At 67.3% G+C, this 46748-nt stretch carries 43 protein-coding genes, 2 tRNA genes and 1 pseudogene; 32 read left to right on the top strand and 14 right to left on the bottom strand.

What is annotated here, in order from left to right; genetic code table 11:
* Nucleotides 1-491: 491 nt before the first annotated feature.
* The gene (locus ABEJ63_RS02520) at nucleotides 492-1061 is read right to left on the bottom strand and encodes a HalX domain-containing protein (protein ID WP_375794771.1); all 570 of its coding nucleotides are present in this window, start codon (nucleotides 1059-1061) and stop codon (nucleotides 492-494) included.
* A gap of 126 nt (nucleotides 1062-1187) precedes the next feature.
* Nucleotides 1188-1260 (bottom strand) — tRNA-Asp (locus tag ABEJ63_RS02515).
* 242 nt (nucleotides 1261-1502) lie between these two features.
* On the opposite strand from ABEJ63_RS02515, the gene ABEJ63_RS02510 reads away from it, so the two are divergent.
* The 13 genes and pseudogenes from ABEJ63_RS02510 to ABEJ63_RS02450 all read left to right on the top strand — a co-directional run bounded on the left by ABEJ63_RS02510 (nucleotide 1503) and on the right by ABEJ63_RS02450 (nucleotide 16403).
* A complete protein-coding gene (locus tag ABEJ63_RS02510; protein WP_375794770.1) occupies nucleotides 1503-1730 on the top strand; it encodes a DNA-directed RNA polymerase subunit H in 228 nt (75 codons plus the stop codon).
* A complete protein-coding gene (locus ABEJ63_RS02505) occupies nucleotides 1731-3293 on the top strand; it encodes a DNA-directed RNA polymerase subunit B'' (protein WP_375794769.1) in 1563 nt (520 codons plus the stop codon). It begins immediately after the preceding gene.
* 1 nt (nucleotide 3294) lies between these two features.
* Nucleotides 3295-5121, top strand: coding sequence for a DNA-directed RNA polymerase subunit B (rpoB, locus tag ABEJ63_RS02500; protein ID WP_375794768.1), 1827 nt, complete (start codon nucleotides 3295-3297; stop codon nucleotides 5119-5121).
* A 1-nt stretch (nucleotide 5122) separates the two neighbouring features.
* The gene (locus ABEJ63_RS02495) at nucleotides 5123-8074 is read left to right on the top strand and encodes a DNA-directed RNA polymerase subunit A' (RefSeq protein WP_375794767.1); all 2952 of its coding nucleotides are present in this window, start codon (nucleotides 5123-5125) and stop codon (nucleotides 8072-8074) included.
* Nucleotides 8067-10745, top strand: a complete 2679-nt coding sequence (locus tag ABEJ63_RS02490; protein ID WP_375794766.1) for a DNA-directed RNA polymerase subunit A'' — start codon at nucleotides 8067-8069, stop codon at nucleotides 10743-10745. Before ABEJ63_RS02495 ends, ABEJ63_RS02490 begins: the two co-directional genes overlap by 8 nt.
* A 40-nt stretch (nucleotides 10746-10785) precedes the next feature.
* Nucleotides 10786-11211, top strand: a pseudogene (locus ABEJ63_RS02485) (NusA-like transcription termination signal-binding factor); the annotation flags it as partial.
* A 453-nt stretch (nucleotides 11212-11664) separates the two neighbouring features.
* Nucleotides 11665-12093 carry a 30S ribosomal protein S12 gene (locus ABEJ63_RS02480; RefSeq protein ID WP_375794765.1) on the top strand — a complete coding sequence of 143 codons (429 nt, stop codon included), beginning with the start codon at nucleotides 11665-11667 and terminating at the stop codon, nucleotides 12091-12093.
* A complete protein-coding gene (locus ABEJ63_RS02475) occupies nucleotides 12090-12710 on the top strand; it encodes a 30S ribosomal protein S7 (protein WP_375794764.1) in 621 nt (206 codons plus the stop codon). Before ABEJ63_RS02480 ends, ABEJ63_RS02475 begins: the two co-directional genes overlap by 4 nt.
* Before the next feature lie 128 nt (nucleotides 12711-12838).
* Complete coding sequence (locus ABEJ63_RS02470) at nucleotides 12839-13111, top strand: hypothetical protein (RefSeq protein ID WP_375794763.1); 273 nt, start codon at nucleotides 12839-12841, stop codon at nucleotides 13109-13111.
* A 129-nt stretch (nucleotides 13112-13240) separates the two neighbouring features.
* Nucleotides 13241-13972, top strand: a complete 732-nt coding sequence (locus tag ABEJ63_RS02465) for an SDR family NAD(P)-dependent oxidoreductase (RefSeq protein ID WP_375794762.1) — start codon at nucleotides 13241-13243, stop codon at nucleotides 13970-13972.
* 85 nt (nucleotides 13973-14057) lie between these two features.
* Nucleotides 14058-15293 carry an MBL fold metallo-hydrolase gene (locus tag ABEJ63_RS02460; protein WP_375794761.1) on the top strand — a complete coding sequence of 412 codons (1236 nt, stop codon included), beginning with the start codon at nucleotides 14058-14060 and terminating at the stop codon, nucleotides 15291-15293.
* An 88-nt stretch (nucleotides 15294-15381) separates the two neighbouring features.
* Nucleotides 15382-15951 (top strand): 5' nucleotidase, NT5C type, encoded by a 570-nt coding sequence (locus tag ABEJ63_RS02455; RefSeq protein ID WP_375794760.1) that lies wholly within the window; start codon nucleotides 15382-15384, stop codon nucleotides 15949-15951.
* 41 nt (nucleotides 15952-15992) lie between these two features.
* Entirely contained in the window at nucleotides 15993-16403 is a 411-nt protein-coding gene (locus ABEJ63_RS02450; protein WP_375794759.1) for a hypothetical protein, read from the top strand.
* A gap of 73 nt (nucleotides 16404-16476) precedes the next feature.
* Here ABEJ63_RS02450 and ABEJ63_RS02445 read toward each other — a convergent pair whose 3' ends face one another.
* The 3 genes from ABEJ63_RS02445 to ABEJ63_RS02435 form a co-directional block, all read right to left on the bottom strand.
* Nucleotides 16477-16758, bottom strand: coding sequence for a DUF6360 family protein (locus ABEJ63_RS02445; RefSeq protein ID WP_375794758.1), 282 nt, complete (start codon nucleotides 16756-16758; stop codon nucleotides 16477-16479).
* 51 nt (nucleotides 16759-16809) lie between these two features.
* A complete protein-coding gene (locus ABEJ63_RS02440) occupies nucleotides 16810-18582 on the bottom strand; it encodes a nitrite/sulfite reductase (protein ID WP_375794757.1) in 1773 nt (590 codons plus the stop codon).
* Nucleotides 18583-18686: 104 nt separating this feature from the next.
* Nucleotides 18687-19022: a hypothetical protein gene (locus tag ABEJ63_RS02435; RefSeq protein WP_375794756.1), complete on the bottom strand. Its 336-nt coding sequence runs from the start codon at nucleotides 19020-19022 to the stop codon at nucleotides 18687-18689.
* Nucleotides 19023-19288: 266 nt separating this feature from the next.
* Between ABEJ63_RS02435 and ABEJ63_RS02430 the strand changes: the two genes are divergently transcribed.
* The 3 genes from ABEJ63_RS02430 (at nucleotide 19289) to ABEJ63_RS02420 (ending at nucleotide 20320) form a co-directional block, all read left to right on the top strand.
* Nucleotides 19289-19450, top strand: coding sequence for a hypothetical protein (locus tag ABEJ63_RS02430; RefSeq protein ID WP_375794755.1), 162 nt, complete (start codon nucleotides 19289-19291; stop codon nucleotides 19448-19450).
* A gap of 71 nt (nucleotides 19451-19521) precedes the next feature.
* On the top strand, nucleotides 19522-20199 hold the full coding sequence (locus ABEJ63_RS02425; protein ID WP_375794754.1) for a hypothetical protein: 678 nt from the start codon (nucleotides 19522-19524) through the stop codon (nucleotides 20197-20199).
* A gap of 47 nt (nucleotides 20200-20246) precedes the next feature.
* Nucleotides 20247-20320, top strand: a tRNA-Lys gene (locus tag ABEJ63_RS02420).
* 89 nt (nucleotides 20321-20409) lie between these two features.
* Here the strand turns inward: ABEJ63_RS02420 and ABEJ63_RS02415 are convergent.
* From ABEJ63_RS02415 to ABEJ63_RS02405, 3 genes are all read right to left on the bottom strand, one after another.
* Nucleotides 20410-21453, bottom strand: a complete 1044-nt coding sequence (locus ABEJ63_RS02415; protein ID WP_375794753.1) for an NAD(P)/FAD-dependent oxidoreductase — start codon at nucleotides 21451-21453, stop codon at nucleotides 20410-20412.
* A gap of 105 nt (nucleotides 21454-21558) precedes the next feature.
* Nucleotides 21559-22788 (bottom strand): RNA-guided endonuclease InsQ/TnpB family protein, encoded by a 1230-nt coding sequence (locus ABEJ63_RS02410; RefSeq protein ID WP_375794752.1) that lies wholly within the window; start codon nucleotides 22786-22788, stop codon nucleotides 21559-21561.
* Between the two features lie 391 nt (nucleotides 22789-23179).
* Nucleotides 23180-24262, bottom strand: a complete 1083-nt coding sequence (locus ABEJ63_RS02405) for a squalene/phytoene synthase family protein (protein WP_375794751.1) — start codon at nucleotides 24260-24262, stop codon at nucleotides 23180-23182.
* A gap of 85 nt (nucleotides 24263-24347) precedes the next feature.
* Here ABEJ63_RS02405 and ABEJ63_RS02400 point away from each other — a divergent pair, with 85 nt between their 5' ends.
* From ABEJ63_RS02400 to ABEJ63_RS02390, 3 genes are all read left to right on the top strand, one after another.
* Nucleotides 24348-25010 carry an HAD family hydrolase gene (locus ABEJ63_RS02400; RefSeq protein WP_375794750.1) on the top strand — a complete coding sequence of 221 codons (663 nt, stop codon included), beginning with the start codon at nucleotides 24348-24350 and terminating at the stop codon, nucleotides 25008-25010.
* Nucleotides 25011-25097: 87 nt separating this feature from the next.
* Nucleotides 25098-26018: a phosphotransferase family protein gene (locus tag ABEJ63_RS02395; RefSeq protein ID WP_375794749.1), complete on the top strand. Its 921-nt coding sequence runs from the start codon at nucleotides 25098-25100 to the stop codon at nucleotides 26016-26018.
* A 157-nt stretch (nucleotides 26019-26175) separates the two neighbouring features.
* Nucleotides 26176-27690: a hypothetical protein gene (locus tag ABEJ63_RS02390; RefSeq protein WP_375794748.1), complete on the top strand. Its 1515-nt coding sequence runs from the start codon at nucleotides 26176-26178 to the stop codon at nucleotides 27688-27690.
* Nucleotides 27691-27901: 211 nt separating this feature from the next.
* Here the strand turns inward: ABEJ63_RS02390 and ABEJ63_RS02385 are convergent, their stop codons facing one another.
* Nucleotides 27902-28774 carry an SDR family NAD(P)-dependent oxidoreductase gene (locus ABEJ63_RS02385; protein WP_375794747.1) on the bottom strand — a complete coding sequence of 291 codons (873 nt, stop codon included), beginning with the start codon at nucleotides 28772-28774 and terminating at the stop codon, nucleotides 27902-27904.
* Between the two features lie 178 nt (nucleotides 28775-28952).
* Between ABEJ63_RS02385 and ABEJ63_RS02380 the strand changes: the two genes are divergently transcribed.
* The 7 genes from ABEJ63_RS02380 to ABEJ63_RS02350 all read left to right on the top strand — a co-directional run bounded on the left by ABEJ63_RS02380 (nucleotide 28953) and on the right by ABEJ63_RS02350 (nucleotide 35387).
* Entirely contained in the window at nucleotides 28953-30086 is a 1134-nt protein-coding gene (locus tag ABEJ63_RS02380; RefSeq protein WP_375794746.1) for an ABC transporter substrate-binding protein, read from the top strand.
* A 99-nt stretch (nucleotides 30087-30185) separates the two neighbouring features.
* Entirely contained in the window at nucleotides 30186-30389 is a 204-nt protein-coding gene (locus ABEJ63_RS02375; RefSeq protein WP_375794745.1) for a hypothetical protein, read from the top strand.
* Nucleotides 30390-30954: 565 nt separating this feature from the next.
* The gene (locus ABEJ63_RS02370; RefSeq protein ID WP_375794744.1) at nucleotides 30955-31152 is read left to right on the top strand and encodes a hypothetical protein; all 198 of its coding nucleotides are present in this window, start codon (nucleotides 30955-30957) and stop codon (nucleotides 31150-31152) included.
* 40 nt (nucleotides 31153-31192) lie between these two features.
* Nucleotides 31193-32341: a FecCD family ABC transporter permease gene (locus tag ABEJ63_RS02365; RefSeq protein ID WP_375794743.1), complete on the top strand. Its 1149-nt coding sequence runs from the start codon at nucleotides 31193-31195 to the stop codon at nucleotides 32339-32341.
* Entirely contained in the window at nucleotides 32341-33174 is an 834-nt protein-coding gene (locus ABEJ63_RS02360; protein ID WP_375794742.1) for an ABC transporter ATP-binding protein, read from the top strand. Before ABEJ63_RS02365 ends, ABEJ63_RS02360 begins: the two co-directional genes overlap by 1 nt.
* 47 nt (nucleotides 33175-33221) lie before the next feature.
* Nucleotides 33222-33446, top strand: coding sequence for a hypothetical protein (locus tag ABEJ63_RS02355; RefSeq protein ID WP_375794741.1), 225 nt, complete (start codon nucleotides 33222-33224; stop codon nucleotides 33444-33446).
* Between the two features lie 39 nt (nucleotides 33447-33485).
* Complete coding sequence (locus ABEJ63_RS02350; RefSeq protein WP_375794740.1) at nucleotides 33486-35387, top strand: ABC transporter ATP-binding protein; 1902 nt, start codon at nucleotides 33486-33488, stop codon at nucleotides 35385-35387.
* A 26-nt stretch (nucleotides 35388-35413) separates the two neighbouring features.
* On the opposite strand, the gene ABEJ63_RS02345 is transcribed toward ABEJ63_RS02350, so the two are convergent.
* Entirely contained in the window at nucleotides 35414-35881 is a 468-nt protein-coding gene (locus ABEJ63_RS02345; protein ID WP_375794739.1) for a TIGR00725 family protein, read from the bottom strand.
* 97 nt (nucleotides 35882-35978) lie between these two features.
* Here ABEJ63_RS02345 and ABEJ63_RS02340 point away from each other — a divergent pair, with 97 nt between their 5' ends.
* On the top strand, nucleotides 35979-38546 hold the full coding sequence (locus ABEJ63_RS02340; protein WP_375794738.1) for a DEAD/DEAH box helicase: 2568 nt from the start codon (nucleotides 35979-35981) through the stop codon (nucleotides 38544-38546).
* Here ABEJ63_RS02340 and ABEJ63_RS02335 read toward each other — a convergent pair.
* Nucleotides 38537-39259 carry an Sjogren's syndrome/scleroderma autoantigen 1 family protein gene (locus ABEJ63_RS02335; RefSeq protein WP_375794737.1) on the bottom strand — a complete coding sequence of 241 codons (723 nt, stop codon included), beginning with the start codon at nucleotides 39257-39259 and terminating at the stop codon, nucleotides 38537-38539. The genes ABEJ63_RS02340 and ABEJ63_RS02335 overlap by 10 nt on opposite strands.
* A gap of 77 nt (nucleotides 39260-39336) precedes the next feature.
* Between ABEJ63_RS02335 and ABEJ63_RS02330 the strand changes: the two genes are divergently transcribed.
* Nucleotides 39337-41064 carry an excinuclease ABC subunit C gene (locus tag ABEJ63_RS02330; RefSeq protein ID WP_375794736.1) on the top strand — a complete coding sequence of 576 codons (1728 nt, stop codon included), beginning with the start codon at nucleotides 39337-39339 and terminating at the stop codon, nucleotides 41062-41064.
* On the opposite strand, the gene uvrB is transcribed toward ABEJ63_RS02330, so the two are convergent.
* Complete coding sequence (uvrB, locus tag ABEJ63_RS02325; RefSeq protein WP_375794735.1) at nucleotides 41065-43113, bottom strand: excinuclease ABC subunit UvrB; 2049 nt, start codon at nucleotides 43111-43113, stop codon at nucleotides 41065-41067.
* Between the two features lie 110 nt (nucleotides 43114-43223).
* Between uvrB and ABEJ63_RS02320 the strand changes: the two genes are divergently transcribed.
* Nucleotides 43224-44297 (top strand): S1C family serine protease, encoded by a 1074-nt coding sequence (locus ABEJ63_RS02320; protein ID WP_375794734.1) that lies wholly within the window; start codon nucleotides 43224-43226, stop codon nucleotides 44295-44297.
* Nucleotide 44298: 1 nt separating this feature from the next.
* Here the strand turns inward: ABEJ63_RS02320 and ABEJ63_RS02315 are convergent, their stop codons facing one another.
* Nucleotides 44299-44433: a hypothetical protein gene (locus ABEJ63_RS02315; protein WP_375794733.1), complete on the bottom strand. Its 135-nt coding sequence runs from the start codon at nucleotides 44431-44433 to the stop codon at nucleotides 44299-44301.
* Between the two features lie 108 nt (nucleotides 44434-44541).
* Between ABEJ63_RS02315 and ABEJ63_RS02310 the strand changes: the two genes are divergently transcribed.
* The 3 genes from ABEJ63_RS02310 to ABEJ63_RS02300 all read left to right on the top strand — a co-directional run bounded on the left by ABEJ63_RS02310 (nucleotide 44542) and on the right by ABEJ63_RS02300 (nucleotide 46229).
* The gene (locus ABEJ63_RS02310; protein WP_375794732.1) at nucleotides 44542-45465 is read left to right on the top strand and encodes an ABC transporter substrate-binding protein; all 924 of its coding nucleotides are present in this window, start codon (nucleotides 44542-44544) and stop codon (nucleotides 45463-45465) included.
* Nucleotides 45462-45863, top strand: a complete 402-nt coding sequence (locus ABEJ63_RS02305) for a desampylase (RefSeq protein ID WP_375794773.1) — start codon at nucleotides 45462-45464, stop codon at nucleotides 45861-45863. Before ABEJ63_RS02310 ends, ABEJ63_RS02305 begins: the two co-directional genes overlap by 4 nt.
* A gap of 84 nt (nucleotides 45864-45947) precedes the next feature.
* Entirely contained in the window at nucleotides 45948-46229 is a 282-nt protein-coding gene (locus ABEJ63_RS02300) for a hypothetical protein (RefSeq protein ID WP_375794731.1), read from the top strand.
* Here ABEJ63_RS02300 and ABEJ63_RS02295 read toward each other — a convergent pair.
* On the bottom strand, nucleotides 46226-46748 hold a 523-nt coding region (locus ABEJ63_RS02295; RefSeq protein WP_375794730.1), incomplete at its 5' end, for a ThiF family adenylyltransferase. The genes ABEJ63_RS02300 and ABEJ63_RS02295 overlap by 4 nt on opposite strands.

Here is a 46748-nt window from a genome sequence, read left to right as displayed (position 1 = left end):
CGGCCTGAAATCCCGTGGTGGGATTCCTCCGCGTTCACGCGGAGGAGGAGGTCAAGCGGTGGACTTCCTCCGGAGAGCTGGTAGCCACTCACGGACGCGCAGAATCCGTTGTGAGAGCCAGTACTCCGATGGGTATGCGCCTCCAACTCGTCGCGAGCCGGAGGGTGAACGCGCGAGATACTCACACCATGCGTTTCCCCGCCTCCCACAGAGAGCCATGCGGTGCTGACCACCATATGTCCGGCAGCTCGGCGCAGACCGATTAGTTCGTGCCCCTCCGAGTGACCGGCCCGCCAGGCGCCAACGCGGGCGTCGGGACACGCGGTGTGTTCGTTGACGACGCCGTCGGCGACTCGCGCCCGGCTAGCATCGGGGAGACGCACGTCTCCGATACCACGATGACGCAGGTGTGCGTGGGCACAGGCGGCCGAGCACGCGATCTCAGACGGCAGGACACCACTGCGGCTGGCCGATGGAGTGGACGGTCGCGGCTAATTGTCGTCGAGCTTCCGAAGCTCTGCCTCGAAATCCTCCGCGGAGAAGTTGGCCGTCGTCGCGTCAATGTCGTCGCTCAGCCGCTCCAGCTCGTTGACGAGGTCGGCGTACGCCTCGCTGTCGGCGAGTTCCCGCTCGCTCTTCTGTGTCTCGAGGGCCGCTCGCTTGGAGACGAGCGCGTAGTACTCGCGCAGTTGTGCGTCGTAGGTGGCCCGGTCGAGCAGTCGCTCGACAGCCTCGTGGAGTCCCTCACGGCGTACTGGCTTCACGAGGTAGTCGTCGAAGCCCATCTCGATGATGTCGAAGTCCGGCTCGACGGCTGTCACCATGGCGACGCGGGTGTCGTACCCATCCTCGCGGACGCGGTCGAGCACCTCGTCGCCCGACAGATCCGGCATCAACCGGTCGATGAGCGCCACGTCGATGTCCTCGCTCATCGCCTCGATTCCCGCCTCGCCGCCGTAGGCGGTCACAACCTCGTACGTGTCGCCCAGCCACGCCGCGTACAGGTCCGCCAGGTCGGGCTCGTCGTCGATGATGAGCACGGTCGCACTGCCGTCGCTCATCCGACATCACCCGGTGGCGAACGATGGCGCATAGCCTAGAATCACACCCCCGCGGTATGAGGTTTTGGGACCGCCGTGCCGGAAATCACGACGGCACGGCCGCTCGCCATCGTGTCTGCAGAAGGACGCCCGAGGCGGGATTTGAACCCGCGTCACGACCGTGACAGGGTCGTATGATGGGCCACTACACCACCCGGGCCGACGCATTACTGGGTAGCCGGGTGGTATTCATAAGACTTTCCAAGCGCGCCGGCCGCGGTGTGTGACCCCGTCCCGTGGGCACAAGAGTCTTGTACCGACCAACCCAACTAATCTGATGTTGGCGCGGGGGGTCGTGAGCGGTAGCCGTCCGACGTTCCGAAAGCGTTTTGCATCACAGGACGGTACACATCTGTAGTATCTCGTAGGAAGTTCTTCCGAGCCGAACCCCTGACCCACAACATGGTAGACGTAAGCCAACACGACCTCGTTCCAGAACACACCGTCGTTCCAGACGAGGAACTCGACGATGTGCTCGAGGAGTATGACATCGACCGCACAGACCTGCCGAAAATCAAACGCACCGACCCCGCGCTGCCCGACGACGCTGAGATGGGCGACGTCGTCGAGATCGTCCGCGACTCACGAACGACCGACCGAGCCGTGGTTTATCGACTGGTGATCGAATAAATGGACCAACAGAAACGTCGCGCCGTCTCGCGAGAGTACTTCTCGCGGGACCGGCTCGCCGAACACCACTTCCGCTCGTTCAACGCGTTCCTCGACCGTGGGATGCAGCGGGTCGTCGACGAGAAAGAGACTATCGACACGGATATCGGCGACAAGGAGGGCCAAGAGCCCGTCCGTGTGGACCTCGGGAATGTTCGCGTCGAGACGCCCCGCGTCCGCGAGGCGGATGGCTCCGAAGAGCTGCTCTACCCGCAGGAAGCACGCCTGCGAAATATCACCTACTCCGCGCCGGTGTTCATGGAGATGGATATCGTGCGCGGCGGCGACGAGGAACCCGAACAGGTCGTCGACTCCGCCGAGACGAAGATCGGTCGGATGCCGGTGATGGTCGGCTCCGACAAGTGCAATATCGCCGACTTCACCGACGAGGAACTCGTCGAGATCGGCGAAGACCCCGCCGACCCTGGTGGCTACTTCATCGTCAACGGCTCCGAGCGGGTGCTGATGACCAGCGAAGACCTCGCGCCCAACAAGATCCTCGCCGAGTACGACACGAAGTACGGCGACGAAATCCAGGTCGCGAAGACGTTCTCCCAACGCCGTGGCTACCGAGCACTTGTGCTCTGTGAGCGCAACCGCGAGGGACTACTCGAGGTGTCGTTCCCCTCCGTGTCCGGCTCTATCAACTTCGTGACGCTCGTGCGCGCGCTCGGACTCGAATCCGACGAAGAGATTGTCCACCGCGTGAGCGACGACCCCGAGGTGGTGAAGTTCATGCTCGAGAACCTGGAGGCCGCGGAGGTCCAGACGACCAACGAGGCCATCGAGACGCTCGGCAAACGGGTTGCCAGCGGCCAGGGAAAAAACTACCAGCTGAAACGGGCCAACTACGTCATCGACCGCTATCTCCTCCCGCATCTCCACGAGGAGGGCGTCGAAGATGCCGAAACCCGCATGAACAAAGCCGTCTACCTCTGTCGGATGGCCGAGGCGTGTTTCGAACTCGCCTTGGGGCGCCGGGAAGCCGACGACAAGGACCACTACGCCAACAAACGGCTGAAGGTCTCCGGCGACCTGATGAAGGACCTGTTCCGCACCGCGCTCAACAAGCTGGCCCGTGACGTGAAATACCAGCTCGAACGAGCGAACATGCGCAACCGCCAGCTGTCCGTCTCCACGGTCGTCCGGTCAGACGTGCTGACCGAGCGGCTCGAACACCCCATCGCAACGGGCAACTGGGTCGGCGGCCGGTCGGGCGTCTCCCAACTGGTCGACCGGACGGACTATATGGGCGTGCTGAGCCACCTGCGGCGGCTCCGGTCGCCGCTGTCGCGGTCACAGCCTCACTTCGAAGCGCGTGACCTCCACGCGACCCAGTGGGGCCGCATCTGCCCCTCCGAGACGCCGGAGGGCCCCAACTGTGGGCTGGTGAAAAACTTCGCGCAGGCGATGGAGCTGTCACAGAATGTCGACGACGAGCGGGAACTGAAACGAGAACTCGCCTCTATGGGCGTCAACGGCATCCCCGGCATCGAGACCGTGGAGGCCCCCGCAGACGACTAACATGTCCAGTCAACGAGAATCCAAGGTATACGTCAACGGGTCGCTCATCGGGACCCATCCGCAGCCGCACGAACTCGCAAACAATGTCCGCGAGGCGCGCCGGCGCGGCGAAGTGTCGGAGATGGTCAACGTCTCCGTGAAAGACGAGACCGACGAGGTCATCATCAACGCCGACGCCGGCCGGGCACGCCGACCGCTTTTCGTCGTCGAGAACGGCGAGCCGCTCGTCTCCGACGAGGAACTCGCGGCCGTCGAGGACGGCGAACTCACGTTCGACGACCTGGTCGACCGCGGCTACGTCGAGTACATCGACGCCGAGGAGGAGGAAGATATTCTTGTGGCCGTCGACGGCGACGAACTCACCCCTGACCACACCCACCTTGAGGTCGACCCGCAACTCATCTTCGGCATCGGCGCCGGGATGATCCCCTACCCCGAGCACAACGCCTCGCCCCGTATCACGATGGGATCGGGGATGATCAAGCAGTCGCTGGGGCTGCCGAGCGCGAACTACCGGATTCGGCCGGACACCCGCCAGCACCTGCTCCACTACCCGCAGCTGTCGCTGGTCAAGACCCAGACGACCGAGCAGATTGGCTACGACGACCGCCCCGCCGCACAGAACTTCGTCGTCGCCGTCATGTCCTACGAGGGGTTCAACATCGAGGACGCGCTCGTGCTCAACGGCGGCTCCGTCGACCGGGCGCTGGCGCGGTCGCACTTCTTCCGCACCTACGAGGGCGAAGAACGCCGCTACCCCGGCGGCCAGGAGGACCGCTTCGAAGTCCCCGCCGACGACGTGCGGGGCGCCCGCGGTGAAGATGCCTACACCCACCTCGACGAGGACGGGTTGGTCAACCCGGAGACGCAGGTGGGCGAGAACGATGTCCTGCTGGGGAAGACCTCTCCGCCACGGTTCCTCGAAGAGCCGGACGACATGGGCGGGCTCTCCCCGCAGAAGCGCCGGGAGACGAGTGTGACGATGCGCTCGGGCGAGTCGGGCGTCGTCGACACAGTGACGCTGATGGAAGGCGAGGACGGCTCGAAGCTCTCGAAGGTGAGCGTGCGCGACGAGCGCATCCCCGAACTCGGCGACAAGTTCGCCTCCCGCCACGGCCAGAAGGGCGTCGTCGGCCACATCGCGCCCCAGGAGGACATGCCCTTCACCGAGGAGGGCGTCGTGCCGGACCTCATCCTCAACCCCCACGCCCTGCCCTCCCGGATGACCGTCGGGCACATCCTGGAGATGATCGGCGGCAAGGTCGGTGCGCTCGAAGGCCGGCGCGTCGATGGCACCGCCTTCACCGGCGAGGACGAGGAGGAACTCCGAGACTCCCTGGAGGAACACGGCTTCAAGTCCTCGGGCAAGGAGGTCATGTACTCGGGCATCACGGGCGAGAAGATCGAGGCCGAGATCTTCGTCGGGACCATCTTCTACCACAAGCTCTACCACATGGTCTCGAACAAGATCCACGCCCGCTCCAAGGGGCCGGTACAGGTCCTCACCCGCCAGCCCACCGAGGGGCGCGCCCGCGAGGGCGGCCTCCGCGTGGGGGAGATGGAACGCGACGTGCTCATCGGGCACGGCGCGGCGATGGCGCTCAAGGAGCGCCTGCTCGACGAGTCCGACCGCGAGTTCATCAACGTCTGCGGGGAGTGCGGGATGACGGCTGTCGAGAACGTCGAGCAACGGCGCGTCTACTGCCCCAACTGCGACGAGGAAACCGAGATCCACGAGGTCGAGATGAGCTACGCGTTCAAGCTCCTGCTCGACGAGATGAAGGCGCTCGGCATCGCGCCGCGCATCGAACTGGAGGACGCAGTCTAACATGTCAGCGCAAGGAACACCCCAGGAGATCGGTCAGATCAGCTTCGGGCTGATGGACCCCGAGGAGTACCGCGAGATGTCGGCCACGAAGGTCATCACCGCCGACACCTACGACGACGACGGCTTCCCCATCGACATGGGGCTGATGGACCCCCGGCTGGGCGTCATCGACCCCGGGCTGGAGTGTAAGACCTGCGGGAAACACTCCGGCTCGTGTAACGGCCACTTCGGCCATATCGAGCTGGCAGCGCCGGTCATCCACGTCGGCTTCGCGAAGCTTATCCGCCGCCTCCTCCGGGGGACCTGCCGCGAGTGCTCGCGGCTCTGTCTCACCGAGGACGAGAAAGCGGAGTTCCGCGACCGACTCGATACCACTCGAAGCCTGGGCGAAGATCTCGGCGACGTGACGAAAGCCGCCATCCGGCAGGCGCGGAAGGCGTCGAACTGTCCGCACTGTGGCGCCAAGCAGTACGACATCCAACACGAGAAGCCGACCACCTACTACGAGGTGCAGGAGGTGCTCGCGGCCGAGTACTCCGAGACCATCGCCGCCGCGATGGAGGGCCGGCCGGTCGACGGCGAAGAGGATGTCGAGCGCGAGCCGATGGCGCCGACGGAGCTCGCCGAAGAGACCGGCATCGACGTCTCCCGTATCAACGAGATCCTCTCCGGCGAGTTCCGCCCGACCAAAGAGGACCGACAGGCGCTCGAGACGGCGCTCGATGTCGACCTCACCGAGGAGGACATGAACAAGCTGATGCCCTCGGACATCCGCGACTGGTTCGAGGACATCCCGGACGAGGACATCGAGGTGCTCGGCATCGACTCCACGAAGTCCCGCCCGGAGTGGATTATCCTGACCGTGCTGCCGGTGCCCCCGGTGACGGCCCGGCCGTCGATTACGCTGGACAACGGCCAGCGGTCAGAGGACGACCTCACCCACAAGCTGGTGGATATCATCCGCATCAACCAGCGGTTCATGGAGAACCGCGAGGCGGGTGCGCCCCAGCTCATCATCGAGGACCTCTGGGAGCTGCTCCAGTACCACGTCACGACGTTCATGGACAACGAGATCAGCGGGACGCCACCGGCACGACACCGTTCTGGTCGGCCGCTGAAGACGCTCTCCCAGCGACTGAAGGGGAAAGAGGGCCGCTTCCGCGGCTCGCTGTCCGGCAAGCGCGTCAACTTCTCCGCGCGGACGGTCATCAGCCCGGACCCCACCCTCTCGCTGAACGAGGTTGGTGTCCCCGACCGTGTGGCGACGGAGATGACCCAGACGATGAACGTCAACGCGCGCAACCTCGAGGACGCGCGCCGTTACGTCGCCAACGGACCAGAACACCACCCCGGCGCCAACTACGTGCGTCGTCCCGACGGTCGCCGGCTGAAGGTGACCGAGAAGAACTGTGAGGAGCTGGCCGAGAAGGTCGACCCCGGTTGGGAGGTGTCGCGCCATCTCATCGATGGCGATATCGTCATCTTCAATCGCCAGCCGTCGCTCCACCGGATGTCCATCATGGCCCACGAGGTGGTCGTGATGCCGTACAAGACGTTCCGGCTGAACACCGTCGTCTGCCCGCCGTACAACGCTGACTTCGACGGCGACGAGATGAACATGCACGCCCTCCAGAACGAGGAGGCTCGTGCGGAGGCGCGTGTCCTGATGCGCGTCCAGGAGCAGATCCTCTCGCCGCGATTCGGCGAGAATATCATCGGCGCCATCCAGGACCACATCTCCGGGATGTACCTGCTTACCCACGAAAACCCCCGGTTCAACGAGACGCAGGCGCTGGACCTGCTGCGTGCCACCTCGATCGACGAGCTGCCGCCCGCGGACGGCACCGACGAGGAGGGCCGCGATTACTGGACCGGTCGCACCGTCTTCTCGGAGCTGCTGCCCGACGACCTGGACCTGGAGTTCGAAGGAACCGTCGGCGAGCCGGTCGTCATCGAGCAGGGCCAGCTCGTGGAGGGGACCATCGCCGAAGACGAGGTCGGCGAGTTCGGCGGCGAGATTGTCGACACCATCACCAAGGTGTACGGCAACACGCGCTCGCGTGAATTCATCAACGAGGTGGCCACGCTGGCGATGCGCTCTATCATGCACTTCGGCTTCTCCGTCGGTATCGACGATGAGTCGGTCGACGACGATGCCGAAACGCAGATTCAGGAGGCCATCGACAACGCCTACGAGCGGGTCGAGAAGCTCATCGACACCTACGAGGCGGGCGAACTCGAGTCACTGCCCGGTCGAACCGTCGACGAGACGCTCGAGATGAAAATCATGCAGACGCTCGGCCGGGCTCGCGACTCCGCGGGCGACATCGCCGACGACCATCTCGACGAGGAGAATCCGGCGGTCGTGATGGCCCGCTCGGGAGCTCGTGGGTCGATGCTGAACCTCACGCAGATGTCCGCCTGCGTCGGCCAGCAGGCCGTCCGCGGCGAACGCATCAACCGCGGCTACGAGGACCGCACGCTGAGCCACTACCGGCCGAACGATCTTTCGGCGGATGCCCACGGCTTCGTCGAATCGTCCTACCGGCAGGGGCTCAACCCACAGGAGTTCTTCTTCCACGCGATGGGCGGCCGCGAGGGACTCGTCGACACGGCCGTCCGGACGTCGAAGTCCGGCTACCTCCAGCGGCGGCTGATCAACGCCCTCTCGGAGCTGGAGACGCAGTACGACGGTACCGTCCGGGACACCTCCGACACTATCGTCCAGTTCGAGTTCGGCGAGGACGGCACCTCGACGACGCAGGTGGCCCACGACGCCGACTCGCCGCTCGATGTCGACCAGATTGCCGACCGCGTGATGAACGCCGAGTTCGCCGACGAGACGGACCGAGAGTCGTTCCTGCGCGGCGAAACGCTCGACACGAACCTCTCGGAACACCAAGACACGTGGCGCACCGAAGGGGCAGCACCGGAGGTGGAGTCGGATGACTGACGCGAGCGCCGACGTTGAGGCGGTCGTCGAGGCGACCGACCTCCCGAAGCGACTCCGTGAAGAGGTGTACCGCGTCGTCGACGAGCGGAACGCCTCTCCCGAGGAAGCCGCGGATATCGCCACCGCTGTCGAGTCACGCTACCGCGACACCCGGGTCAATCCGCTGGACCCTGTCGGCACCGTCTCCGCGCAGTCCATCGGGGAACCTGGCACGCAGATGTCGCTGCCGGCGGACGAGCAGGTCATCGTCCGTCGAGACGGCGAGACCGAGGTGACAGAGATCGGCCCGCTCGTCGACTCGCTGCTGACGGGTCGAGAGTGCCGCCAGTTCGACGGCCACGAGGTCGCTCTCGCGCCCGACGGGCTCGAAGTGCCCAGCCTTGGCGCAGACGAACAGCTCCGCTGGCAGGCAGTCGAGGAGCTCAGCCGCCACGAGACGCCCGACGAGCTGCTCCGGTTCACCCTCGAATCGGGCCGGACGATTCGCGCGACAAAGGCCCACTCGTTCGTCACGCGACGCGACAACGAGGTCGTCCCTGTCGCAGGAGATGACCTCGCTGTCGGCGACTGGCTCCCGGTCGTCGGGTCGCTCGGTATCGACGAGCCAACTGAGACGGTCGACCTCCGCGAGTACCTCCCGGCGAGCGACTACTGGTACACGTCGACACTGACGGACGGAGGGGCCGCGTCCTATCCGGCCGGAGCCGAACAGGTCGAAAACAAGCGTGCTGCGCTGGATGCGGGCACGCTCGACGCACAGGCGGTGTACCCGCGGCAGGGCACTGTCGGGCTCCCCGAACGGTTCCCACTTGACGCCGAAACCGGATTCTTCATCGGCGCCTGGCTCGCCGAAGGCCACGCGACCGACCACTACGTGTCGGTGTCGAATACCGACCCCGAGTTCCAAGACCGGATTCGTGCCTTCGCAGAACGGTTCGACCTCTCCGTCAACGAGTACGCCACCGACGGAGCATACGGTGACAGCTACGACATTCGTCTCAACGGGACCGTTCTCGCGGACCTGCTCGAGGCGGCGTGTGTCGATGCGGGTCAGAAGGTGGTGCCCGAGTTCGCCTTCGGCGCCGACGAGTCGTTCGTCACAGGGCTGCTCCAGGGCTACTTCAGCGGTGACGGCAGTGTCGGGACGAACGCAGTGCGGTCGAGTTCGACCAGCGACGACCTGACGGCCGGCATCGCCCTGCTGCTCGCTCGGGTCGACGTGTACGCCACGCTCGCCCGCCAAGACGACTCGCGAACGCTTCGCATCCCGACGAAGTTCGTGTCACGGTTTGCCGAACGTGTCGGGCTGGTCGGCGAGCGCGGCGAGGAACTCACGGCGCTCGCTGCCGATCTCGATCCGGAGGGACCGGACGCGACCGACCAGATTCCGAACTTCGGGGACGCTCTGTCCGACGTTGCATCGGACGCGGACATCCCTGCGCGACAGGTACAGAGCGCGTCTGACCGGCAGCGAATCGGGCGAGCTCGGCTCGCCCGGCTCGTGGAAACGGCTGACGATTCGGGTGTGAACTCGGACGCACTTGACCATCTCCGACGAGCAGTCGAGGGTGACGTCGTCTGGGACCGCATCGAGTCGATCGAGACGGTCACGAGCGACCACGAGTACGTCTACGATGTCTCGGTTGCGGGCCTGGAGACGTTCACAACGGCCGAGGGCGTCGTGACGCACAACACGATGAACACGTTCCACTACGCTGGTGTCGCCGAGATTGACGTGACCCAGGGGCTGCCCCGGCTCATCGAGCTGGTCGACGCACGCAAGACGCCGGACACCCCGATGATGACCGTCTACCTCGACGAGGAGCACGCGAGCGACCGCGAGCGGGCCCACGAGGTCGTCTGGAACATCGAGGCAACGCGCATCCTCGCGCTCGGAGACGTGTCGACGAACGTCGCGGACATGCTCGTGCGCATCGATCTCAACGAGGAGACGCTCCGCGAGCGGTGGCCCACCTACGACGATGTCGACGAGATTGCAGCCGAGATTGCAGGCCAAATCGAGTCGAATCTGGGCGTCGCAACGACCCGCCCGGAACAGACGGTCGTCGAGTTCGGCCCCGACCAGCCCTCCTACCGCGAGCTCCTCCAGCTGGTCGAGGAGCTCCGCGATATCGTGTTCAAAGGAATCGAGGACATCACGCGGGTCGTCATCCGCAAGGAGGAACTCGAGGACGGCAGCGAAGAGTTCGTTCTCTACACGGAGGGCTCGTCGTTCGGCGACGTCCTAGAGATTCCCGGGGTCGACCCCTCGCGGACCACCTGCAACAACATCCACGAGATCAACCGCGAACTCGGCATCGAGGCCGCCCGCGAGGCGCTCATCAACGAGACAGAAAACACCCTCGAAGAACAGGGGCTGGACAACGTCAACGTCCGTCACCTGATGCTGGTTGCAGACATCATGACCAACCGCGGCGAGATCGAGTCGATCGGCCGACACGGCATCTCCGGCAGCAAGGAGTCCGTGCTGGCCCGCGCCGCCTTCGAGGTGACGGTGAACCACCTGCTCGACGCGGCCATCCACGGCGAGGTCGACGCCCTCGACGGGGTGACGGAGAACGTCATCGTGGGCAAACCCATCCGGCTGGGTACCGGCGATGTCGACCTGCGGATGGGTTCCCGGCAGACGAGCCCCAGCGCCGACGATTGACGCGCAGTACCGTTTTACCGCCGCGTTCCCTACAGCCGGTGTGATACGGCTCTCCGACGAGGCCCGCCAGCTCATCGGCTTCTTCGAGACGGAGTCCGGGGCACGGGTACGCGACTGCGTCCGCGAGGACGATCGGGTCGTCTTCGTCGTCGCGCCCGGTGATATGGCCGATGCTATCGGCCCACAGGGCCGCACCGTCTCCCGGGTAGAAGAGCGGGTCGGCTCACGGGTCGAACTCGTCGAAGATGCCGACGACGCGGCGACGTTTGTGGCGAACGCGCTGCGGCCCGCCGCAGTGTACGATGTCTCCATTATCGAGGACGACGAGGATGACGAGCCCGACCGGGTCGCGTACGCCGAGGTGAACGCCGCCGATTTCGGGGCGGCTATCGGCACGAACGGCCGCAATATCCGGATGGCAGAGCGACTGGCTGCCCGTCACTTCGACGTGGATGCTATCGAACTGGTCCCCGAGCCGGACTCCGTCCGTAACGTGGTGGCCGAGGAGACGGGGGTGGAGCCGGTCGACGCGCTGTTCGACCCCGAGGACGGCCGAGTGGTGGTGCTCGCGCCGGCCGGCGCCCGCGGCGATGTCGAGACGGCAGCGGATGCGCTCCGGGGCAAACTTGGGTGGCCTGTCGCCGTCGTCGCGTACGCGAGTGAGTCGGCCGAGCTGGTAGCGAACGCGCTCGTGCCCGCGGATGTGACGAACGTCACCGTCAGCGACAGCGGCGTCGCCTATGTCGAGGTACCCGACGACCAGCGGGGCCTGGCCATCGGCTCGGGCGGTGCGCGTATCCGGCTCGCGCGGCGCCTGGCCGCCGAGTACTACGGGCTCGACGACGTGACGCTTGCCTGAGCCGGCTCACACCGGCGAAAAGGGATGCTTAAGTGGCTCCGTCGGGAACTATGCAGCACTATGGCGAACGGCAAGTACGCCGCGCGCAAGCTCAAGAAGGACCGCCAGAAGCACCGGTGGTCCGACTCTGATTATGCGCGGCGCGCTCGCGGGCTCGGCGAGAAGTCGGACCCGCTTGAGGGCGCCCCGCAGGGCCGCGGCATCGTACTGGAGAAGGTCGGTATCGAGGCAAAACAGCCCAACTCGGCGATCCGAAAGTGCGTCCGAGTCCAGCTCATCAAGAACGGCAAGCAGGTCACCGCGTTCTGTCCCGGCGATGGCGCCATCTCGTTCATCGACGAGCACGACGAGGTGACCATCGCGGGCATCGGCGGCGCGAAGGGCCGCGCGATGGGTGACCTCTCGGGGGTCAACTACAAGGTCGAGAAGGTCAACGGCGTCTCACTGATCGAACTCGTCCGCGGGAACGCGGAGAAACCCGTCCGATGAGCGCCGACGAAGACGCCCCGGAACCGGAGGCGCCGGCCGGGGGCGACGACACTGGTGACGTCTCTGCGCTACTGTTCGGCAAGTGGAGCGTCGACGGAATCGAGTACGACGACCCCTCGACCCAGCGATACATCACCGTTACACCCATCGCACACACGCAGGGGCGACATGCAGACAAGCAGTTCAAAAAGAGCCAGATCTCCATCGTCGAGCGACTCATCAACCGGCTGATGCAGACGGATGAGAACACCGGCAAGAAAGAGCAGGCGACCCGTATCGTGCGGGATGCCTTCGATATCGTCCACGAACGGACCGATGAGAACCCGGTGCAGGTGCTCGTCCACGCCGTCGAGAACGCCGGCCCGCGCGAGGAGACGGTCCGGCTCAAGTACGGCGGTATCTCTGTCCCCAAGGCCGTCGATGTCGCCCCTCAGCGGCGCGTCGACCAGGCGCTGAAGTTCCTCGCAGAGGGCGTCCAGGGCGCATCGTTCAAGACTGCCACGCCTGCCGCCGAGGCGCTCGCCGACCAACTGCTCGGCGCGGCCAACTACGACGTCCAGACGTACGCGGTCAACCAGAAGGAAGAGAAAGAGCGCGTCGCGGCTGCCGCCCGCTGATTCTCGCCGCGTCACACGTTCGCGTGTCGAGTCGAGTCGAGTCGGGTCGGCGCCACGTCGCGAGCCGACGACCACCCGTTTTGGGACCGGCACGGATACTGAAGTGCTCGCGGGCACGAGAGTCAGATATGGACGAGGCCGACCTGGTCGAGCGACTCGACCGCTTCGGCGGGAGTGAGGCAGAGCGGCGCGCGGTCGCGCGCTGCGCTCGCGATCTCGCCGACAGCGACGCCTTCCGCCGCGACGAGGGCTACGACCTCACCGTCGAGACGGTGCTGAACCATCTCGCGGACGCCCCCGACGGCGGCCCGGCCGACCGCTGGAACTGGTGGCTCGGCTCGCTGGAGGCCGCCCACGGCGACTACGCCCGGTTTCAGGTGCGCCGCTGGGAAGAGGCCTAAACTCGCCCACTACTGACTGGGTGCGGTGGGCGTTCGTGCTGTTACTCTCGTCTTGGGGAGGCCTGCGACTTTCGACCCAGGAGGCGGGCAACGCTACCATACTTGACGACGGCGGCCGAACACGACGATGTGAACCCTGATCTCTCTGGGCGCGTCGCGCTTGTGACCGGGAGTGCACACCGAGTCGGGCGCGAGGTGCTGCTCGGGCTGGCAGAGCAGGGCGCAGATGTCGCTGTCCACTACCACACCAGCGACGCTGCCGCCACAGCAACCGCAGAGGAGGCCCGCGAACACGGCGTCGCGGCGACGACCGTCGCGGCGGATGTCACCGACCCCGACGCAGTTGACGCGGCCTTCGACGCCGTCGAGGCCGAGCTCGGCACGGTTGACGTGCTTGTCAACTGTGTCGGGGACTTCGATGACCGACACTGGGAAGCCCTCTCGTTTGCCGACTGGCAGCGCGTCCTCGGGACGAACCTCTACGGAACGGTCAACTGCTCGCGACGCGCCCTCGAGCCGATGCGCGACCAGCAGTGGGGCCGCATCATCAACTTCGGCTTTGCCGACTGTGACCGCATCCACGCGCCGCCGTCGAACTTCCCGTATTTTGTCGCCAAGACGGGCGTGTTGATGTTCACGCGGATGCTTGCGTACGATACGAGCGACGACGGCATCACCGTTAACGCCGTCTCGCCGTTCGCCGTCGAGAACACGGTCTCGGACGTGCATGGCTACCCACGGGGTCGACCTGCGAGCTTCGAGGATGTTCTGGCCCCGATCCTGTTTTTCGCGAGCGACGCCGCGAGCTATCTCTCCGGCGAGAACGTCGCCATCGACGGTGGTCGGCTTCCCGAGGCCTGAGCTCCTCTCACGGTGAACGCTGTGGGCAGTTACCGTGGCGAACTATAACCGACGAGGCTTACCCGACCCCGACCGTACCTCGGCCATGCACGCCGAGTTCCTCGGCGGGGCCCGCGAGGTCGGCCGAAGTGCCCTGCTGATCGATGACGAACTCCTCATCGATTACGGTGCGAAGCCAACCGACCCCCCGGCGTGGCCGCTGGACTGTGCCCCGTCGGCGGTCGTCATCTCGCATGGCCATCTCGACCACGTCGGCGGCGTCCCTGCGCTGTTGTCGGGGCCGACGCCACCGCCGGTTCACTGGACGCCGCCGACCCACGACTTCGCCCGCCTGCTAGCCCGTGACACGCTGAAACTCCACGGCCACACCCCACAGTGTCCCTTTGCGGACAACGAGGTACGGCGACTCGGCGAGGTGTCCGTCGAGCACGGCTACCGGGAGCCGTTCACCGTCTGTGAGGGCCGCTACGAGGTGACCCTCTACGACGCCGGCCACATCCCCGGAAGCGCGCACGTGCTCGTGGACGACGGCGACACCCGCCTGCTGTACACGGGCGACTTCCACACCGACGACCAGCGCATCGTCGCAGGCTCGACTGCCCGCCCCCAGGCGGATGTCGTCGTCTGCGAGTCGACGTACTCGGATGTTCACCACGACCCTCGCGAACAGGTGGAACGACGGTTCGTCGAGGCACTGCGCGAGACCACTGTCCGGGGCGGGACGGCCGTCGTCCCTGCGTTCGCCATCGGGCGCACACAGGAGGTGCTACTCGTCTGCCGCGCTCACGACATCGATGTCTACGTCGACGGGATGGGTGTCGAGGTGCTCGACACGCTCGTCGAGTATCCGGCGTTCGTCCGCGACGCCGACGCCCTGCGAGGGGCCCGCTCGAACGCCCGGACGGTGACCGGCCGCGACGGCCAGCGACGCCGTATCGCCGCCGAGAATACCGTCATCGTCACCACGAGTGGGATGCTCACCGGCGGCCCGGCGATGACGTACGTCCCTGCGATAGCCGACGATCCGACCAATCTCGTCGCCTTCTCTGGCTACCAGGTCGAGGGAACACCCGGTCGGGACCTGCTCGAGACAGGCAGCGCCGAGCTCGATGGCCGGCGAACCCCTGTGGCTGCCCGGCGGTCGTTCTTCGATCTGTCGGCCCACGCCGACCGCGCGGGCCTTCGGTCGTTCCTCGACGCGTACGACGACGCGCGCGTACTCGTTACCCACGGCGACCGCTGTGAGGCGTTTGCAGCCGAACTCCGCGCCGACGGCCTCGACGCGACGGCCCCCGCCATCGGCACGGGTCTGGAGGTGTGACCTCCCTCGAGGGCACGGCCCGCGCCACTCGCCCCGCTTTGCCGGGCGAGACCGAAGCGCCGATACGCTCGGCCCACCCACCTCGGGTATGCTTCCCGGGCCAGGCGCCACGCTGCTGGTCGACCTCGACGGTACCGTCGCCGACCAGTTGCCCCGCGTCTGTGCGTATCTCGCGGCCGAGTACGGGCTCGAGGTCACCCCCGACCAGATTGACGCGTGGTCCTGGCCTGTCCCCGACCCAGCCCCGTATGCGCATATCGGCGAGGTTATCGACGAACTGATGCGCGAGCGACCGGAGTGGTTTCTCGGCTCGCTGGCCCCGATACCGGGAGCCGTCGAGGGACTGGCCGCGCTGTCGGCGGCTGGCTACGGGATACACATCGCCACCCACCGGCTCCCCACAACCCACGATGTCTCCGAGCGGTGGCTCGAGGCCAACGGAATCGTCTACGACCGGTTCCTCCGGGATGTCCCCGCCAACAAAGGAGCGCTCGACGGCGACGTCCTGCTCGACGACTACCATGGAAACATCGCGGACGCGCTCGCGGCCGGGAAGGCTGGCGTGCTCGTCCGCCAGCCATACTCGAATCCCGCGGCCTGCCAGCCAGCCCCAAGTGCCGAGAGCTGGGCGGAGATTCGCGACCTGTTTGGCGTCTGAGCGGAGTCAGGCTCATACGGCTGGATGTGGTAGCACGACTCATGGGCACTGATGGACAGACACGCCGAGACGAGGAACCGGACCTGACCGATGCGGAGGCCGCAGCGCTCCACGACCTCCGGCTCGGCGTCGAACACATCCACCGCGGATACGGCCACCTGCTCGCCTTCCACCACCAGGTCGGCCATGCGATGGATCGGTTCGCAGACGCCCGCGACCGGCTCCGGGCGGCAGGCCACGACGGCTTCGCTGACCGGCTGCGCGACGAGCTGTTGCCCGCGGGTGTGGTCGAGGACCGCTGGACCTACGAGCTGGTGGAGGCCTTCGAGACAGGCTTCCTCGCGGAGGTGGTCGGCTTCGAACAGACGGTCCGCGACCGGCTGGCTGACGGCGCCGACCACGTCACCGAGCGGGCACAACAGCAACGGTGGCGCCGCCGAGCCGAGCGATAGCTGCCGCTGTATTCGTGGCGAAGCACGGCGAGTGCCTCAGGACGTCTCCCCAGGTCGTTCAACCGCTCGGTCCCTATTCGTCGGCAGCCTCGACAGCGTCGGCTTCCTCCTCGAGGGCTGCCGCCAGCTCGCGCGCCTGGGCCGGCGAGAGGCGAAGTCGGTCGGCGTGGGCCTCTAACGTGTCGAGGGCTGTGTTGTCGAGTTCGAGCGCGAACTCGACGTGGTCGGGGTCGGTACGGGGAGACGTGACGTTCACCGTCGCGTACGCCTCCTCGTCGAAGCCGTGGCCCTCTGCCTCTGCGTCGACAAGATCGAGCGTCGTGTACGCGTTCACGCGCATGATGCGGTCGGCCATACGCGACCGAGGGCCGCTCGCGGCCTAAGCGTGACGGGCGCCGCCCCGCGATCAGTCGTCGGAGGTGAGCGGCTCGCCCTGCCTGTTCGTCGGCGCCGGTGACGCGCTCATATCGTCGTCGTCGGCGTACGGGTACCACGTCATCTTCGTGTTGTGCATGTATGGGTCCTCGTAGCTGGTCTCTGCCGGCTCCGCGAGCCCGGTCAGCTCGTCCTCTTCGTGGCGGGCGATGAACTCGCGGAAGCTCTCGTCGTCCGCACGCTCGGTCTCGTAGACGGCAAGCAGATTCTCGATGTAGCCGGGCACCTCGTCGGCGGGCACGCGCATCTCGACCCAGTCGGCAAACTGCGGGTGCTCGCCGAGCCCACCGCCCAGCCCGATGTCGAACGCCTCGACGGGCTCGCCGTCCTTGCGGGTCTTCATGCCGCGCAGCGAGATATCTGCGATCTGCGGCTGCGCACACGAGGCCGTACAGCCGGACAGGTGGATGTGGAAGTCGTCGACGCCGCTGGGTACCTCGACGTTCTCCTTGAGCCAGCGGGCGTACCGCACCTGCCGGTTCTTGGTCTCCACAATCGACAGCGAGCAGTACTCGGTGCCAGTACAGGCGATGGAGCCGCGCATGAACGGATGGGGATCCGGCGAGTACGTCTCCAGCAGCGGCTCCTCGAGGAATGCGTCGAGCCGGTCGGCGTCGATGTCCGTGACGATGAGGTTCTGTCGCTGCGTGATACGGACCTCGCCGGAGCCGTACTCGTCGGCGAGTTCGGCGAGTTCGCGGGCGTCGTCGGCGCCCATCCGGCCAACCAGCACGCTCAACCCGACATAGTAGTTGCCGTCGGGCTGCTCGTGGACACCAACGTGGTCGCCGTGGGTGCCGTCGCCGGCGTTGTACGTGTACTGGTCACGGAGGTCTTCGCCGGCCGAGCGGAGCTCGAAGTCGACGAACTCCTCCTGAAGCACACGCCGGAACCGCTCGGTCCCCCACTCGTCGATGAGGAACTTGATACGGGCGTTGAACCGGTCCTCGCGGTCACCGTACTCGCGGAACAGCGCCGAACAGCCGCCCGCGACGTCGTTCACCTCGTCGGGCGTACAGAACACGTCGATCGAGCGGGCGAACCGGGCCTCCTTGCGGGCGAGCCCGCCGCCGACGCGCACATTGAATCCCTTCACCTCCTCGCCGTCGATCTCCTTGACCGCCGGCTCGAACGCGAGGTCGTTGATATCGCCTTGGCCGCATCCCTCACTGCAGCCGGTGACAGACACCTTCCACTTGCGGGGCAGATTGGTGTGCTCCTCGTCGCCTTTGAACGTGTTGTGGAGGTCCTCCGCGACGGGCCACGCGTCGATGAACTCGTGTTTGTCCTTGCCGGCGACCGGACAGCCGACGATGTTGCGCCAGGAGTCGCCACACGCCTGCTGGGTCGACAGCCCGGCGGCCTCCAGCTGCTCCCAGATCTCTGGGATATCCTCGAGCTTGATCCAGTGGAGCTGGATCGACTGGCGGGTCGTCCAGTCACACACTGCGGCCCCGAACTCGGGATTGTCGACCGGGCCGCGCGCGTACTCGTCGGCGACATCGGCCACGACCTCCAGCTGGCCCGGCTCGAGGACACCGTTGGGCGTCCCGATGCGCATCATGAAGTAACTCTCCTGCCCCTTCCGCTGGTGGTACAGCCCCCACCATTTAAACCGCTCGAACCACGCGTCGTGTTCGTCCTCGGGGATGGCATCCCAGCCCTCCTCGGCGAACTCGAGGATGTGCTCGCGGACCTCGTTGCCGTAGGCCTCGCTCTTCCATCCCTCGACTTTGCTCGGCATATCTCTCTACATGTGCTCCAGTCGTATAGGTACCCCAACCGCGTCAAGCGTCCCCCCGACTCCTGCGTATCGGCATCAGTTGCCGCTATATGCGACGGGCCAGCTCACTCGGGGGTCGCGAGCCGGCGGCGCCGGCCCGGGATATGGACGCTGTCTGGGACGACAGCCCGGAATTCGCCCGTCTCGGGGTCCGCGCGGCCAAGCTCTAGCCAGTCGGTGACACCGTTCTCACCGCAGGCGATACACTGGCCGGCGACCCGCGCCTCCACGCGGCCCGCCGCGACACTCACCTCGACGAACCCCTCGGCGAGGAAGTCCGCCAGCTCACAGCCACAGAAATCGCTCCGCGCGAGCCGCCACAGGTCCGAGACGTTTACCTCCCGGCTATCGTTGACGCTCACCCACGCCCCGTCGTCGAGCTGGTGAATCGAGGTGACCACACCCGAGCAAGCCGGCCGAGCGACGTAAGCCCGACGCTCCCCGGTGTCGTCAACCGTGGTGACGGTCCTATGTGGTTAAACCGCCCGACAGCACTCGGACAGCCCCCGACGAGGCCGTCACGGGAACGGGCAAGCGCGGCCGGCATCCGGCAGCAAGGGTAGCGTTTACGCTGGGGGCCGTATTTATGAGGGTACGGCTCTTCCACGTAATCGATGAGTACCATAGCCAGCGCTGCGGCGCCGACAATCCCCGTCGAGGTGAGGCCATGAGCGACGAGGAGACGGAAGAGACGGCCGAGGAGAGCAGAGACGACCGGTACGCCGACGTGGACACGAGCCACCTCGACGACGTTGAGGACGGCTGTGGCTGCACGGAAATCTGGGAGCACACCAGCGAGCGGGAGGACGCTGTCGCCGAAGACGACTGACCCGGCGCCCTCGCGCACCGTTCACCCGACGACGGCGGCTTTTTGTCACCTGGCGGCGTACGTGTGACCGAATGCCATCCGGAGAGGATCGGCCCGAGCCTGACGCCGCTCAGCCGTCGGAGTCAGCCAGCCGCGAGTCACCCATCGGCGAGCCTGTCATCCGTCGGGATGTCGCCGGCGAGGACGCCGCCCGCTTCGACCCATCGAACGCAGCGAGTCTCGCGGAGGCGGCTGACGTCGTCCGCCGGTTCGCAGAGAATACCGCTGGCGGCACCGATAACGTCTATATGCTCCGAGGGGCGGCCGCGTGTGCCGCGCTCGTGCGCGGCGAGGGCTCGTACAAGGCAGCCGCCAAGCGGGCCGGCGGCGAGGCGTCTATCTCGTTCATCCGCAAGTGGGCCCGTGTCCACGACCTGCCGCGGTCGGTCCGCCGCTACGTCGCTCTCGGACGTATCCCGCCGACGGCCGCCAAACATATCGCACGTGTCGCCGGCGAGGCGCGATTCCTCTTGGCGTGGGCCGTGCTCGACCACGGGCTCACCGTTCGGGAGGTTCGGGCCGCCGCCTCACGGGTCAACGAGGGGACAAGCGTCGAGACGGCCCTCGCAGAGGTCGATGTCGAACTCGGCCGCCTCGAGGTGTCTCTGCCGACCGACACGTACCGCCGACTCAGACGACAGGCTGCTCTTCGGGACGACGACCCGGAGACGGTGATCACGGAGGCGCTGGCGGCGTATCTCGACGAGTGAGAACTGCATCGAAACTGTTTACCGGCGCATACCGCTACATAGAATCAGGGCCGATAGCTCAGCCTGGCAGAGCGTCCGGCTTTTAACCGGACGGTCGTGGGTTCAACTCCCACTCGGCCCGTCTCTCTCGCCGCCCGGCATGCGCCAAGCAGGCACACCTTTACGTCCTCCAGCTGTATCCCCGACTCACGGTTGCGTCGAGGCGGCTACTCACACTCCGTGAACAAGCCGCTCGCCACCCTCCAGTCCGTTGCGGAGCGCGGCGTGGAGCCGTGCCTCACCGGCCACCCAGTCGCCAACCACGTAGAGGCCGTGCTCGGCCGCCGAATCGACCGGGCCGGCGTCGACACCACTCTCCGGAAGCGCGTACCGCCACCCCTGGTGGTCGGTCCACGCCGGGTCGGCCAGGCGGTCGTCGCCGACGATCTCGGCGGCGTGGGCCGCAAGTGTCGCGACGTTCGTCGCAGGGTCGGCATCGTAGTTGGCGACGGACCACTCGTGGTTCGCCTGTGCGACCAGCACCGACTCCCCATCGGGGACGTGTCCCGACTTGCACTCCTCGCGGGACAACCAGCCAAGATCGTGAGCCTTGTCGACGTTGACGAGCCCGTAGTAGGGGCGGTCGAGCCGGAACGGATAGCCGAGCACGGCCGTCCAGATGCTCCGGTAGTCGACCGCCTCGGCGGCGGCCGCGAGTGTCGTCCGCGCCTCGGCGTCCCAGTCGGCCGCCCGGAGCAGATCGGCCGTCTGTGGCGCCGGCGGATTACAGACGAGCCGGTCGAACGGGCCGTACTCGGTGCCGTCGGTGTCGACCAGCGCCCAAGTGTCACCCGTTCGACGGATCGTCTCGACGCGCGTGCGCCTGTGAATCGTCGCGTCCGTGCCGGCGAACAGCCGCTTTGCGATCTGTGTGAGCCCCTGCCGGTAACTCCACTTGTGGTCGTCGGCGTCCCGGCCCTCGGAGACGGTCCCTGTCTCGTCGAACACGTAGACTGGCGCCGTTGCGTCGACCAGGCCCTCGTCGTCGAGCGTCTCCGTGAGCAGCTCCACCACCCGCTCGTCGTCGGACTTCACGTAGTTCGCCCCGTAGTCGTAGACGTAGCGGCCGTCTGCACGCCGGCGCGTCGCGGCTCGCCCGCAGACACCCCCCGACTTCTCCAGGACAGTCACGTCTGCCTCGGGAAGCGCACCGTCGATGACGTGCGTCGCCGCGGCGGCACCCGCACCCGCGCCGATTACTCCGATATCGGTCACACTCATGGTACGGGTGCCGGCCACATGAACCCGATTGCACCGGCGAGACAATATACGTCAACCGCCTCGGGGTCAAGCCCCGAGGCTTGTCAGTGGACTCCCGCTCTATCCGAGCAACTCGGAAGGCGTATAATCGCCGTTCGCGTTCAGTGTCCCTGACTTGAGGGCCAGTTGACTGGTGGCCCGTCCAGCACCAGACGTGAGCCAGTGCTGGACAAGCCGCCACCCGATATTCCGAGCGGCGTTGTAATCCGCGTGGAGTTCTTTTCCACACTTCAGGCACTCGAACTCGTCACCATCGCGGTTGTCCTCGTGGGTGAAGCCACACTCGCCGTGACTACACCGCTGACTCGTGTACGCCGGGGCCACGTCGTCCACGTCGATACCGTACTCTTCTGCCTTGTATTCGACGTGGCGTTGGAGTTCGCGGAACGCCCACTGCTGGAACTTCGAGGCGTTCGAGATGCGCTCGCGGATATGCGTCAGGTTCTCGAACGCAATCGCCGTACAGTCGTTCTCCACGGCCTCCTGAACGATGGCCTTCGAGACGCGGTGGAGGTAGTCCGCACTCCACCGAGCGAACCGTGACCCGATGCTTTTGATGGTGAGGTGTGCGGAGCGAGTGCCTGTCTGTTGGAGGTTGCCGCGCCGACGCTCATACTCGTCGCGGCGGTGGTTGAGGTAGTCTGCGTTTCCAAGGAATGCTCCCGTGCTGGTGACGGCGAGGTATCCGTCCACGTTCAAATCGACGCCGAGAACCACTCCGTTCCCGGTCGAATCGTCGCCAGAATCAGCATCTTCGACGTCTTTCTCGACTGCGACGTGGAGGTAGTACGTGCCGTCACGCTTGTGGATCGTGGCTTCCGTGCGTTCCCACTCTGGCGTCCAATACTCCGCAAACGGTGTCCCTGATTCGTCGTCGGGCGTGACGAACTCGGCTGTCACACGGTCGCCAACCGTGGCGAGGGTCACGTGGTCGTCGTTGTACGTGATAGTTCGACCATTGTACACGACGACACTGCCTCGAAACTCGGGTTTGCTGGCTTTCTTGCCGTCGTCGAGGATGCGGTCTTTGCAGTTGCCGAGTGCGTCTGCGGCGAGGTTGCGGGCGGATTGGACGAGACTTGCTTGCAGACTGGTTTGCTCCCGAACCGCTGTGTAGGTTTGTTCGTGGAGCGTGTTCTTCGTAACCTCGATCTGCGTGGGGTCGTCGTCCCATCCAGCGTCAGCGACGTGTTGGGCCGCTTGACGGAATTGCTCGAACGTCTCATCGAGAACGCTGTGAGCGTCCTCGGGAACGTTGAGCTTTAGCTGGATGTTGCGGACGACCTCCATACTTCATAAGTATTCTTAGAGATACTTGAAAGTATTTGTCCGAGCGTGGTGGAGTCGGTCTTGCCATCGTGCGTGGTTTGTGTCATCGGTTGTCGGCTTCCTCCCCGAGCTCAAGGGTCGGGGTATCCGCCTCGCAAACTCTATGAACATTTATGATGGATTGGTGCCTCGGGGTGGGTATGGTACCGCCGGTCCACCGCCTGTAATCCCGTCGTACCGCGCTCGACTACCACCTACCCACACCGATGATGACACAATCGACACCCACCGCAGGCACCGACACGATTCGCACCGACGACACTGACCGACGGCGGATTCCGCTCCAGCCGCGCCACGGCCCACAGCCGACGCGGCGCTGACGGCCCGCTGGCTCGACAGGTGTGCCGCCAGCTCAGTCGTCAGCGCTGGCGGCCGGCTGGTAGGGCGCCTCCCGGACGGCCGCGGCCAGCCGGTCGACATCTTCCTGGCTGGGGCCGGCGGCCATCTCTGCGTACAGCGCCTCCACCTCTTCGCGGCTCATCTTCACGGTATCGACGTGAGTAACGGCCTCGCGGGCGCGATCGTCGAGTTCGCGGATGGTCGCCAGCGCCAGCAAGTACGGCATCGCCATCCCAGGAAGGATTCCCACCTCCTCCTCGGGAAGCGTGCGCAGATACCGGCGAGCGCCGTCAGCGTAGCCGGCCGCGCGGTCGACCACCCGGCGGACGACGCTGGCGACGCCCTCGACGGCGCTGGGGTCGTCGACCGCCTCGTGGTCGAGTCCCTCCTCGGCGAGCCAGTCGCCCGGCAGGTAGACGTTGTTCTCTGTCTGGTAGTCGTCGCGGACGTCCTTCGCGATGTTGACCAACTGGAGCAGCAGCGCAAACTGACGCGCGTCCTCGGGGTCGGTCTCTTCGGCCCCGTAGACCCGAAACAGGTTCGACAGCAGCTTCCCGACGGTGCCGGCGACGTACCAGCAGTACTCCTCCAGCTCTTCGACTGTCCGGAGTCGGAGCCCGCCGCTGTCGGCGTGTTCGCGGAGGAAGTCGGCCATCCCGGTCGCCATCTCGCGGACGACCGCCCGCATCGCGTCCTGTACCGTCGGATCGAACGAGGCGAACACGCGGAACACCCGCTCCGTATCCGCGACGACGGCCCAGTCGGCACCACCGTCCTCGGGCTGGTACGGCTCGACGGCCGCGAGAAAGTCCGCCACGGTCGTCTCCGAATCGGGCGCGAGCACGTCGTCGTATAGCTCGAGGATGCGAGCGCGCTCGCGGGGCGGTATCGATGGGTCGTCCTCGACGGTATCGGCGATGCGACACAGCAGATAGCCGGTGCAGACCCATGCGTCGACGGGCGGCTCCAACAGCTCGATGGTTAGCGTGAACGTCCGCGAGACGGAATGGACCGCCTCGAACGTCCACGCCCGGTCGGCGTCGGAGGCGGCGACGGCCCCCGCTAACGACGGATGCTCACCGGGCGCGTCACTCATTATCCGGTATCACCGGGCGCTGGTACAAAAGCCCCGTGGCAGTGTGGCCGGCGGGCGAAACGCTCCTATCGGCGCGGCCCCTCGTATGGCTGTGAGCCGGTACGCCGCAACTGTCTTCGATCTCGACGGGACACTCTGTCAACACGACCAGGACGTCGAGGCGGTCTTCTACGACGCTTTCCGGGCTATCGACTGCGAGCCAGTCGGCACGCCGGCGGACCTGTGGGCCACGATGGAGCCCATCACCGACTACGACACCGAGGCTGCCCAGCTCGCGGATGCGATCACCCGGCTTGCAGCCGCGCGCGATCGCACGCTCGACGCCCAGGCATGGACCGACGCCTTCCGGGCTCGGCTCGACTGGACGGCCGTCTCGCTGTTACCTGGCGCGGAGACGGCACTGGCAGCCGCCCGCGCGAACGGCCCCGTCGGGCTACTCACCAACGGACCGGAGGAGCGCCAGTCGACGAAGCTGGCCGCACTCGGCCTGCTCGAGGCGTTCGATACCGTCGTCTACGCCGGCGACATGGACCGGCGCAAGCCCGCGCCCGCCCCGTTCGAGCGCGTGCTCGCGGCGCTCGGAACGCCTGCTGCCCAGACGCTGTACGTCGGCAACTCGCTCGAGCACGACGTGGCCGGCGCGACCCGGGCCGGGCTCCCGGTCGCGTGGCTCGGCGACGGCTCCCCCGGCGAGCATGCGCCGACTCACACGCTCGGCCGTGTGGACGACCTGGCAGCCGTCTTCTGATGAGCGAGGCGAGTGCTTCGGGTCGTCTCCCGGCGCGGCCCGCGGGCGAACCGCCGGCTCCTTGTCGCGGCCACCTGTAGGGACCGTATGGCTGACGCGGCGACGGTCAGGCGCGTGCTCGCCCGGGCGTGTCCCGACCGGACGCCCAACCGGATCGAACCCGCACGCCGCGGCAACACGAAACGAACCTATCTCGTCGAGGATGGCGCCGGCGGAGTCGTCGTCCAGCTATCGGAGCGTCCCGAACCGCTTCGGGTCGAGGCAGCGCTGGCCCGGGCGGTCCGACAGCGGACCTCTGTCCCCGTCCCGGGCGTGCTGGCCGTCGGTACCCTCGACAGCTTCGGCTATCTTGTTGTCGAGCGAGCGCCGGGGACGGACCTCCACGAGCGGTTCACGGGGCTGGCTGCCGCTGAGCAGCGCGCGGTCGCCCGGGCGTTCGGTGGCTGGCTGGCGGCCTGTCACGAGACGTTCGACTTCGCCGGCCACGGCCGGTTGTCGTTGGCAGACGGGCAGCTCGTCGCCCCCGACACCGACGTGTCGGCGTGGTACGAGTCGTATCTGCGGGACGGGCTCGATGCGCTGCCGACGCCACTTGCAGCCCTCCGAGAGCCGATTGCAGCCGCGGCGTCGCCGCCGGCGACCGCGACGGCGGTGCTGTTCCCGTGGGACCTCCGCCCGGGCAACGCACTGTACGAGAACGGCGTGACGGCGGTACTCGATTGGGGAGAGCCGCTGGCCGCGCCTGCGGCGCTGTCGGCCGCGAAGACGGAATATCTCGTCTGTGACTGGTACGTCGAGGAGCCAGCCCCGCTGCGGGCGGCGTTCCGCGCGGGCTACCGCGACGTGCGGCCGTGGCCCGACCCCTCGCGGACAGACCGGCTGGTCGCCGTCGTGCGGTCGGCCGTCGACGCTGACGGGGTAGTGACGCGGCCGGGCTACCCAGAGCAGACCGGCGAGACAGCCGTCGCGTTCCATTGCGAACGACTGCGGTCGCTGCTCGATATGTAGCGAGCGGCTGCTCGCCCGTTCAGGCGTGGACAGATGTCACCTACTTGTGAGACGGAGGCCCCACCCGCAACGAGCGAGGCTCTCAGACCGAGCGAAGGAGGGTGGGGTCGTCGATCCGACCCGCGGTGTTTAACAGGCCGCGCCCGTCCGGCCCTGTATGGCAGGCTCGGAGCTCGCGGCGCGCGTCCGAGAGATACTTGAGACGGACGCAGAGGCGTTCGCCGACCGCGTCGAGCGCGAGGTAGCGGAGCTCAAACAGGAGCTCTCGGCGGGAACCTTCGACAATCCGCAGGGGGTAGTCGGCTTGGAGTACGAGTTCTATGCTGTCGACGCCGAGACGGACGCTCTGGCGCGGGTTCCACGCCGGCTGTTGGAGTACGTCGGCTTCGAGAAGGAACTTGGGCTCCACAACGCCGAGATGCAGACATCGCCCCAGCCGCTGTCGGGCTACGGCCTCCGGGCGCAGGAGGCGGAGGTCCAGGCGCGGCTGGCGGCCGCCCAAAAGGTGGCCGTCGCCGAGGGGCTACGGCTCGTCTCCGATGCGATGTGGGCCCGCCCGCCGGTCGGCGAGACAGCTGGGTCGTATCTCGCCGACAGTATCGAAGAAAACGGCGTCCGGCTGGCAACGAATATGAGCAGCACCGTCCGCTATCAAGCGATGGCCAACACCGAGTTCAGTGCCGACATGGCGCTGGACGCCCCGGGTGTCGAACTCGATGCCGACACGGTGATGCCAGAGAGTCTCATCACCTCCATCCAGCCCCACTACCAGGTGCCGCAGGCCGACGACCTCCCGACGTACTTCCGGTACGCGCTGCGGGTCGCCGGGCCGCTGCTCGCGCTCGGGGTCAACTCGCCGCTGTTCCCCCCGGACCTCTACGTCGATGATCCGGCGACGGTCCTGGCCGACTCGCCTGCGGAGTCGCGCATCTACGTGTTCGAGTCGGTGCTCAACCCGGAGGGCGACCCAAAGGTGCGGTTCCCTCGCGACTTTACAGACGTCGAGGAGGCGGTCGACCGGGTCGCCGCCGATACCACCGTCGTTCCCGAACTACAGGAGGAGCCCACGGGCCGGTTCGACGACCGCTTCACCCACTACCGCCACAAGCACGGCTCCTACTGGCGGTGGGTGCGGCCGGTCATCGAGGGGGCCTCGCGCAACAGTGCGAACGCCCGCATCGAGTTCCGCCCAATCGGCGGCCAGCCAACCGTCCGCGATTCCGTCGCCTTCCTCGCGGCGTTCGCGGGGTTGATGGAGTCGCTCCCCCGGCTCGAACACCCTGTCTGCAGCCAGTCGTGGGAGACGGCCGAGGAGAACTTCTACGCGGCCGCTAACGACGGCCTCGAGGCGGAACTGCGGTGGATCACCGCCGATGGCGACGAAACCACCGACCACGACGTACTCTACTCGGAACTGCTGGAGTACGCCCGCGATGGTCTCGAGGGACGTGGCGTCACCCCCGAAGACGCCAACCGCTATCTCCGGCCGCTCCGCGAGCGCATCGACCGCGGCATCACGCCCGCCTCCTGGAAGCGCGAGCGGGTGCGCGACCGCTACGAGGCGGGCGCCTCCTTCGAAGAGGCCGTCTGGGGGATGCAGACGGAGTACATCGCCGCGCAGTCGGACACCCTCATCGAGGGATGTTTCGCCGACTGGCTGACCGACGGGTAGCGACGGTCGGGCGCATTCGGGCCGGGCGTCCAGACAATCGCCCCGCCTGCGGTCGTGGCTCCCAGTGGGTTACGCTCGGGAGGGTGTTATCGACATCGAGGTGGAGGGCCCACGCTCGCCGAGCGAGCGGGGCGGTTGCCCCCGAGCGAACTCGGGGAGGATAGTTATCTCTCCACCGGGGACTCCGACCGCTTCAAGCGGTGGGTGAAGGTCACTCGTAGGTGAGACTCATCCCGCCCTCGTGGGTCATGTCGCCGCCGTTGAGGTGGCTCGCGTGCTCAGAGAAGCCCTGCACGAACAGGTTCCCAACCTCGTACGGCTCCATCATCTCCTTCACGCGAGTGTGTCCGAGCATCACCTGCTGGACCGTCTCGTCGACGGTAAGCCCGCGCGAGTCGGCCGAGTCCGGGAGTTGCTTGGCGACCAACTCCGTCTTCACATAGCCCGTCGAGACGGAGAAGCCGCGAATCGAGCCGCCGCCCTCTGCCGCGATGGACTGTGTCAGCCCGCGGAGCCCGAACTTCACCGTATTGTACGCCACCTTCTCCTTGGTGACGATGTGGCCGTGGACCGAGCACATGTTGCCGACGACGCCCGCGCCGGCGGCCTCGAAGTGAGGCCAGGCGGCCTTCGTCAACAGCAGCGGCGCCCGCTGCATCACATCGTGCATCAGGTCGTACTTTTCCGTGGGGAACTCCGCGATGGGGGCGATGGTCTGGAGGCCGGCGATATTCGCGAGATAGCGCACCTCGCCCAGGTCGGCGGCCGTCTCCACGGCCGCCTCGATGTCTGCCTCCGACCGCAGGTCGGCGGTGACCGGCTCAATGCTGCCCGGCAGGTCCAGCTCGGCCGCCCGGTCCTGCACCGCTTCGAGTCCCGCCTCGTCGACGTCGACGCCGGCTACCGTGAGCCCGTTGCCGGCAAGACACAGTGCCGTCGCCCGCCCAATCCCGCTGGCTGCACCCGTCACGATAGCGACGTTGTCGGGCGTGTAGCCCGGGTCGTCAAGCGTGAGGATGTCTTTCCGGGTGATCTTGCTCGGGCCATACTTCGCCAACGCCTCCTCGACGGTCATGTCTGCCATACTCTCCCGTACGACCGGGGAGGCGTATAGCACCGGCGAAACGTGTCAGCGCCCCACCATCGCGCAGGCAGCGTGTCGGTGGAGGCACAATCGAGCGCCAGCCCGGCGTTGGCGACGAGAATTTAGGCCTGCCGAAAAATCGACGGGTTTAGGTAGACCAAAACGAGAGGCGGGGTGTATGCGACGACGCGACTTCATCACAGGCACGGCAGCGGCAGGGGCAGCGCTGCTGGCCGGCTGCAACGAGGGCACAGAGACGGCAACCGAGACAGCCACGAACACGAGGACGGCCACCGAAGACACTAGCTATACGGTCGAGATGGCGCCCGTCGGCGAGGTGACCGTCGAATCGGTGCCGGAGTCGGTCGCCCAGTACTTCCCTGACTACGCGGACATGGCTGTCGCGCTCGGGCACGGCGACACGACCAACAGTGTCGGCCTCCCGTCGCGATACCACACGGACCACTACGACGAACTCGACGGCGTAAGCGTCGACAAATCATCGATGACGGCCCTGGTCGGTGACAACGGCATCGACCGCGAGGTCTTCCTCGAGCTGGACAGCGACCTCCACATGATCGACCCACGGTGGCTCACCAACAACGCGTTTTTCGGGCTCGACGAGTCGGACGTCCAGCAGATTACCGACTCAGTAGCACCGTTCACCGGCAACACCATCTTCCGGCGGACTGATACGTGGCACGACTACCGCTACTACACCATGTACGGCGCCCTCGAGAAGGTGGCGCAGGTGTTCCAGGAGACCGAGCGGTACGAGGCGCTGAAGTCGTTCCACGACGAGTACATCACTCGGATTCAGACGGACCTGCCACCGGCCGACAGCCGGCCGAACGCGCTGCTGTGTTTCGCCGCCGGCAACGAGCCGGAGTCGTTCTTCCCCTACCGGCTCACCGACAAGGGAATCAACAAAAAACAGTTCCGCGACCTCGGCATCACGGACGCCCTCGCGGGCACCGGGATTTCCGGGCTCTCCACCACCGAGCGTGGACAGATCGACTACGAGACGATGCTCGAGGTCGACCCTGACTCCATCCTGCTGCGCGGCCACGAGACGCAGACGCGCGCAGAATTCGAGAACACCGTCCTCTCGTTCATGAAGGACCACGACACAGCCAGCCGGCTCACCGCCGTCCAGAACGACCAGGTGTTCCGCGGGGGCCCTATCTACTCCGGCCCGCTCCATCACCTGTTCCTCGTCGAACGGTACGCGACCGCGTACTTCCCGGACACCTACTCCGGAGAGCTGTTCGACCGCGACGAGCTCGCCGGCATCGTCACGGGATATGTTTAGGCCGGCCAAAAACCGAAACGCCTTCGTATTTTTAGGCACGCCTAAAGACATGCGCGAACCGGCCGAGCGCGCGACCGACCGACTGCGAGGTGGTGCCCGATGAGCGACCCGACGACCGCCGACACAGGCGGCGGCATGCGCGCTCGGCGGTGGGCCATCGCCGCCTGCTACCGCCGGTCCGAGGCGTACGATGTCCCGACACTCCCGGCGTGGACGGTCCACCGCGAAGACGGCCGGCTCGCTCTCGGCGACGAGGGGCGCGTCTTCATCAGCGCCGGCAACCCGGTCGAGGTTTGGCGGTGACACGTTGCGAGCGGAAGCCCACCCCTTCAGGGGTGGGTGTGAGCGACAGCACGGTGCACCAAACCACCGCACTACACTCGACTGCAATCCCTACATTTTACTCGCTGAACGTAGTAGAATGTAGGAAGGCAAGTCGGGGAAACGTGGTGTTGGATGGGTGTCACCGTCATCAAAAAGCGAGCCCGCCCCGCGACTTGTTCACCATCATACCGGTGGTGGGGCCGATGGCTCGGCCCGCGGCTCCCCGAGAGAACACGACGGAAGAGGGACGCTCTCGTGGCACCACGAGACGCCCTGCCGTGAGCGGATACCCCGGCAACGGGCAAGCACACCAAACCCCTGCAAGACGGGCCGAAGCGGAACCCGCAAACCGGAGTACCCCGCTCAGGGGGAAATTTGCCTCCGGGTCGGCAATCAAGCGGGATTGCCCACCGCGAGAGGAATCCCACGGCTTCAGCCGCGGGAGGAGGTCAACGACGCTCCCACGCTCCCGGCGCTCCGCCGCCGAATCCGGAACCTGGCCGCCGCGGGCGGCGATTTTTATGTCGTGTGTCAGGCTGCCGGCGTGCGGCCGGTGCCGGTCGACGGGCTGCGCTTCCCGACCCGTCGGGCTGCGGTGACAGCCGCCCGGCTCGCGGCCCGCTACCGCGCCCGGCTCCGCGGCTACGACCCTGCGGTCGCCGATCACGATCTCGTCGTCCGCTGCGACCCGGCCCCGAGCAGCGACGCGAGAGGCCGAACCGAACGGCTTTTGACGGATTAGGGGAACCTAAACTCAACGATGGACAGGGAGGGGACCGCACGTGGCCGCTGAGACTGACACAGTCGAGCGGGCTGTCGACCGGTTCGAGTGGGTCGACCCCACGCTCGTTGGCTTCTGTGCCGGCTCGCTCGCATTGACTGTCCTCGCGGGGCTGGTGCAGGTGTCCTTCGGCACGTTCACGATGTCGCTTGCGACCGCGTGGCGCGCTGTCTTCGACCCGGCTGTGTGGACACGCCCCGGTGTGCTCGCGACACTCCTGCTTGGCGACGGACTCGCAGCGTCGCTTGGCCTCTCGACGGGGTATACACTCGCCCGCGAGACGCTCGTCGTCTGGTCGATCCGGATGCCGCGCGTGCTCGTGGCCGCGCTCGTGGGCCTGTCGCTGTCGCTATCGGGTGCCATCTTCCAGGCCGTCACGAAGAACGAACTCGCAAGCCCGTTCATCCTCGGGGTCTCTTCCGGGGCGGGCCTCGCCATCCTGCTGACTCTCGTCGCGTTTCCGGCGCTGTCGGCGCTGCTGCCGGTGACGGCCGCCGTCGGCGGCACTGTCGCCTTCCTGCTCGTGTACGCCATCGCGTGGAAGGGCGGGACCTCACCGGTCCGGCTCGTGCTCGCGGGCGTCATCGTCGGGACGGTGCTCAACTCGCTACAGACGGCGCTGTTCTTCTTCGCTGGCGACGTCGGCACCGTCCAGCAGGCCGTCGCGTGGACCACCGGCTCGCTGACGGGCGTCGACTGGGAGCAGGTGCGGATGGTGCTCCCGTGGGTCGTGCTCGTCGTCCTCCCGGGGACAGTGCTGGGCGCCCGCCAGTTGAACGTGCTCCTGCTCGGAGAGTCGACCGCGAGCGCACTGGGGATGCGCGTCGAGCGCACCCGCTTTCTGCTGTCGGGCGTCGGTATCGTCGCCGCGGCCGCCAGTGTCGCAGTCGCCGGCATCGTCGGCTTCGTCGGGCTCATCGTCCCACACATGGTACGGACGGTGGTCGGCACCGACCACAAACGGCTGCTCGTCGGCTGTGCGTTCGCCGGCCCCGCCCTGCTCGTCGTCGCGGACGTGCTCGCGCGGCTCTCCTTCGAAGTGGCGTTCGGCTCGCCGACCCAGCTACCGGTCGGCATCGTCACGGGCATCGTCGGCGGGCCCTACTTCCTGTATCTGATGCGGCGCCGCCAGCAACTGGGTGAGCTGTGATGCAGGGGCAGGAGACGACGCCACGGAGCGCCGAGGCGGCCGACACCGACGCCGACGGAGCGCCCGCGCTCGTCGGCGACGGCCTCCGAATCGGCTACTCGACGACCGACGAGCCGGTCGTCGTCTGCGACAGGGTGGTCCTGCCGGCCGGCGAGATGACGGCGCTCGTGGGGCCGAACGGCTCCGGGAAATCGACGCTCCTGAAGGCGCTTGCCGGCCAGCTCAGACCCGCCGCCGGCACCGTCGAACTCGGCGGCCGGGACGTGTACGCGATGGGAAAGAAGTCGCTCGCGCGAGCGGTCGGCCTGCTCACTCAGGAGGGTGACACACCCGACTCGCTCACCGTCGAGGAGCTGGTCAGACACGGCCGCTACCCGCACCGCGGGTTCCTCGAGACGCTCTCGGAGGCCGACCACGCGGCCGTCGAGCAGGCGCTGTCCGTGGCGGGCGTCGCCGACCTCCGGGACGTGGAGGTCGGCACCCTCTCGGGCGGCCAACAGCAGCTGGCCCGCGTCGCGATGGTGCTCGCCCAGGAGCCGGACGTGCTGCTGCTCGACGAGCCGACGACGTTCCTCGACCTGCGCCACCAGCTGAGCGTGCTCGACACCGTCCGCGAGCGCAACCACGCCGACGACATCACGGTCGGTATCGTCCTCCACGACATCGCGCAGGCGGCCCGCTACGCGGACAACATCATCGCGCTGCGGGACGGTGAACCGTACGACTGGGGCCCGCCCGACGAGGTGGTGACCGAGCAACTGCTCGCGGACGTGTTCGGCGTTGCAGCCACAGTCCGCGAGGGACCAGAAGTCGTCCCCCACCGCCCCCTGTAGCTCGCCGCGACCGCCGAGCGTTTGCCGTTCGGAGCCCACCAACCCGTGTGACGCGACGCCTCACCGACACGGAGCGACGGCTGCTCGCCGGTGGCCTCCTTGTCGCCGCCCTCGCACACCTCCTTATCCCTGACCGTCTGCTCGCGACCGCCCGCCGCGGCTACCGGCTGCTGGGCGTCGAGTTTCGCCCGACATCGGCGGCGACGCGGCGCGTCCGGCTCGTGGGGGGCGGCCTGCTGGCGGGCCTGTTGTGGTGGCGTCGCACAGCCTGAGAGACAACCCATATGTCGACGGCCCCCGTCGGGACGGCAATGACTGAAGAGAGCGTCTTCGACCGCTACCGGGCGGATGTCCGGCGGCCGATGCGCCGACTGTTCGGCGCCTACGGCCGCCCCCGGTACGGCTGGTTTGCGCTCGGCGTGCTCGCGAACCTGCTCGCACAGTTCGCATCGCTCGTCCCGCCGGTCGTGCTGGGGGCGGCCGTCAACACGCTCGACGGTGGCCGATTCTCGCTCCCGCTGGTACCCAACGCGTGGCTTCCCACGGGAACCACCGGCGCCTTCGAGCTGTCGGTCGTCCTCATCGGCGGCTCTTTCCTCACGACGGCCGCGTTCACCTACCTGTACGGTGTCGCCGCCAACGAGTTCGCCCACGGCGTGATGCACGCCGTCCGGGTCGACTGTTTCGAGAAGATGGGCCGGCTCGACATGAGCTTCTTCGACGACAAACAGACCGGCGAGGTGATGGCGATCCTCTCGTCGGACACGGAGAACCTCGAGTCGTTCCTCGATAACGCGCTCACCAACTCCGTCCGCCTGGGGACGCTGCTCGTCGGCATCGGCGTCGTGCTCGTGCTCGAGAACGCGTATCTGGCGGCCGTCACGCTGCTGGTCGCGCCGGTGATGGTCGGGTTCACCTACTGGTTCATGAAGCGGGCCGAACCGCTGTACGCCGCCCGCCGCTCGTCGGTCGGCAAGCTGAACACCCGCCTTGAGAATGCCATCTCCGGTATCGAACTGACGAAGACCACCGCCAGTGAGGCCCACGAGACCGAGCGGGTCCGCCGCTCTTCGAAGCGACTGTTCGAGGACACGATGGCGATGCTCCGACTGTCGTACTTCTACCGGCCGGGGATGGAACTGCTCGCGGGCGTCTCGTTCACACTCACGTTCCTCGTGGGCGGCTACTGGCTGTTCGTCGGCCCGCCGCCGGGCGCAAGCGGCACGCTCGGGGCGGGGACGCTCGTCACGTTCCTCTTCCTGTCTCAGCGGTTCGCCACGCCGCTGGCAGAGGTGTCGAACATTATCGACCAGTACGAGAATGCCCTCGCCTCCAGCGAGCGCGTCTTCGGGCTGATGGACATCCCCGTCGGGGTGACGGACCGCCCGGATGCCGTCGCGCTCACCGACGTGGACGGCCACGTTGAGTACGACGAGGTCTCCTTCGCCTACGATGGTGAGCCGGGCGACGACGCGACTGGCGAGACGGTCATCGACGATGTCTCCTTCAGCGCGGAGCCGGGCGAGACGGTGGCGCTCGTCGGGCCGACCGGCGCGGGCAAGTCGACGCTGCTGAAGTTGTTGCTCCGGATGTACGACGTGACTGCCGGCGAGATACGCATCGACGGCCACGACATCCGGGATGTCCAGATGGCGTCGCTGCGCTCGCAGATCGGCTACGTCGGCCAAGAGACGTTCCTCTTCGACGGCACCATCGCCGACAACATCCGCTACGGTGACTTTGACGCCGACCACGAGGCCGTCGTCGAGGCGGCGAGGGCTGCAGAGGCCCACGAGTTCATCACGAACCTACCGGACGGTTACGAGACCCGCGTCGGCGAGCGTGGCGTGAAGCTGTCGGGCGGCCAGCGCCAGCGGATTGCCATCGCGCGCGTCGTCTTGCAGGACCCGCAGATACTCGTGCTCGACGAGGCGACCAGTGCCGTCGACACGGAGACAGAGTATCTCATCCAGCGGTCGCTGGACGCCCTCGCGGCCGACCGGACGACGTTCGCCATCGCCCACCGGCTCTCGACGGTGAAAGGCGCCGACGAGATACTCGTCCTCGAGGACGGCCAGATTACCGAACGCGGGAGCCACGCAGACCTGCTCGAACGGGATGGGCTGTACGCCCAGTTGTGGAGCGTGCAGGCCGGCGATCTCGACTCGCTGCCCGACGAATTCCGCGAGCGGGTCGCGCTCAGCGACGACTGACACAGAGCGAGCAAACGCCCACCGCTTCAGGGGTGGGAGGAGGAGGTCACCCGCCGCTCGAGACTGTCGACCGCCGCTGCCGCCGTCTCGACGGCCTCGAACCCGTCGAACTCCGTGCAATCGTGTGTGTTCAGTCCTGCCACTGGCCGACCGTAATCGAGCGCGTGTCCCAGCTCCGAGAGCGTCCCCGTTGCGCCGTCGACGGCGACGACACCGTCGCCGTTCAGCACGACCAGCGGGTTACGGGCGTTGCCCAGCCCGGTCGCGACGGCCGTGTCGAGATAGTCGTTGCCCGCCCGCGGGTCTGCCCCCGAGAGGATTCCCACTGTCTGCCCGCCCGCTCGCTTCGTCCCCCGACAGGCGGCGGCCATTACCCCGCCGTACCCGCCGCAGACGACGGTATGGTCACGATCGCCCAGCAGTTCGCCGACTCGTTCTGCGACGGCGGCCGTTTCGTCGTCCACGCTGCTGCCGCCGATGACGGAGACGCGCATACGCGAGGGTGTGGTCGCGGGCGTATGAACCCCCCTCTTGTTTCAGTTCCACTCTGCCACGCGAACCCTTTTGTCTGTTAGCGGGATATCAATGGTAATGGCGGCTGTCGACGCGGACGGCGAGTATCTGGACGGGCCGCTGCTGACACCGGAGTTCCTCGAGGACCGCAGCTACCAGACAGAGTTGGCCGCTGCAGCCCGCGAGCGGCACACCCTCGTCTGTCTGCCCACTGGGCTCGGCAAGACCACGGTATCGTGTCTGGTGACGGCGAGCCGGCTGGCCAACCGTGGCGGGACTGCACTGATGCTCGCCCCGACGAAGCCACTCGTCCAGCAGCACGCCGACTTCTACCGCGACGCCCTGGAGATTCCCGACGAGGAGATCGTCGTCTTCACCGGCGACGTGCGCCCGGACGACCGCGCGGACCTGTGGGCATCAGCGCGGGTCGTGCTTGCGACCCCGCAGGTCGTGGAGAACGACCTCGTCGGCAACCGCATCTCGCTTGCCGACGTGACCCATCTCACCTTCGACGAATGTCACCGCGCCACCGGCGAGTACGCGTACAACTACATCGCCGACCGCTACCACGCCGACGCGGAGGACCCGCTCGTCACCGGGATGAGCGCGAGCCCTGGCGGCGACAAGGAAGAGATCCTCCGGGTGTGTGACAACCTCGGGCTGGAGGAGGTGGAGGTCCGCACCGAGGAGGATGCCGACGTGGCGGCCCACACCTACCGCACCGACGTCGACTGGGAGCGGGTTGACCTGCCCGAGGACGTCCTCGCGATCCGGGACGCGCTCAACGAGGTCATCACCGAGCGGCTGGAGCAGCTTCAGGAGTTGGGCGTGGTGAACTCGACGGACCCCAACATGAGCCAAAAGCAGCTGAACGCCGCCCGCGGTCGGCTCCAGCGGCTCATGAACGACGACGACTCCGCGGGCTACCAGGGAATGAGCGTCCACGCCGAGGTGATGAAGCTCCGGCGGGCGACCGAACTCGTCGAGACGCAGTCCGTCGAGTCGCTTCGGCGGTATTTCGAGCGCCAGCGCGAGCAGGCCCGCTCGTCGGGCGCCTCGAAGGCGAGCCAGCGGTTCGTCTCCGAGCCGCGCGTCAAGAAGGCGATGCGGCTTGCCACGGAGTTCGACGACCTCCACCCGAAGTTCCGCAAGACGCGCATCCTGCTGGCCGAGACGTTCGGACTGGAGGACGGCTCGCGAGCCATCGTCTTCACCGAGAGTCGTGACACCGCCGAGACGCTCACCGACTTCCTCAACGAATCGTTCGACGCCCGCCGGTTCGTCGGCCAGGGTGACAAGGACGGCTCCGACGGGATGACACAGGCCGAACAGAAAGAGCGACTCGACGCCTTCCGCGCCGGCGAGTTCGAGGTACTCGTCTCCACCAGCGTCGCTGAGGAAGGCCTCGACGTCCCCGATGTCGACCTCGTCGTCTTCTACGAGCCGGTCCCCAAAGGAATCCGCTCCATCCAGCGGAAAGGCCGCACCGGCCGCGCCAGCGAGGGCCGTGTGGTCGTGCTCATCGCCGAAGACACCCGGGACGAGGCGTTCTTCTGGATGTCCCGCAACGAGGAAAAGCGGATGCAAGAGGAGTTACGGAAGCTGAAAGGGATGGCCGGCGAACTCGAGGCGGAACTCGAACAGGGCTCGCTCGACGACTATGCCGACGCCGACGGCGAGGGCGATAGCGGTGGGAGTGGGGACGACGACGCCGATGGGACGGCCACCCCAGCAGATGCCGACGCGGCCGACGCGGCCGACGCGGGCGCCGCCGACACCGGGACCAGCGAGTCGGCCGAAACGCAGGGGCAGGCAGGGCTCGGTAGCTTCGCCGACGAGAGTGACACGGCGACTGAACACGACGCGGCGGCCGAGAGCGACACGTCGGCCGAGAGCGGCGAGACCACGCAGACGCAGGCTGAGACCGAGGCGCCGGCCGAGTCGACGGAGACGCCCGCCCCCGACGAGGCGACCGTCGAGCGGGCGGGCACCGACGACGCCGTCGAGGTGGTCGTCGATCAGCGGGAACTCGACGCCACCATCGCCCGGGAGCTGTCGACTCGCGAGGGGATCGAGACACGGCTGGAGACGCTCGCTGTCGGCGACTACGTGCTCTCCGACCGGGTCGTCGTCGAACGAAAGACGACCGGAGACTTCCTCGATACGCTGCTGGGCGAGGACCGCTCGATGTTCGAGCAGGTGGGCGACGCCGTCCGCAGCTACGCCCGCCCGGTCGTTCTCGTTGAGGGCGGTGACCTCTACGGCCGGCGTAACGTCCACCCGAACGCCATCCGGGGCGCGCTGGCGTCACTGGCCGTCGACTTCGGCGCGAGTGTCCTGTTCACCGACGACGAGGATGCCACGACGGAGTTGCTGGAGACGATCGCCCGCCGCGAACAGGAGACGTCAGACCGGGAGGTGCGCGTCCACGGTGAGAAGTCGAGCAAGACACTCGCCGAACAGCAGGAATACGTCGTCAGTTCTGTCGCAGAGGTCGGCCCGGTGACGGCCCGCGCGCTGCTCGAGGCGTTCGGCAGTGTCGAGGCTGTGATGACCGCCGACGAAGCCCAGCTTCGCGAGGTGGAGGGTGTCGGGCCGGTCACCGCAGAGCGGATTCGCGAGGTCGTCGGCTCCGACTACCGCTGAACGTCCTCGACGGCCGCCAGCGCCGCTGCGGCCTCCTCGGTCGCCGCCAGGTACGCACGGCACTGCGAGAGATCTTCGGCCCGCTCTGCCTGCTCCGCCAGCGACCGGAGCGTGCGCGCCAGCGATGCCCGCGCTGCGGCGACATCTTCACCGGTCCCAGTGCGGTCGGACCGCTGGGCGGGCGCGCGCGACTCCGGCGCCGCCCCCGGCGCTGGCGCTGGCTCTGACTGTGGCTCCGGCTGCGGAGCCGCCTCGCTCGGCGCCTCCCGTGACTCGGTCGCCCGATGTCGCGTCGCCGGTGACTCGTCTGGGTCCGGCTCTGGCTCTACCTCGAGCCCATCGTTGTCGTCGTGGTCGGGCGACGGTGCCGGCGGTGTCTCGGGGGCTGCCGACGGCGCCGCATCGGGCTCGGCGTCTGCCCCGGCCGACTGGTTGGTGGCTGCTCTGGCCGACTGATCGACAGCTCCCCCGGCCGACTGGTCGGCCACCGCCTCGTCCGGTTCGCCGGCTGGCCCGCCCTGACAGGTCGGACAGAACTCCTGGCCGTCCCACCGGAAGATGGGGTCGCCGCAGCGATCACAGTGGACGTTCGTCATCGTCGCGCCCTTCAAGAGCAGCTCCGACATCCGCTCTGATTGCGCGCGGTCCTGCTTGTCGGCCTCGAACTGCTCGCGGAGCCGCTCACGTTCGGCCTCACGGTCGAAGTCGCTCATGTGCGGTGAGATGCCGTCACCGCGCAAAAGGACTGCGCCCGCGACACGCTGAAGCAGCCGAACATCGTACGCCGGGTGTGGACAGCGACGCGGTCAGGAATCGAGCCGACGACCTGCCGGCTACGCCCGGCGTCTACCAGTTCGAACGAGGCGACACCGTCCTGTACGTCGGTAAGGCGGTGGAGCTGCGCGACCGGGTGCGCTCGTACGCGGACCCGCGCAGCGAGCGGATTCGCCGGATGGTCGAGCGGGCAGACGGCATCGATTTCTCCGTCACAGAGACGGAAACACAGGCGCTGCTGCTGGAGGCGAACCTGGTCAAGCGATTCCAGCCGAAATACAACGTCCGGCTCAAAGACGACAAATCCTACCCGCTCGTCCAGCTGACCGACCACGCGTCCCCCCGTATCGAGGTGACGCGTGACCCCGACGACGCCGCGACCGTGTTCGGCCCGTACACCGACAAGGGGCAGGTGGAGACGGTCGTGAAGGCACTCCGGGAGATGTTCGGCGTCCGCGGCTGTTCGGACCACAAGTTCGCCGACCGCGAGCGGCCGTGTCTCGACCATGAGATGGGCCTCTGCTCGGCCCCCTGTGTTGACCATCCCGATGCCGCCGACTATCGCGCGGACGTCGAGTCGGTCCGGCGGTTCCTCGACGGCGAGACGGGCGTCCTCGCGGACCCGATGCGGCAGGCGATGGAGACGGCCGCCGCCGACCGCGAGTTCGAGCGGGCGGCGAACCTCCGCGACCGGCTCCAGGCCGTCGAGTCGTTCCACGAAGGCGGCGGCGCGGCAATCCAGGGCGACGGCGAGGACCGGGTCGAGGTGATCGGCGTCGCTCTCGAGGGGGCCGAGGCGACGGCCGCCCGGCTGGTGAGCGAGCGGGGCCAACTGGTCGACCGGGAACGACACCAGGTGGCTGCCTCCGACATCCGCGACCCGGCGGCCCTGCTGGCGGCGTTTCTCCCCCAGTTCTACGCCGAACGCACTCTCCCCGACGCCGTCCTCCTGCAGGAGCGGCCGGCCGACCCGGACGTCGTCGAGTGGCTCGAAGCGGCCGGCACGGAGGTGCGCGTCCCCGGCGCCGGCCGAGAGGCGACGCTGGTCGACCTCGCGTTGAAGAACGCCCGTCGCCGTGAGCGAGCCGCCGACGCGTGTGCAGACCTCGCGGCCGCACTCGACCTGCCGGCCGCCGACCGTATCGAGGGGTTCGACGTGAGCCACGCCGGCGGGACGGCTGTCGTCGGCTCGGACGTCTGTTTCGTCGACGGTGATGCGTCGAAGGCCGACTACCGGCGCAAGAAGCTGCCCGACGAGAACGACGACTACGCCAACATGCGCCGACTCGTCGCCTGGCGGGCCGAACGGGCTGTCGAGGGCCGCGACGACCGGCCCGACCCGGACCTCCTGCTCGTGGACGGTGGCGAGGGACAGCTGGCGGCCGCCCAGGAGGCGCTCGCGGCCGTCGGCTGGTCGGTACCTGCCATCGCCCTCGCGAAGGCCGACGAGCGGGTGATCACGCCCGACGGCTCCCACGACTGGGACTCAGATGCCGACCACCTCCGGCTGCTCCAGCGGGTGCGCGACGAGGCCCATCGGTTCGCCGTCGCCTATCACCAGCAGGTGCGCGACGAGGTGTCGACGACGCTCGATGACCTGCCGGGTGTCGGTCCGGAGCTACGCCAGCGGCTGCTCCGGCGGTTCGGCAGTGTCGAAGGCGTCAGAGCGGCAAGCGAGTCCGAACTGGGCGAGGTCGACGGCGTCGGCCCGGCGACGGCCGCGACCATCGCTGCCCGGCTGTAGTCACTCCGGTGCCGGGACGCCCTCGTCGGTCACGTCGAGGTCGAACTCCTCTTCCAGCCGGCGGATCCGGTCGCGGATATCCGCGGCGAGTTCGAACTCGAGGTTGTCGGCAGCCTCCTCCATCCGTGCCTCCAGCGACTCGATGAGCTGCTCCGCCTCTGTGGATGTCTCCGCCTCGAGCCCGGCGACACCACCCGTGTCCGTCTTCGCGCCCGGCAGCGATGTCTCCCCGACCGCCTTGTCGATTGTCTCGGGGGTGTATCCGTGCTCCTCGTTGTACTCGCGTTGGATCTGGCGGCGGCGCCGCGTCTCTGCGATGGCCGACTCCATCGCGTCGGTCGTCTCGTCGGCGTACAGCACGGCTTGGCCGTTCACGTTGCGCGCCGCCCGCCCCATCGTCTGAACGAGTGTCGTCTCCGAGCGGAGGAACCCCTCTTGATCGGCATCGAGGATAGCCACCAGCGACACCTCCGGCAGGTCCAGCCCCTCCCGGAGCAGGTTGATCCCGACGAGGACGTCGATATTCCCCCGCCGGAGGTCGCGGATGATCTCGTGCCGCTCCAGCGTATCCGTCTCGTCGTGCATGTACTCGACGGCGACGCCGGCCTCCTCCAGGTACTCGGTGAGGTCCTCGGCCATCCGCTTGGTCAGGGTGGTCACGAGCACGCGCTCGTCGGCCGCCACCCGCTCGTCCACGCGGTCGAGCAGGTCTTCCACCTGGCCGTCGGCGCTCGCCACCTCGATGGCGGGATCGACGAGATGGGTCGGGCGGACGATCTGCTCGACCACCTGCCCGCTGGTCTCCCGCTCGTAGTCGCCCGGTGTCGCCGACACGTACAGCGTGCGGTTCGTCTTCGCCTCGAACTCCTCGAACGTGAGTGGGCGGTTGTCGTAGGCGGTCGGAAGCCGGAACCCGTTCTGGACGAGCGAGTCTTTCCGGGACTTATCCCCCTCGAACTGGCCTTTTATCTGGGGAATCGTCTGGTGTGACTCGTCGACGACGGTGAGGAAGTCGTCGGGGAAGTAATCGAGCAGGGTGTGTGGCGGCTCACCGCTCTCGCGGTCAGACATGTGGACCGAGTAGTTCTCGATGCCCGAACAGTAGCCCGACTCGCGGAGCATCTCCAGGTCGAAGGTGGTCCGCTCTTCGATCCGCTGGGCGGCCACCAGGTCGCCCTGCCGCTCGAAGTAGGAGACCCGTTCTTCCATCAGGTTCTCGATCTCCGCGATGGCCGTCTCGAGGCGGTTCTCGGGGATGGAGTAGTGTTCGGCGGGGTGCAGCAGCGTCGCCGGCTCCTCGCTCTGTATCTCGCCGGTAGTCGTGTCCACCTTCGCGAGCCGGTCGATCTCGTCACCCCAGAACTCTACCCGGACGGCGTACCGACCGTACATCGGAAACACCTCGACGGTGTCCCCGCGCACGCGGAAGGTGCCCTGCTGGAAGTCGACGTCGTTGCGCTCGTAGTTCAGATCGACCAGCTCCGCCAGCAGGTCATCACGGTCCATGCGGTCGCCCCGCTCCAGCCGCAGTGCCATCTCCGTGTAGTTATCTGGGTCACCGAGCCCGTAGATGGCCGACACCGACGCGACCACGATGACGTCATCACGCGTCAGCAGCGAGCGCGTGGCCGAGTGGCGCAGCCGGTCGATCTCCTCGTTGATGGAGAGCTCCTTGTCGATGTAGGTGTCAGTCGACTCGACGTACGCCTCCGGCTGGTAGTAGTCGTAGTAGGAGACGAAATACTCGACGGCGTTGTCGGGGAACAGCGACCGAAACTCCTCGTACAGCTGGGCCGCGAGCGTCTTGTTGTGGGCGATGACCAGCGTCGGCTGCTGAAGCTCCTCGACCACCCACGAGACGGTGTTGGTCTTGCCGGAGCCGGTCACGCCCAGCAGGGTCTGCTTGTCGAGGCCCGACTCGAAGCCGGCCACCAACTGACGGATGGCGTCCGGCTGGTCGCCGGCGGGGTCGAACGGCGCGTCGACCCGGAACGGCTGGTCGGCATTGGGACGGTCCGGTCCGAGCGGGCCGGACTCTGAATCGCTCATTATCGGCTAGTCGAGACGACGCCACTTCAGCCGCTCGCCCCGCGTTCCCGCTTACACTCCATTCCTCGACGGCCACCAACATACATCGGGCCGAAGCCCCACGGATGGGTATGACCGACCGGACGCTCGACCGGCGGACGGCACTGAAGCTCGGGGGGACGACGCTCGCGGCCGCCCTGGCTGGCTGTAACGCCCGCCGAACGGGGACCGCGACGGGGACGGACTCGACGGCCACGGCCGACTCGGGCGGCGACACGACCAGCTCGTATGCCGACGTGCATCAGGCGACCGCCGATTCGGTCGTCCTCGTCGACCCGCCCCGCGGCCAGGGGACTGGCTTCGTCTACGATGATGGCCACATCGTCACGAACGCTCACGTCGTCGGCGAGGCCGACGAGGCGGACATCCGCTTCTCCTCGGGCGCGTGGACTAGTGGCCCCGTCGTGGGCCGTGACGTCCACAGCGATCTCGCGGTCGTCGCCGTCGAGTCGATGCCCGAGGAAGCGACCCCGCTCCCCTTCGCCGACCGGCCGGCCGTCGTCGGCGAGGAGGTGGTCGTCATCGGCAACCCGTTCGGTCTGGGCGGGACGGTCACCGCCGGTATCGTCAGCGGCGTCGACCGGTCGATCCCGTCGCCGGCCGGCTTCCCGATCCCGGACGCCATCCAGACGGACGCGGCCGTCAACCCCGGCAACAGCGGCGGCCCGATGATGCGCCTCGACGGCACGGTGCTCGCGGTCATCAACTCGGGTGGTGGCGACAACATCGCCTTCGGTATCTCGGCAGCCCTCACCACGCGGGTCGTCCCGGAACTGATCGAGACCGGCGAGTACGACCACTCGTTCATCGGCGCGGCGTTCACGCCCGTCACCCCCGAGATCGCGACGGCGAACGACCTCGAGACGGCCCGCGGCCTCGCCGTGACGGCCGTCCTCGATGATGGCCCCGCCGCGGGGGTGCTTCAGGCCAGCGAAGACACCACCATCGTCGAGGGCCGACAGGTGCCCGTCGGCGGCGACATCCTGCTGGCCATCGACGACCGCACGCTGCTCACCACGGAGGGGCTGGGCAGTTACCTCGCGCTCGAGACGCGCCCCGGCGAAACCGTCGACCTGACCGTTCTTCGAGCGGGCGACGAGCAGACGATCACGCTCGAACTCGGCGTCCAGCCGAACGAATTGTAGCTTACGGCGGGTCGAACAGCAGCCACGCCGTCGGGCTCGACGGATCGTACACGACCCCCCGGCCGTCGTCGAACTCGGCCGTCGCGAGGCCGTCGGTCGCGCCACCCTCTGCCGCCGGCCAGCGCTCGGAGTCCATACCTTGGTGTCGCCTCGCCCGTATTAATCGATTGTCGCAACTGTGGCCCAATTCAGGCCCATATCTGCCGCCCGCCAGGTTAACGGCCGCGGCGGCCGATACACCAGTATGGACGACACCCCGGACGTGGTGACGTTGCTCCCGTCGGCGACGGAGATCGTCTACGCGCTGGGCGTGGAACCGGTCGCCACCTCCCACGAGTGTGACTACCCACCGGCGGCGGCCGGCCGCCCGGACGCCAACCGCAGCCGCGTCGACCCGACTGCCGCTGCTGGCGAGATCGACGCGCAGGTACAGGCCGCCGAAGAAGACGGCGGCGTCTACGAGATACGCCGAGACGTGCTCGCGGCGGCCGACCCCGATATCGTCATCTCGCAGGGCATCTGTGATGTCTGTGCCGTCGACGAACTGCTCGTGCGCGAGGCTGTCGAGGACCTGGGGCTGGACTGTGAGATACTGACGACAGACCCCCACTCGCTGGCGGACGTGTTCGCGGATATCGAGCAGATTGGCGCGGCGCTGGGCCGCGAGGCCCGCGCCGACGCCCTCGTGACCGACCTGCGTGAGCGGGTCACGGCGGTCGAAGAGCGGGCCCGCGCCGTCGACGCCTCGCCTCGCGTTGCCGTCTTCGACTGGCCGGACCCGGTGATGGTCGCCGGCCACTGGGTGCCGGGGATGGTCGAGCGGCTGGGCGCAGAGTTCGGCCTCCAGGAGCCCCGGGCCGCCTCCCGCCCCTTCGAGTGGGCCGAGGTCCGCGCGTACGACCCCGAGGTGGCCGTCGTCGCGCCCTGTGGTTTCGACCTGGGGCAGACGGTCGAGAACCTCGCCGACCTCACCGACCGAGACGGCTGGGACGACCTCGCGGCCGTCCAGACCGACCGCGCGTTCGCGATGGACGGCCACAGCTACGTCAACCGGCCCGGCCCGCGGCTCGTCGAGACACTCGAATACCTCGCGGCCTGCATCTATCCCGAGACGTTCGACACGCCGCCCGCGGATGTCGTCCGGCCGCTCGCCCGGACGCCCGCCTGATGCGCGTCCGACGCGAGGCCTACGAGACGATGCTCGCCCACGCCCGCGAGGGCGCTCCTGAAGAGGTGGTCGGGGTGCTCGTGGGCCGCCGCGACCCCGACCGGGTGACCCGGGTCGAGCGGGCACACAACGCCGCCGACACCCCGCGAACCCGCTATGCGATAGCCCCCACCGAACAGGTCGAACTCCTCGACACAATCGAGGCGGCTGGCGACGAGGTGGTCGGCTTCTACCACTCGCATCCAGCCGGCCCGGCCGAGCCGAGCGCGACCGACGAGGAGCGGGCCGCCTGGCCCGGCCACGTGTACGCCATCCTGTCTCTTGCCGGCGAGCCGTCGCTGGGCGCCTGGCGGTGGACCGGCACGGCGTTCGACCCGGTCACTGTCACCGTCGATTGATTGCTTCCGCCGCCGACGGTGAGCGCCGTGGGCAGTCGCTGTGGGAAGTGCAAGACACATGGCCGCGGCGGTCGTGCATCGGATATGTCGCGGGCCATCCGCGCAGAGGTCATCCACGTCGTCGCGCCCGACGAGCTCGACGAGTACGACCTCGAGCGTGACCTACGCGAGCGGGCAGACGGCCGGTACGTGCTCGTCTGCCGGGAGGGCGGTGTCCCCTCGTGGCTCGAGCGACTGATCGCGTTCCTCCGGCGAGACCCAATCGAGCCGGTGACGATCGTCACCGACACGGCCGCCGAGGAGGGCAGTGAAATCGCCGTCGAGGTACGCGAGACGGGGACGCCCGGCGTCTACGAGGCGGTCTAGATGGCGCAGGTGCTGGCGTACTCGACGTCGTGGACGGAGTCGATGGTGTCCCCGTCGCCACACACCGGACAGTCCGGCCGCGGCTCGACGGGCACCTCCTCGAAGGTCATGTCGCCGGCGTCGTAGAAGATGAACCGGCCGTCCAGCGTCTCGCCGTAGTCGAGCGCCAGCTTCACCGCCTCCGTCGCCTGGATTGTGCCGACGACGCCCGGCAACACACCCAGCACTCCTGCCTCTGCACACGAGGGGACAGTGCCCGGTTCGGGCGCCTCGGGGAACAGACACCGGTAACAGGGCCCACCCTCGGCCGCCTCGAAGGTGGTCACCTGCCCCTCGAACCGGAGGATGGCGCCGTGAGCGAACGGGACGCCCGCGAGCGTGCACGCATCGTTGACGAGATAGCGCGTCTCGAAGTTGTCCGACCCGTCGACGACGATATCGTAGTCGGTGACGAGCGATTCGACGGTGTCGGCGGTGACACGCATCTCGTGGCGCTCGACGGTCACGTCGGGGTTGAGC

It is taken from the genome of Halosegnis sp. (assembly GCF_042216475.1).
In the GTDB taxonomy this organism is placed as follows: Archaea; Halobacteriota; Halobacteria; order Halobacteriales; family Haloarculaceae; genus Halosegnis.
Note: the sequence above shows the minus strand (reverse complement) of the source record. Positions and strands in the feature narration are given on the sequence as shown.

Coding starts and splice junctions, on each gene's coding strand:
- ABEJ63_RS02350 (WP_375794740.1), top strand. CDS start 33,486: ATGACTGAAGAGAGCGTCTTCGACCGCTACCGGGCGGATGTCCGGCGG.
- ABEJ63_RS02375 (WP_375794745.1), top strand. CDS start 30,186: ATGAGCGACCCGACGACCGCCGACACAGGCGGCGGCATGCGCGCTCGG.
- ABEJ63_RS02380 (WP_375794746.1), top strand. CDS start 28,953: ATGCGACGACGCGACTTCATCACAGGCACGGCAGCGGCAGGGGCAGCG.
- ABEJ63_RS02400 (WP_375794750.1), top strand. CDS start 24,348: ATGGCTGTGAGCCGGTACGCCGCAACTGTCTTCGATCTCGACGGGACA.
- ABEJ63_RS02490 (WP_375794766.1), top strand. CDS start 8,067: ATGACTGACGCGAGCGCCGACGTTGAGGCGGTCGTCGAGGCGACCGAC.
- ABEJ63_RS02470 (WP_375794763.1), top strand. CDS start 12,839: ATGGACGAGGCCGACCTGGTCGAGCGACTCGACCGCTTCGGCGGGAGT.
- ABEJ63_RS02430 (WP_375794755.1), top strand. CDS start 19,289: ATGAGCGACGAGGAGACGGAAGAGACGGCCGAGGAGAGCAGAGACGAC.
- ABEJ63_RS02450 (WP_375794759.1), top strand. CDS start 15,993: ATGGGCACTGATGGACAGACACGCCGAGACGAGGAACCGGACCTGACC.
- ABEJ63_RS02495 (WP_375794767.1), top strand. CDS start 5,123: ATGTCAGCGCAAGGAACACCCCAGGAGATCGGTCAGATCAGCTTCGGG.
- ABEJ63_RS02335 (WP_375794737.1), bottom strand. CDS start 39,259: ATGAGCGACTTCGACCGTGAGGCCGAACGTGAGCGGCTCCGCGAGCAG.
- ABEJ63_RS02310 (WP_375794732.1), top strand. CDS start 44,542: ATGGACGACACCCCGGACGTGGTGACGTTGCTCCCGTCGGCGACGGAG.
- ABEJ63_RS02520 (WP_375794771.1), bottom strand. CDS start 1,061: ATGAGCGACGGCAGTGCGACCGTGCTCATCATCGACGACGAGCCCGAC.
- ABEJ63_RS02480 (WP_375794765.1), top strand. CDS start 11,665: ATGGCGAACGGCAAGTACGCCGCGCGCAAGCTCAAGAAGGACCGCCAG.
- ABEJ63_RS02390 (WP_375794748.1), top strand. CDS start 26,176: ATGGCAGGCTCGGAGCTCGCGGCGCGCGTCCGAGAGATACTTGAGACG.
- ABEJ63_RS02395 (WP_375794749.1), top strand. CDS start 25,098: ATGGCTGACGCGGCGACGGTCAGGCGCGTGCTCGCCCGGGCGTGTCCC.
- ABEJ63_RS02315 (WP_375794733.1), bottom strand. CDS start 44,433: ATGGACTCCGAGCGCTGGCCGGCGGCAGAGGGTGGCGCGACCGACGGC.
- ABEJ63_RS02475 (WP_375794764.1), top strand. CDS start 12,090: ATGAGCGCCGACGAAGACGCCCCGGAACCGGAGGCGCCGGCCGGGGGC.
- ABEJ63_RS02345 (WP_375794739.1), bottom strand. CDS start 35,881: ATGCGCGTCTCCGTCATCGGCGGCAGCAGCGTGGACGACGAAACGGCC.
- uvrB (WP_375794735.1), bottom strand. CDS start 43,113: ATGAGCGATTCAGAGTCCGGCCCGCTCGGACCGGACCGTCCCAATGCC.
- ABEJ63_RS02445 (WP_375794758.1), bottom strand. CDS start 16,758: ATGGCCGACCGCATCATGCGCGTGAACGCGTACACGACGCTCGATCTT.
- ABEJ63_RS02425 (WP_375794754.1), top strand. CDS start 19,522: ATGCCATCCGGAGAGGATCGGCCCGAGCCTGACGCCGCTCAGCCGTCG.
- ABEJ63_RS02385 (WP_375794747.1), bottom strand. CDS start 28,774: ATGGCAGACATGACCGTCGAGGAGGCGTTGGCGAAGTATGGCCCGAGC.
- ABEJ63_RS02455 (WP_375794760.1), top strand. CDS start 15,382: ATGCTTCCCGGGCCAGGCGCCACGCTGCTGGTCGACCTCGACGGTACC.
- ABEJ63_RS02320 (WP_375794734.1), top strand. CDS start 43,224: ATGACCGACCGGACGCTCGACCGGCGGACGGCACTGAAGCTCGGGGGG.
- ABEJ63_RS02510 (WP_375794770.1), top strand. CDS start 1,503: ATGGTAGACGTAAGCCAACACGACCTCGTTCCAGAACACACCGTCGTT.
- ABEJ63_RS02460 (WP_375794761.1), top strand. CDS start 14,058: ATGCACGCCGAGTTCCTCGGCGGGGCCCGCGAGGTCGGCCGAAGTGCC.
- rpoB (WP_375794768.1), top strand. CDS start 3,295: ATGTCCAGTCAACGAGAATCCAAGGTATACGTCAACGGGTCGCTCATC.
- ABEJ63_RS02405 (WP_375794751.1), bottom strand. CDS start 24,262: ATGAGTGACGCGCCCGGTGAGCATCCGTCGTTAGCGGGGGCCGTCGCC.
- ABEJ63_RS02300 (WP_375794731.1), top strand. CDS start 45,948: ATGTCGCGGGCCATCCGCGCAGAGGTCATCCACGTCGTCGCGCCCGAC.
- ABEJ63_RS02360 (WP_375794742.1), top strand. CDS start 32,341: ATGCAGGGGCAGGAGACGACGCCACGGAGCGCCGAGGCGGCCGACACC.
- ABEJ63_RS02505 (WP_375794769.1), top strand. CDS start 1,731: ATGGACCAACAGAAACGTCGCGCCGTCTCGCGAGAGTACTTCTCGCGG.
- ABEJ63_RS02440 (WP_375794757.1), bottom strand. CDS start 18,582: ATGCCGAGCAAAGTCGAGGGATGGAAGAGCGAGGCCTACGGCAACGAG.
- ABEJ63_RS02340 (WP_375794738.1), top strand. CDS start 35,979: ATGGCGGCTGTCGACGCGGACGGCGAGTATCTGGACGGGCCGCTGCTG.
- ABEJ63_RS02410 (WP_375794752.1), bottom strand. CDS start 22,788: ATGGAGGTCGTCCGCAACATCCAGCTAAAGCTCAACGTTCCCGAGGAC.